This window comes from Vibrio sp. Isolate32, from assembly GCF_022397955.1.
Taxonomy (GTDB): domain Bacteria; phylum Pseudomonadota; class Gammaproteobacteria; order Enterobacterales; family Vibrionaceae; genus Vibrio.
Genome location: NZ_JAKEUQ010000005.1, coordinates 1 through 57,671, shown reverse-complemented (window position 1 = coordinate 57,671; position 57,671 = coordinate 1). Strand labels below are relative to the sequence as shown.

The window sequence follows — 57,671 nt, the reverse complement described above, 5'->3', positions numbered from 1 at the left end:
CCTATATCAAGGCGAGAAACCAAGTTAGTGCTCACTACACCTTAGGCACCAACTGGCGTTCGAGTGCTGATATGGTTAGCGCAGTAAACCAAGTGTTTATGAACTCGGATAGCCCGTTTATCTATGACCAAGACATTCCATTCCTGCCTGTTGCAGCCAGTCCATCGGCCGACAAACGCCAATGGGTGATGAATGGTGAAACTCAGCGCGCACTTACCTTTTGGCTGCAAGAGGCTGAAGACAAGCCATTACCAAAAGGCGAATATCACAAGGCAATGGCCGAGGCGACAGCGAGTCAAATTCAAACCATTCTGACCGCTTCTCAAAATCAGCAAGCCTATTTTGATAACGGCAAAAAACAACATGCCGTGAATGCGGGTGATATTGCTGTCTTGGTTCGAACCGGTAGTGAAGGGCGTCTGATTAAAAATGCGTTGTCGGAACAAGGCATCGCGAGCGTGTATTTGTCTAACAGAGATAGTGTGTTCACCAACTTGGTCGCACAAGATATTCAACGCCTATTGCAAGCGGTGCTGACACCTGAAAACGATCGTGCATTGCGCGCGAGTTTGGCCTCCGAGTTGTTTGCTATGGATGCGGCTTCATTGGATGAACTCAACAACGATGAAGTGGTGTGGGAAAACGTCGTTAACGAATTTCGTGAGTATCGTAAGTTGTGGCTACAGCGTGGCGTGCTACCAATGCTGCGCAGTGTGATCAGCAAACGACATCTCGCGGAACGCTTACTGGAAGAAGAAAATGGTGAGCGCTCACTGACTGATTTGATGCACATTGGCGAATTGCTGCAGCAGGCAAGGCAGGAACTCGACAGCGACTACGGCTTGTTACGTTGGCTAGCAGAAGCAATTTCCGATGCTCAAAATGGTTTAGGCGGCAGTGAAGATGACATTCAGCGTCTTGAATCAGAGAGAAACTTGGTTCAAATCGTTACTATTCACAAGTCGAAAGGTTTGGAATATGACTTAGTATTTCTGCCATTTGTTGCGAGTTACCGAGAAGCGAGCGAAGGCAAGTTCTACGATCATGATTCAGATACCACAGTACTGGACATTACTGGCAGCGACAGTGCCTTAGCACAAGCCGACAAAGAGCGACTGGCGGAAGACCTACGTTTGATTTACGTGGCGCTGACTCGTGCTGTTTATGGATGTTTCATTGGCATGGCACCGCTGCGTAAAGGGCGTTCAACCAAAGAACCAACTGGCGTTCACTTGAGTGCCATGGGCTATTTGGTTCAAAACGGACAAGAGCAAGGCATTGCCGAGTTACATCAAGCTCTGTCAGCAATTGAGAGTAAGAATTCAAGCGTATTACTGTCTGAAACGCCGACCGCTCACGAACAAATTTTTGTGCAAACAGAGCAAGTGAGTGACAACTTACAGGCCAATGAACTCAAGGCTTCAATTGACCGAGCTTGGCGTATTACCAGTTACTCGGGGCTTGTAAAGCAAGGCAGTCACGGTGCGAGCCATGACGCGACTATTGAGGTGTCTGGCTTTGATATTGACTCGGCTGATGAGCAAGATGAGTCTGAGTTGATTGAACCTGAACGCTCTATCTTTACGTTTCCTCGTGGTGCTCGCCCAGGTACTTTCTTGCACACCTTGTTTGAGGAGGTTGAATTTACCGAGCCAGCAATCAGCGAACATAATACGCAAGTAATCACTCACTTATTAGAGTCTGAGCAATACGAATTAGAGTGGTTACCTGTGCTTCAGCAACTGGTCGATACCGTTCTTAACACCGCATTGGATGGTAAAAGCTTAAAGCTAAGCGAGAAAGATTCAACACAACGCTTGGTTGAGATGGAGTTCTTACTACCGATCGAAGTATTGGCCGCATCGGAACTGAATCAAACCATTCAATATCATGATCCGTTATCGGCTAAAGCGGGTGACCTAGGTTTCCAAACCGTGCAAGGTATGCTGAAAGGCTTCATCGATTTGGTGTTCGAGCATCAAGGTAAATACTATGTACTCGACTGGAAATCGAATCACTTAGGAGATGATGTTGCCGTTTACCATGGTGAAGCATTGAAATCGGCGATGGCCGACCATCGCTATGATTTGCAATATCAGATCTATGCATTGGCGTTGCACCGTTTCTTACGTAGTCGTGTTGCCAATTACAGTTACGAACAACATTTTGGTGGCGTGTACTATTTGTTCTTACGAGGAATGGACGGCCAATCTCAGCAAGGTATTTTCTCCGCGAACCCAACGCTGGCTTTACTTGATGAAATGGATCAATTGATTGACGGAAAAGTGATAGACAGACGTTCAGCACAATTGAATGACGATGAAACTGGACAGATGGGGCTTTTATAATGACAACAACGACTACTAATACCAGCATTGATACCGCGAACACAGTAAAGCCAGTTTCACTTATTCCTGAGCAACTTATGGATGTACTCAAGTTTCTTGCGGATAAGGGTTCGATTCGCCAGTTGGATTATCAATTTGCCCGCTTTATTGCCCAGCAAGCCACGAGTCACTCTCAAGAGATCGGTTTTCTTGCTGGGGTGGTGAGTCATGAATTAGGCAAAGGGCACATTTGTACGCAGCTTATACAAGCTCAAACAGCAGACCTTGCCCAATTACTCGGTTTGTACGGTGAAACGGCACTGCAGTTGAACCAGAAATTGTTAGGCATTGACTGGGTGACGGTACTTAAATCGTCAAACCTAGTAGGTACAACCAATGACTGTGTTAAGCCGCTGATGTTTGATGGGCAGCGTGTCTACTTACAGCGTTACTGGAACTATGAGGTTGTGCTGGCAGATACATTAAACCGTTTAAGCAAGCCTGTAGAATTCAACATTGAACAGAAAAAGGCACTGACGGAAACGCTCAATCAGCTCTTTGCTCGCAGTTATCATTTTCTGTTTAACGCTTTAGCCAAGGCTGAAGCAAACCAACAAACGTCTCAGGTATTACGCCAACAGCTGGTGTGCGATCATCTTGATATCGTCGATGAGCAATCTTTGAATTGGGGTGCAATCGACCAAGCGATTGTACAAACCAAGCAAGTGACGGACTTAGATGTTCTAGACAGTTTGGTACCGTTATCTGCATGTTTGAACTGGCAAAAAGTGGCGGCAGCGGTGGCATTGAGTCGTCGCTTTGCAGTGATCTCTGGTGGGCCGGGTACCGGTAAAACGACCACGGTAACCAAATTACTGTCGGCGATGGTCGAGCAATCACTAAGCCAAGGAAAAACACCAACGATTAAGCTAGTAGCACCAACGGGTAAAGCGGCGGCACGTTTAACAGAATCGATTGGCAAAGCGATTGAGCAACTGCCATTAGCGCCTGAAGTGAAGGACAACATACCAACGGAATCGAGCACCTTACACAGATTACTCGGCGCGATTCCTAATCGAGCGGAATTTAGACACAACCGACGTAATCCACTTCACCTTGATATCTTGGTGGTGGATGAGGCATCGATGGTCGACTTATCCATGATGTATAAGCTGGTGGATGCACTCCCTGAACATGCAAGGCTTATCTTGTTGGGTGATAAAGACCAACTGGCTTCCGTTGAAGCGGGCGCGGTGTTAGGTGATATCTGCTCATTCAACTCTGCTGGTTATAGTAGTGCGCAAGGCAACTTGATTGCGGAGATGACAGGCTTTGATGCGATAGCGAATACACAGCAAGCAAAAGTAGGAGCTGTTAATCCTCCGGCAATTGCTGATAGTTTGTGTATGCTGCAGAAGAGTTATCGTTTCGATGCGCGTTCAGGTATCGGGCAGTTAGCAAAAGCAATCAATAACGGGTCTGCGAATCAAGTAGACCAAGTGTTTGCCAAAGGGTTTGGCGATATTGAGAACCATCCTCTATCGAGTGACAGCTATAACTTGATGCTGCGTACTTTAGTCAATGAGTATGGTGCGTATCTGAACCGAATGAATGTGCCATTGGAAGAGTTAGAAACTCAAGAAGCGAGAGCCAAATCTGTACTCGATTTGTTCAGTCAATGCCGACTGTTGTGTTCTATTCGTGAAGGTGACTTTGGTGTTAAAGGCTTCAACCATCGTATTGAAAGAGCGCTTGCTGCAAGACGTTTAGTGAATCCGCACAACGATGAATTGTGGTATCACGGGCGACCAGTAATGGTAACGCGTAACGATCATGGCTTGGGGTTATACAATGGTGATATTGGTATCTGTATGCTCGAGGCGGATTCAAACCAGTCAGACTCAACTCCTCGCTTGAAGGTCTATTTTGAGTTGCCCGATGGCAGCGTGAAAGCGGTGCTACCAAGCCGAGTGCCTGATCATGAAACCGCTTATGCGATGACGATTCACAAATCTCAGGGTAGCGAATTTGATTTGACCTTAATGATCCTGCCGCCAGATTTCAGCCCAATCTTGACGCGAGAGCTTATCTACACAGGTATTACGCGTGCGAAGAAACGACTGATGATATTCAGTGATACGAATGTATTGAAGCGTGGAATTAAGGTGAAAACAGAACGAGTGAGTGGTTTAGGAAGTCGCTTAACTCATTAGAAATAACTGAGGTATATGTACAAAGCAACCATCCCTGGTTGCTTTGAGCGTGCTAGGAATCAGTGCCTAAAAACGCTCGAGTAAACGATATGTGGTTTATCTTGTATTTTGCTTGGCAATTCAAAATAAACTCTTTTAGATTTTCGCTCACAGGGAACACGCAATGTACGTCTAGCCCTTCTAAGAATTGGTTATCAGCCATATCCCAAAAACTTTGCAGCGAGTTACAAACAATGGTTCTCATATCAATGTTGCTCTTTTTGCTGTTTATATTAACGAGCAGAGCTAATGTTAGCGTGCTGACCGTCAACGGGTATAGCAATCCGTGCAGTGACCACCTCAATGCATGTGATATGACAACCGAGATGGTAATTCCAATAAAAACATTTGTTATTTTGTTAAGGCGACCAAATTCTATACAAATTTACTTGTGAGTTAAAGTGCATACCTAATAAATCTCATATAGAAAACGATTACATTTGCAATTATTTTTCTTTTGAAGTGAGATTTCAGTCGAAAACTTAATTTACACATTTAACGCTAAGATCTTTGAGTTGCGTTGGTAGTTGTATAGCCCCTGTTTTTCCATCGGTAGCTCATCAACTCCGATCTCGTAAAACCCTTGTTCACGAAACCAATGCAGGCTATGTGTGGTTAAAACGAAAATTTGGTCGATATCACGAGACTTCGATTGATGACGCATATAGTCCAGTAATATTTGCCCACGGTTTCCATCACGATAATCAGGATGAATAGCCACGCACGCCATCTCCGCCATATGATCTTCCGGGTATGCGTAAAGCGCTGCGCAGCCGATAATCAGCCCATCTTTTTCAATAATGGTAAAGCGATGGATCTCTTGTTCGAGTTGCTCTCTTGAGCGACGTACTAAGATGCCTTGCTCTTCCAATGGACGAATAAGATCAAAGATGCCGCCAATATCATCGATTTGAGCTTGTCTTACTTGCTCGGCACTCGCCATCACTACTTGAGTTCCAATTCCATCGAAAGAGAACAGCTCTTGGATCAGCGCACCATCAACCTTATAGCTGATTAAATGGCAACGGGGCACACCTGCACGACAAGCGGAGATCGCACCTTTCAAGAAACGTAGTGTTCCTGTGCTCATGTCTTCGGCAGGTTTTTGAGATTCCGTTAAGCGTTCTAGAATTTGCTTGGCGTCTTTAGGGAAGAGTTCGGCGAGTACAGTGCCGCTTTCATCTGTTACCCCTTGTTCGGAGCAAAAGCCAATCAGCTTGTCAGCCTTTAGGCGAATCGCAACTTGGGTGGCGACCTCTTCAGAGAGTAGGTTAAAGCTTTCGCCAGTAACGGAGCTTGCAATAGGGCCAAGTAACACGATAGAACCTTGGTCGAGCGTGCGATTAATGCCTTCTATATCGATTCGACGAATACGTCCGCTATGGCAATAGTCGGTGCCATTATCCACACCCAGTGGCTGTGCTGTAATGAAGTTGCCACTCATCACGTTAAGTTGAGTGCCCGCCATTGGCGTGTTGTTTAAGCTCATTGAAAGGCGTGCGGTGATGGCCAGTTGAAGCTGTCCAGCAGCCTGCATAGCCACACCCAGAGCATATTCATCGGTGACTCTAATGTTTTTATGATAGGGTGTGTGACAATCTTGTTTCGCCAGCAGCTGGTTGATCTGTGGTCTTGCACCGTGAACGAGAACAATCTTTACTCCAAGACTGTGGAGTAAGGCTATATCATTAATAATGTTACCAAAGTTCTTATCGGCAACGGCTTCGCCTCCCAGCATTATGACCATGGTTTTGCCACGGTGCGCGTTTACATAGGGGGTTGATTGTCTAAAGCCTTTTACTAGCGCTGTACTTCTTAGTTTCACAGAATAAGTCCAATTTGTTTATTTATTCGATAATTTAGCATTTAAATTCAAATCTAAACAACATCTTTTTGGAATAAAGCGCAAACAATTCTCATCTAGGCTTCATTATATAAAGTGTCTCAGTGTAGAATGCGCACAGTATCTTCATGAGTAGTAACCGAATGCCACAAGCTTCAGCACAAAAGAATAAAATCGATGAGATTACTAAAGGCCTCTACAGTGAGGCTGAGCAGCGCAATCAATCTCCATTGAAGCGCAAGATCATAGAGCGTTGCCTGATGGTGCTGGCTCTTGTCGGTTCGTTTGCTGTCGTATCGCTTTATGGTGATGTCATCACTCGTTTGCAGGAGGCTGCAACGCCAAATCATTTGCTTTATGGCACTTGGGTTGAGCAAGATGTGGCTCATTATGCGACAGATGAGTTTGTGTTGAATGCCAATGGAGTGTCTGTCGCTGGTTCGATTATCGCGACCAGTTTTGAATTTGACGGCAACCACTTCGAGTATAAAGCCGGAGATAAGACATACCGCTTTCGTATGACCAATTCTGACAACACAGAAATGACGCTGGATTCAGAGAGTCATTACAATCCCGTCTTTCGTTTAAAAGGCCACACTGATAACTCCGTCCGATAGGTTATCTTCTTGTAAACTCTTACAAACTAAGATTGTGTTATCTGATCGTTTTTGTCATCCTCAAAGCATAGAATTTTTAGGATGACTCTTGTGATTAAAAAATGGCTTCCCCTTGTCGCTGCCTCTGTTTTATTTGGCTGTGCTCAACCCACCGATCTCGCTCAACAACACCTTGATGACGAATTTCCCCGCACCTTAAATAAGGTCGATCAGGTTGAATCCAATAAACCAAGAGACTACACCGCATTTGCAGAGCAAGCTGAAATGGTGGTTTCTAAATCCCCTTCGATGGCTAAAATCTATGAGCCGCTTTATCAGCAACTCAATGAGTGGGCGATGCAAAGTGGAGATCCAAGCGAGCTCGCTAACTTTGGCGTTCAAACAGCTCAACTTGGTGGTGGTGATAAACAAGGCAATGTTTTGTTCACGGGATACTTTTCTCCTGTAATGGAGCTACGCCACGAAGCGAGTGAAGAATACCGTTTCCCGGTTTATGGACTTCCTGAGTGTGACAAAGAGTGTCCAACACGCGAAGAGATCTACAACGGCGCATTGGAAGGCCAGGGCCTTGAGTTAGGTTACTCGGCGAACCGTATCGATCCATTTATGATGGAAGTACAAGGCAGCGGTTTCGTGCACTTTGGTGATGACGATACCTTGCAGTATTTTGCGTACGCAGGAAAAAACAACAAAGCTTACGTGAGCATTGGTCGTGTTTTGATCGAGCGAGACTTGGTTCCTCGTGAAAAGATGTCGTTGAAAGCGATTAAAGAGTGGGTGTTGGAGAATGACCCTGAAGTCGTTAAAGAGCTGTTAGAACAAAACCCATCTTTCGTTTTCTTTGAAGCAAGAGACGACCTATCAGTCATGGGGAGCGCAGGTATTCCACTGTTACCAATGGCCGCAGTCGCTGGTGATCGCTCTATCTTGCCAATGGGAACGCCGATTCTTGCAGAAGTACCACTGTTAAATGCTGACGGTACTTGGAGCGGAGCACACCAATTAAGATTGTTACTGGTCCTAGATACGGGCGGCGCGGTTAAGCAAAACCACTTGGATCTTTACCATGGTATGGGGCCACGTGCAGGTACTGAAGCGGGTCACTACAAGCATTTTGGCCGAGTATGGAAATTGGGCTTAGACGGTAGTGCGACTGAAGCACCGTGGGCTTTACCACCTGAAAAGGTCGAGTAAACGACAATAAAATAGGGCATTGAAAGCGAATCGCTAATCCCCTAGACTTTTTATTCAAGAGTGCGTATAAAACGCACTCTTTTCTTTTTCTCAGAAATAAATTGGCGGCAACAATGCGTGAATTGACCACTCCAGCTTCAGAAAACTATGACCAACGATTCGGTGGCACTCGTCGCCTGTATGGTAATAGTGAAGTCGACATACTTAGAGCGGCACATGTGTGTGTGATCGGTATTGGTGGCGTCGGTTCATGGGCGGTTGAAGCGCTTGCACGTACTGGCGTGGGTGAGCTGACATTGATCGATATGGATGATGTGTGTGTTACGAACATCAACCGTCAGATTCACGCAATGTCGGGCACGGTAGGTAAGAGCAAAATCGAAGTGATGGCCGAGCGTGTTAAGCTGATTAACCCTGAGTGTAAGGTTAACCTGATTGATGACTTTATCGGCCCAGACAATCAGGCTGAATACCTATCGAAAGAGTTCGACTTTGTGTTAGATGCGATTGATAGCATGAAAGCGAAGGCTTCACTGCTGGCGTACTGTCGTAGCAACAAAATCAAGGTGATCACTACCGGTGGCGCGGGTGGTCAAATCGATCCGACTCAAATCAAAGTGGCCGATTTGACCAAGACGATTCAAGATCCGCTAGCGAAGAAGCTAAAAGATACCCTTCGTCGTCATCATAATTTCCCTAAGAATCCAGCGCGTAAGTTTGGTATCGACTGTGTGTTCTCAACTGAACAGCTGAAATACCCTCAAGCTGACGGCAGTGTATGTGCTGCGAAAGCAACAGCTGAAGGTCCAAAGCGCATGGATTGTGCAACGGGCTTTGGTGCGGCAACGGTTGTAACCGCGACGTTTGGCTTTGTGGCTGTTTCACGTATCGTCGAAAAGCTGATTCAAAAGCACGCTAAGTAACGTCTACTATTCAATTAACAATCGACTGGATATTAAAATGACCACATTCCCAAGCTCTCCATACGGCACTGAAATTACCAGTGATGATATTGTTGCGAAGATGCAGACATTCAGCGGCTGGGAAGACCGTTATCGCCAAGTGATTCAATGGGGTAAGAAACTGCCAGTAATGCCTGATGAACTGAAAAGTGAGCAGGTTATGGTATCTGGTTGTGAGAGCCAAGTGTGGTTAGTTTCGCAGAACATCGATGGTGTTTGGTACTTTTGCGCCGATTCAGACGCACGTATTGTACGCGGACTTATTGCGTTAGTCATGGCGGCATATGACGGTAAAACATCAGAGCAGGTACAAGCATTCGATATTGATAGCTACTTCGAAAAAATAGGTCTAATCACCCACCTAAGCCCATCTCGCGGTAATGGATTAAAAGCGATTGTTGCTCAAATCCAAGAGTTCAGTGCTTAACATCTCTTAGATATACAGAAACAAAAAGGGTTGACGCTAAACGTCAACCCTAAATAATTTAGCTACTTGGCTGTTCCCTAAAGCATATCAACGGCTTTTTCTATTGCTACTACGAGCCTTTCAACATCATCCATGTTGTTGTAAATGCCAAATGAAATTCGAACTGTTCCTTTCACTCCAAGTGCATCCATTAATGGGTGAGCACAGTGGTGCCCTGCACGTACCGCGATACCTTGCTGATCCAACAGCGTAGCAATGTCTTGGTGGTGAACGCTATCCATCACAAAAGTAATCACACTTGAGTTTGGTTTGTAGCCAAGGATTTGGATGTCATCCAATTGATTGAGTGCTTGGTAGGTTTTCTGTTGTAGCTGGTGGATGTGTTGTTCGACATCTTGTTGATCAAACTGATGCAACCACTCTATTGCGGTACTTAAAGCAATAGCCCCAGCGACATTGGGTGTGCCAGCTTCGAACTTGCCCGGTAACTCTGAAAAAGTGGTACCAGAAAATGATACTCGCTCAACCATCTTGCCTCCACCGTGCCATGGTGGCATCGCTTCTAGTAATTCAAGCTTGCCGTAAAGTACACCAATGCCCGCGGGAGCATAGAGTTTATGGCCTGAGAAAACGTAGAAATCAGCGCTTAAAGCAGCAACATCAATAGGCTCATGAACGATCCCTTGCGCACCATCGACTACCACAATTGCATTCATTTTGTGTGCTTTCTCGATGACGGCTTCAATCGGCTGACGAGAACCTGTTACGTTGGTTATTTGAGCTAATGCAACAATTTTGGTTTGTTCATTTAAAAGTACATCAAATGCAGTGAGGTCAAATTCGCAATCCGATGTCATTGGTACTTTAACGACTTTAGCGCCGGTTTGTTCTGCAACAATTTGCCAAGGCACTATGTTGGCGTGATGTTCCATTTCACTCACTAAGATCTCATCGCCAGGTTGAAGGGTACTTCTTGCGTAAGTTTGAGCAATTAAATTGAGTGCTTCGGTGGCACCACGAGTCCAGATGATCTCTTTTGATGAGGCTGCGCCAATGAACTGAGCGACCTTATCTCTAGCAGCTTCAAACTGACTGGTCGCATTCGCTGTTAAGCTATGACTACCACGGTGAACATTGGCATTTTGTTTGGAGTAATATTGGCTAATGGCATCAATAACTACCTGAGGTTTTTGTGTTGTTGCTGCGCTGTCTAAGTAAATCAATGGTTGTTGATTGATGGTTTGTGATAGCGCAGGAAACTGCTCTCGGATGTGATTGATATTAAACATCTATTCTTACCTAAAATCTTGGAAATTGGTGCTAGCGTTGTGCTTAGTGGTATTGTTATTTTATCGCGACTTGTTAACCGTTGCTGATTAATCTTGATGATTCCAGCTATTTTCTTGCTCTTTGACCTGATCGAACAGCTTTTGGTTAACGGGAACTTTTATCTGATGCTTAAGCGCTGTTTTTATTAGGTGCCCAGTGATGAAGTCGATCTCTGTCTTGCGTTGGTAAAACATATCCTGCTTCATGGATGAGTTGTTCTGCGCTGTGGCTTGGATTACCTGTTTGACGCTGGCTTCTAATTCGTCGAATGAACAAGCGATCTCTTCGGCTTGCATAACTTTTGTGAGCTCTTCAACGATAGAGCTTAAAGTATCCCCAAACTTTTGGTCTGCAAGTTCGCCATTCTTGACTTGTTTCAACCCAGTCAGTGGGTTGATAGCACAGTTGATGGCGAGCTTAGTCCATAGTGCGGCTTTTATCTTTGGGTTCCAACTCACCGCGGGGAGAGCATTATCCAATACATCAACTAAAAACGTGCACTGCTGACCTGTTTGATTAAAAGCACCCAGTTGAGTTTGTCCTAACCCTGTATGACAAACATTATTCTTGTCGGGCTTGAATGCGGCTTGGGTGGTGGTTGCCAATACTATCGGGTGAGCATTAATTTTAGTGGCAATGTTGTCGACCGCGCCCATTCCGTTATGCATGAACATCAGGATCGTATCGGGGTCGAGATATTGAAGTAACGGAGTGGTGGCTTCTTCTACTTGCCAAGCCTTAACCGTGACGATTACTAAATCACTCGCTGATAGCTTTTCGATATTGTTATTACTGAAGGCAATCGAAGTTTGTTCGTCAAGAGATAAGTCAGCAGAGGGGCCAGAAGAGCGACTCCATAAAGAGACATTATGACCAGCTTGAAGCAGTTTTATCGCCCATAAAGCGCCAATTGCTCCAGGTCCAACAATCGTGATGTTCACAGCAATACCGAGATAAGAAAGTGATGCTGCAAGGATAGCGAGGCATTAAATGAAAGCAATAAAAAATGGCACCCGAGGGTGCCATTTAGGAAACTTTCTTAGAAGTTCGATTAGAACTTGTAAGTTAAAGCGAAGTAGTGACCTACACCTGATGTAGAAAACTTACCGTATTGTGGGTGTGCTGAATCGATAAGTGCACCATCTTTAAGACCGTATACGTCTTGGTATAGTTTTAGACCGTAACCAACTGCAAATTGGTCATTGTGCCAGTAAATACCATTAAACATTGCGCCGCCATTGCTAGATTGGTTGTATGAACTGTCACGACCAAATTCGTAATCAATGTAACCTTGGTAAGCAATGAATGAGCCATTGTCAAAGTTTACAAACGGCTTAAACCAGTTTGTAGAGAATTGGTAACCGTTCCAATCTTTTGTATTTAGATCGTATGTAGCGTAAAGGTTGAACTGCATTTTGCCAAACCATGGAACCATTACGTCAGAACCGATACCAGTTTTAGTCGCGTAGCCACCGTCAGCTTTGCCATCGATAGTTGTGTAGTTTGCGACATATAGTTCTGTAACTGGACCGAAAGAAAGATCTTTACCAGTTAGGCCATCGATAGACATACGTGGTGCAAATTTAACAAATAGCTGATCATCTTCTGCTTTGTCACTGCCGCTATCGTTAGTTAGGTTAAATACATCAATGTAGCCATAAAGGTCGAAGATTCCAGAGCGACCGCCGAATTCCATTTCAAGGTAAGTGTGGTCTTTATCTTGTGGCTTCTCGTCGATAGTGTGCATGATATTAAACTGCATCCAGTTGTAATCATTTTTGTGAGTATCGCCGTCAGAATAATCTGCTGCCATTGCTGGAGCCGAAGTCGCTGCAAGTAGGCCAAGAGTTAAAAGTGATTTACGCATAATGGAACTCTCTATATTTGAAATAAGTAACCCGCTAATCCGTGCGTGTTTATGATGTCCGAATGCCGAGCATAATAGCGATTTTGTTCTCAAATAAAAGTGAGAAAGAGTGAAAACTATGATTATTATGGTGAGGTTTGTCACACTAATGATCTAAATGATGGAACTTTAATGTAGAAGTGCATGTTGATGCATTTCTTTTTCTATTGGTCTTGTAAGATTCGATTTTTTGGTGGATATATCGGTGAAATACCGCGCTAAGCAAACGATTATACTAAATAGAGTGACATGTATATCAAAATCAACAGTATTCCTTTCTATATAATATCCCTTCAAAAACGGCTAAATCACTCCTCGGTCAGAACATGTTTTTGAGCTGTTTTTATCCATTCCATGCTGCTACCGGAGCAATTAACGAATTACCTGAGACTAAATATGGTTGGTCGCTCCACAACAATCGTTCGGCGAGCCTTTCGCTAGAGGAGACTTTGGCTTTATCAAGTAGCGGAGGTTGAGGAGTTGGTGGCAAAAGGTTTCGATCTTATTGTGCTTGATAGAGCCGATTAGCGCTTGTTAGATTATTGCGACAAAGAAAAAGAGGGTAGCTCAACGCTACCCTCTTTCTATTACTCTTGGTCATTTTTGGCTTTTTCTAATAAATCAGTGAAAAAGTGTCGTAACGAGTAGAGCATGATCAAACTTGGAATCACCATGAGTGCTGTCAATATAAAGAAGGTTGGCCAATCATTGAGGTAATCAACCAGCTCACCACTGAAGGAAGCTAAAGTGGTACGGCCTAAATTCCCTAAAGAGGCAAGTAGAGCATATTGAGTCGCTGAAAATGCCTGTCCAGTTACCGCCGTCAAAAAAGAAACGAAGGCTACAGTTGAAAAAGCAGCTGTAAAGTTGTCAACCATAAGAGTGGCAACAAATAACTGTTCATTCGGGCCCACATGAGCGATCCAAGCAAACATTAAATTACTTGATGCCATCGCGACTCCGCCAATCATCAGCCCACGAACAATACCAAATTTAACATTGACCATGCTGCCAATTAGCGTAAACAACATGGTCAGTCCCCAGCCTACTAACTTTGAGTAGTAGCCAATCTGTTCATTGGAAAAACCGACCTCTTTGTAAAACGTAATCGACATTCTCCCTAAGAAAGCTTCACCTATTTTAAAGAGAAAAACAAAGAGTATTAAAGTGAGAGCGACTCTCACTCCATTGCGTTTAAAGAAATCCAGGAAAGGTTCTACGGTCGTAACCGTTAGCCAGGCAAAAATGGGGTTTCCTAAAAGTCGGTTGTGACGGATCTCCGCTTCAGCTTGTAGGTTACTACGTTTGGTCTTAGGCTCCACCACTAATAATGTGAACATCATGAGAACGACTACGATCCCAGCCATGCCGTAGTAAACACCATTCCAACCGATTGAATCTGCATTAATAAAGGCAAGGTAACCAGGTAGAGAGTAGCCAGTCCACCAACCAACTACAGCCATTGCAGAGGCTTGTGGCAGTTTTGAAGCTTCTGATTTTGGGAAGGTATCGATACGAAATGCATCAATCGCGATGTCTTGAGTGGCTGAGGCAATGGCAATAGTGAGGGCTAACATTGAGGTAAACGCCAAATTCTCAGCAGGATTGACGCCAGCAATGAATAAGGTGCTAACTAAGACAATAGATTGGCAGAAAAATATCCAGCTACGTCGTTGCCCTAAAATCGCGTGTAGCACCGGTAATTTGACTCGGTCTACCAGAGGTGCCCACAAAAAGTTAATGGCGTATACGGCAAATACACTACCAAAGTAACCAATTGCTGCACGGGTTAAACCTGCGTCTTTAAGCCAGCCAGACATGTTGGAGCCAATAAGAACCCACGGGAAGCCGCTTGAGCAGCCGAGCATGAACACCCACAGTAAGCGCTTATCGAGGTAGCTGCGGAAAGTTTGCATCCAGGAAAGAGAGGAAGTGCCTGATGACATAGAGTGTCCTTGTATAGAAAAACGCCCTTAAGAAATAAGGGCGTTGCTTTAGATTACTTTAGAAGAGTCACTTTCGTGATGATAATTGGATCAACAGGAATGTCTGCCATGCGTCCCATTCGCTTAGTTGGAATGGTTGCCATCTTTTGAATAACGTCAAAGCCTTCGGTTACTTTGCCAAATACTGCGTAACCTGGGTTGCCGCCTTTCGCGTTTAGGAAGTCGTTATCTGCATAGTTAATGTAAAACTGACGAGTCGCAGAGTCGGGTGCATTAGTACGAGCCATTGCGATGGTTGCTGTGTCATTTTTCAGACCATTGCTGCCTTCATTTTTGATCGGAGCATACGTTGCTTGTTGCTGCATGTCTTGATTGAAGCCGCCACCTTGCGCCATAAAACCAGGAATAATACGGTGGAAGATAGTGCCTTCGTAACTGCCGTCTGCTACGTATTTAAGAAAGTTCTCAGAACTAATTGGTGCTTGCTCTTGGTTTAGCTCGATTGTGAAGTTGCCTAGCGTCGTTTCCACGTTCACTTTAGGGCCAGCCCATACGCTCAAGTTCACTAACATTAGTGCGATAGAAGATAGAATACGACCCATTAGAAACGTTCCTTCATGTAAGTTTGCAGTTCTTGATCATTGGCGATCTCTTTAAGCACTAAGTCGATAACATCGTTAAGTACCATTGCGATATCGTCGTTTGATGCGCTTAATGCACCAGTGCGAGTTGCTGTACCATTGAATGTCTTGACCAGTTTACCCTCTGGTGTTTCAGCGGTAACTTCAAGTGTTACTTTACCGTCCATTTGGTTTTCCATAATGGTGTGTTCTACGGTAACTAAAGCTTCTTGAATCTCTAACACAACAGAGTTTTCGCTGTTTACGCTGGCACGAAAGCCTTGAGACTCAAATTGCTGTGCGATGGCGTTTTCTAGAGAAATGCGCATGTTTTGCTTAGCGTGAATTGGCTGAATGTTAGCGCGGCCGCTATCAACAAGTGCAACATATTGAGCAGCGCGAACATCTTTACTGGTTAGTGTGTAGGTTTTGCCTTGTACTAGGTTGCTTGAGCTTAGTGAAGCTTCTGGCATTACATTGATCTGTTCTTGCTGAGGGGCTGAACATGCTGTCAAAGCCATGATAGAAGCAGCCAAAATCAGTTTTTTCATTCCGTTATCCTTTCTAAATTCACACCAGAAGCTCGGTATTTTAAATTCTTATAAAGCAGTCTACTGCCTATTTGTTAAAATTAGCAGGTTCTCTTGTTGCTTGTAATATCTCAAATTTTTGGTTTAGTTCAAGCGTTTCAACGTTCGCTTCACCAAATAATCTTGCTAGTTTGACATCGTATCCGAGGTGTCGGTTGCCAATAACAATTAATTTGCCTCCATTGCTAAGAACATGCTTTGCATCACAGAACATTTGCCATGCAATGTGATCGGTAATCGCTTGTTGTTGATGGAATGGAGGGTTACACAAAACTAGGTATGTGCTGTTTTTCTTAAAACCGTCCAAACAGTTGTTAGCAATGAACTGGAAGTTGCCTTCTTCCCCAAGGTTATCTTTTACGTTTTGGCGCGCTGACTCTACGGCCATAAAGCTTTCATCGACACACGTAATACGAGCTTGCGGATTCAGTTGACCAGCTTTAACACTCAGTACACCGTTACCACAACCAAGATCGATGATATGACGTAATTCCGGATCTTGAGGGATATGCTCTAGCATATAGCGAGCGCCCTGATCGAGTGCTTCCCCTGAGTAAACATTTGGTAAATTTTTCAGGCGGATATCTTCACCATCAACGTCCCACTCAACGAATGGTTCAACTTTGTGAATAGGTTGACAGTTTGGAGATGAGAACACCAAACGGTGCTTTTTCTTCGCCAGTGATGTTTTGGTTTCACCCAAGTACTTTTCAAACAGATTCAGTGTTGATGTGTGAATCTCTTTTACCTTGTTGACACCGATCACTTGGCAGCCTTCCGGCAAAGCTTGGCGCAATTGACTCAGTTGCCACACCAAATGGCGGTTGGTTTTTGGTAGTTGCATCAGTACAAGATCGATACCGTGAGGGATATCATCCATCGTGTTTAAAAAGTTAACGCGATTGCACTGATTACGTTGTAAGTTTTTCAGGCCGCCACGATGAGAGATAAATGAGTCGCTCATCATGGTCACATCGTGATCTTTTGAGAACCAAGCGGATAGGGCACCAAAGCTGTCGTTTAAGATCAGAATGTGTTTGCCAGGTTCAAGGTTCATCTCTTCAACATGGTTAATAATGTATTCGTCGCCCGCATCCCAAGCTTGAAGCGTTTCATTTGAACGTTTAGGGAAACGGTTTAAGGTCAAAGTTCTATCGTGAAGGGTAAGTTCAGTTTTCATTACTTGGGATACTTATGTGAGAAATAACAAAGATATTGTCTCAAATGCGGGCTGAACAAGATAGGGAAAACTCGATTAAACCTATGCTGTTCGTTATTAAATACTCAGACAGCAGCCTTGTTAGGGTTTATACTCACCCCACAGATAATGCCAACCCGTTATTAAGGAATCACAATGATCCAAGAAGTTATCGAAACAAAATTGCACAATGAGTTTTCACCAAGTCACTTGAATGTGGTTAATGAGAGCTATATGCACAATGTTCCGGCTGGTTCTGAGAGTCATTTTAAGGTGATTGTTGTGAGCGATGCGTTTGAAGGCTTGCGTCTTATTGCTCGTCATCGAGCGGTAAATAAAGCACTTTCAGAAGAGCTAGCGAACAATATTCACGCTTTATCTATTCACACTTATACAAAAGATGAATGGTTGAAGCAGCTAGATAACGTGCCAGACAGCCCAATGTGTATGGGTGGGGGCAAGTAATAGATTTAATACATATAAAAAGAGGTGGCTATGCCGCCTTTTGTATCGCCCAAATTATCTGTTTTTTGCCGTTGTATCACTCAAACTGATGGCAAATTAAATGTCTAAAAATACCTACAATGAGTAGTGTTTTTATTAACAGTGCTTCAACATAACTCATAAAATATAAGTTTGTGACAGAGTGTTAATCTCTTGTTTAAAACACCTTTCATAAGCCAATTTATCTGTGCGGCTCGTCAAATTTATATATATTTAAGAGTCCATACGCTTCAATTCTCACCAAATAAACGTGCTATTCAAGTTATTGGTCATGGCATCAAGATGCCAAAAAATGCTAGAATACGCCACCTGATAAATCTCACATGATTTTTGTGAGAGTTTTATTGAGATAATGTTGCGATTTTGGTATCTCAAATTTACCAAAACCGGACACTGTAATGTCGTGTCTAAGGGCGATTTTAAACGTCCTGAATTTACGCAATTAAAAGAATCTTTTTCCCGATAAAGTAGTGCAAGTGCGTATGATTACAATAAAGAAGGGTTTGGATCTTCCTATCGCAGGAACTCCATCCCAGGTGATTAATGATGGTAAGTCCATCACTAAAGTCGCCTTGCTTGGCGAAGAGTACGTTGGTATGCGTCCTACGATGCATGCTCGCGTTGGTGATGAAGTGAAGAAAGGCCAAGTTCTTTTTGCAGATAAAAAGAACCCAGGTGTTGTATTTACTTCTCCAGCAAGCGGTAAAGTTATTGAAGTTAACCGTGGTGCTAAGCGTGTACTTCAATCAGTAGTGATTGAAGTAGCAGGCAATGAGCAGATCACGTTCAATAGTTATGAAGCTAACCATCTAGCAAGTCTTGACCGTGAAACGGTTAAAAATCAGTTAGTTGAGTCTGGCGCATGGACCGCTTTGCGAACTCGTCCGTTCAGCAAGGTTCCAGCAATTAATTCTGAAACTCAGGCTATTTTCGTAACTGCTATGGATACAAACCCGCTAGCAGCTGAGCCAGAATTAATCATTAACGAGCAGTCTGATGCTTTCGTTGCTGGTTTAGATCTTCTTTCAACTCTGACTAACGGTAAAGTGTACGTTTGTAAAAAAGGTACTAGCTTACCTCGTTCAGCTCAGTCTAACGTTGAAGAACATGTTTTTGATGGCCCACACCCTGCAGGTCTTGCAGGCACGCATATGCATTACCTATACCCGGTAAATGCACAAAATGTAGCGTGGAGCATTAACTACCAAGACGTTATCGCATTCGGTAAGCTTTTCCTTACTGGTGAGATTTACTCTGAGCGTGTTGTTTCTCTGGCTGGTCCAGTAGTGAACAACCCACGCCTAGTTCGTACTCAAATTGGTGCTAGCCTTGAAGAGTTGACGGACAGCGAGTTGATGCCAGGTGAAGTTCGCCTGATCTCAGGTTCAGTATTATCTGGTGTTCACGCTTCAGGTCCACATGCTTACCTTGGCCGTTACCATCAACAGGTTTCGGTTCTTCGTGAAGGTCGTGATAAAGAGCTATTCGGCTGGGCTATGCCTGGTAAGAACAAGTTCTCTGTTACTCGTTCATTCCTTGGTCACGTGTTTAAAGGTCAGTTGTTCAACATGACAACGACTACAAACGGTAGTGATCGCTCTATGGTTCCAATTGGTAACTACGAGAAAGTAATGCCATTAGATATGGAGCCTACTTTGCTGCTTCGCGATCTATGTGCTGGCGACGTTGATAGTGCACAAGCACTTGGTGCGCTAGAGCTAGATGAAGAAGATTTAGCACTGTGTACCTTTGTATGTCCTGGTAAGTACGAGTACGGTCAGTTACTTCGTGAATGCCTAGATACAATTGTGAAGGAAGGGTAATTTTCATGGGCCTTAAAAAGTTTATTGAAGACATCGAGCATCATTTTGAACCAGGTGGTAAACACGAAACGTGGTTTGCGCTTTACGAAGCTGCAGCAACACTTTTCTACACACCAGGTACAGTTACAAAGAAAAGCTCGCATGTCCGTGATAGCGTTGACTTAAAACGTATCATGATCATGGTTTGGCTTGCGGTATTCCCAGCAATGTTCTGGGGTATGTACAACGCAGGTGGTCAAGCTATTGCAGCACTAAACCACATGTACTCAGGTGCAGAATTAGTTTCTATCATTGATGGTAACTGGCACTACTGGCTAACCGAAATGCTTGGAGCCTCCTTAGGAGCCGATGCTGGTTGGGGCAGTAAGATGCTCTTGGGTGCGACTTACTTCTTACCTATCTACGCGACGGTCTTTATCGTTGGTGGTTTCTGGGAAGTACTGTTCTGTATGGTGCGTAAGCACGAAGTAAACGAAGGTTTCTTTGTTACTTCTATCCTGTTCGCGCTTATCGTTCCGCCAACACTTCCTCTATGGCAAGCGGCACTAGGTATTACCTTTGGTGTTGTGGTTGCGAAAGAGATCTTCGGTGGTACGGGTCGTAACTTCCTAAACCCTGCACTTGCTGGTCGTGCGTTCCTTTTCTTTGCATACCCTGCACAGATTTCAGGTGACGTAGTTTGGACTGCTGCAGATGGTTTCTCTGGTGCAACTGCTCTTAGCCAATGGGCTCAAGGCGGCGGTAGCGCACTAATGAACGTAACATCTGGTGAAGCAATCACTTGGATGGACGCTTTCATTGGTAACATTCCAGGTTCTATCGGTGAAGTATCAACGCTTGCACTTATGATCGGTGCTGCAATGATTGTATACATGGGCATTGCTTCATGGCGCATCATTGCTGGTGTTATGATCGGTATGATTGCTGTATCAACATTGTTTAACGTGATCGGTTCTGACACGAATGCAATGTTCAGCATGCCTTGGCACTGGCACCTAGTTCTAGGTGGCTTCGCATTTGGTATGTTCTTCATGGCAACAGACCCTGTATCAGCGTCATTTACCAACGGTGGTAAATGGTGGTACGGCATCCTAATCGGCGCAATGTGTGTAATGATTCGTGTAGTTAACCCTGCATACCCAGAAGGCATGATGCTTGCGATTCTATTCGCAAACCTATTTGCTCCTCTGTTTGACCACGTTGTAATCGAGAAGAACATTAAGCGGAGACTAGCGCGCTATGGCAAGTAATAACGATAGCATTAAAAAGACGCTGTTTGTTGTTATCGCATTGAGCTTAGTGTGCTCAATCATCGTTTCAACAGCTGCAGTTGTTCTTAAACCTAAGCAACAAGCTAACGCGGTTCTGGATCAGCAAACTAAGATCCTTGAAGTTGCAGGCATTGAACTTGCGGGTAATATTCCAGCACTGTACGCAGAGAACATTGAACCTCGTCTAGTTGATTTCGCTACTGGCGATTTCGTTGACGGCGATGCTGCTGCATACGACCAACGTAAAGCGGCAAAAGATCCAGCTCAGTCAATCAAGCTTTCAGCTGAAGATGACATCGCTAAGATCCTTCGTCGTGCTAACACGGGTACTGTATACCTAGTGAAAGATGGCGCTGAAACTTCTAAAGTTATCATCCCTGTTCACGGTAACGGTCTATGGTCAATGATGTACGCATTCGTTGCGGTAGAAACTGATGGCAACACAGTTTCTGGTATCACTTACTACGAGCAAGGTGAAACTCCTGGACTTGGTGGTGAAGTTGAGAACCCAACTTGGCGTGCTCAATTCGTTGGTAAGAAATTATTCGACGAAAACCACAAACCTGCTATTCAGGTTGTTAAAGGTGGCGCTCCTCAAGGTTCTGAGCACGGTGTAGATGGCCTTTCTGGTGCGACACTGACTAGCGTTGGTGTTCAACATACATTTGACTTCTGGTTAGGTGATATGGGCTTTGGTCCGTTCCTAGCAAAAGTTCGTGACGGAGGTCTGAACTAATGTCTAGTGCAAAAGAAATTAAAAAGAGCATCTTAGCGCCGGTGTTGGACAACAACCCAATCGCGCTACAGGTTCTTGGTGTGTGTTCTGCTCTTGCGGTAACCACTAAGCTAGAAACAGCATTTGTTATGACTATCGCGGTAATGTTCGTTACTGCTCTGTCTAACTTCTTCGTTTCTTTGATCCGTAACCACATTCCTAACAGTGTGCGTATCATCGTTCAGATGGCAATTATCGCATCGTTAGTAATCGTGGTAGACCAAGTGCTTAAAGCATACCTATACGATATCTCTAAGCAGCTATCTGTATTCGTAGGCCTAATCATTACTAACTGTATTGTAATGGGTCGTGCTGAAGCATTCGCAATGAAGTCTGCACCAATCCCATCTCTAATCGATGGTCTTGGTAACGGTCTTGGTTACGGTTTCGTTCTTATCACTGTTGGTTTCTTCCGTGAGCTTCTAGGCTCTGGCAAACTATTTGGTATGGAAGTACTACCTCTAGTGAGCAACGGTGGTTGGTATCAGCCAAACGGCTTGATGCTTCTAGCACCTTCTGCATTCTTCCTAATTGGTTTCTTGATTTGGGCGATTCGTACGTTCAAACCAGAGCAAGTAGAAGCGAAGGGGTAAGGTAGTCATGGAACATTATATTAGTCTGCTAGTTAAATCGATTTTCATCGAAAACATGGCGCTTTCTTTCTTCCTAGGTATGTGTACATTCCTAGCGGTATCTAAGAAAGTTAAAACTTCTTTTGGTCTTGGTGTTGCGGTAGTTGTAGTACTTACAATCGCTGTTCCTGTGAACAACCTTGTTTACACAAACATTCTGAAAGAAAACGCGCTTGTTGAAGGTGTCGATTTAAGTTTCCTTAACTTCATCGCATTCATCGGTGTTATCGCGGCACTTGTACAAATCCTAGAGATGGTTCTAGACCGTTTCTTCCCACCTTTGTACAACGCACTAGGTATCTTCCTTCCACTGATCACAGTTAACTGTGCAATCTTTGGTGGTGTATCTTTCATGGTAACTCGTGACTACAACTTTGCTGAATCTGTTGTTTACGGCTTCGGTTCTGGTGTGGGTTGGATGTTAGCTATCGTTGCTCTTGCGGGTATCCGTGAGAAGATGAAGTACTCTGACGTACCTCCAGGTCTACGTGGCCTTGGTATCACGTTCATTACTGTTGGTCTGATGGCGTTAGGCTTTATGTCTTTCTCTGGTGTTCAACTGTAGGGTAAGCACCCAGTAATAAGGAATAACAAATGCAAAGCATTATTCTTGGCGTAGCGATGTTTACCATTATTGTATTGGCTCTAGTACTAGTGATTCTTTTCGCTAAGTCTAAGCTGGTACCATCAGGTGACATCACTATTTCAGTAAACGGCGACCCTGAAAAGGCGATCGTTACTCAACCTGGTAGCAAGCTACTTGGTGCCCTAGCTGGCGCTGGTATCTTCGTATCTTCTGCTTGTGGTGGCGGTGGCTCTTGTGGTCAGTGTCGTGTAAAAGTTAAGTCTGGTGGTGGCGACATCCTACCAACTGAACTTGACCACATCACTAAAGGCGAAGCTCGCGAAGGCGAACGTCTTGCATGTCAAGTTGCTATGAAAACTGACATGGAGATTGAACTAGACGAAGATATCTTTGGTGTTAAAAAGTGGGAATGTACTGTTATCTCGAATAACAACGAAGCTACTTTCATCAAAGAACTTGCTCTAGCAATCCCTGAAGGTGAAGAAGTACCGTTCCGCGCGGGTGGTTACATTCAGATTGAAGCTGAACCACATCACGTGAAATACGCAGATTACGATATTCCTGAGGAATACCGTGGTGACTGGGATAAGTTCAACTTGTTCCGTTACGAGTCTATCGTTAAAGAGCATTCGATCCGTGCTTACTCTATGGCTTCATACCCAGAAGAGAAAGGCATCATCAAGCTTAACGTGCGTATCGCAACTCCGCCGCCAAACAACCCTGACGTAGCTCCTGGTGTGATGTCTTCATACATCTGGTCTCTTAAAGAAGGCGACAAATGTACTATTTCTGGTCCATTTGGTGAGTTCTTTGCTAAAGACACAGACAATGAAATGGTATTCATCGGTGGTGGTGCAGGTATGGCGCCAATGCGTTCACATATCTTCGACCAACTTAAGCGTCTTAAGTCTACTCGTAAGATGTCTTACTGGTACGGTGCACGTTCTAAGCGTGAGATGTTCTACATTGAAGATTTCGATGGCCTAGCGGCTGCAAACGAGAACTTTGTGTGGCACTGTGCACTGTCTGATCCTCAACCTGAGGACAACTGGGATGGTTACACAGGTTTCATCCACAACGTATTGTACGAAAACTACCTGAAGGATCACGAAGCTCCTGAAGACTGTGAGTACTACATGTGTGGTCCACCAATGATGAACGCGGCTGTTATCGGCATGCTGAAAGACCTTGGTGTAGAAGATGAAAATATCCTACTAGATGACTTCGGTGGTTAATCCACTTAAGTGATTGATATTATGGCTGACTCTCGCGAGTCAGCCATTTGTTTTTCTAAGACTATTTTTGACAACATACTGGCTTATATAAGAAAGAGTAAGGCATTCAAAATACCTATTTTTTACTCTTATTTTTCCTTATATAAATCCTTAACATTAGACAGGAGTAAGCAAGTGAGAATTTGGCTTGTTGCATTAACTTCTTTGATTTTTCTTGCGGGCTGTGAGCAGGCAAGAGAGCAAGTGCATTTAAGTGGCCCAACAATGGGCACGAGTTACAATATTAAATACATCAATGGTGATGAATTTCCTGAGTCTAATGAAGTTCATACTGAGATCGATCGTCTACTTGAAGAAGTGAATGATCAAATGTCGACTTACCGTGAAGACTCAGAGCTGAGCCGTTTTAACCAACATAAAGGTGCAGACGCATTCGAAGTCTCTGAACAAACGGCAATCGTTGTGAAAGAAGCGATTCGTTTGAACGGTCTTACTGAAGGTGCGTTAGATGTTACGGTTGGTCCATTAGTTAATCTGTGGGGGTTTGGTCCTGAAGCTCGTCCGGAAGTGGTTCCATCAGATGAAGAGCTTGCTGCTCGTAAAGCTAAGGTTGGTATTCACCACTTGAGCGTTGAAGGCAACAAGCTAACTAAAGACCTGCCTAATTTGTATGTCGACCTGTCAACCATTGCAAAAGGTTGGGGCGTTGATGTTGTTGCTGATTACCTTGATTCAATTGGCATTCATAACTACATGGTAGAGGTAGGCGGTGAGATCCGCTTGAAGGGCCTTAACCGTGAAAGTGTAGGCTGGCGTATTGCCATTGAGAAGCCAAGTGTTGACGAGCGCAACATTCAAGAGATCATCGAACCTGGTGATATGGCGGTCGCAACGTCTGGTGACTACCGCAACTATTTTGAGCATGATGGTGTTCGTTACTCACACATCATCAACCCAGAAACAGGAAAGCCTCTTCATCATAAAGTGGTTTCTGTGACTGTTTTAAACCCGTCTTCAATGACTGCAGACGGCTTATCTACGGGCCTTATGGTCTTAGGTGAGGAAAAAGGAATGGAAGTCGCAAACCAACATAACATCCCAGTGTTCATGGTGGTAAAAACAGCAGATGGCTTTAAAGAAATTGCTTCTGAAGCATTTAAGCCATACTTAGGTAAATAAGGTAAGCGAGATAATTATGAATACATTTCTGATTACATTTGGTGTTTTTCTTGCAGTAATCGCAGCGATGTCAATTGGCTACATTATCCAAAAGAAAGTTGTGAAAGGTAGCTGTGGTGGCTTAGGGGCTGTTGGTATTGATAAAGTATGTAACTGTCCTGAACCTTGTGACGCGCGTAAGAAGCGTGAAGCACGTGAAGCTTACCGTGAAGAGAAGCTGGCTGAGCGTCAGCAAAAAGAAGCCGCTTGGAATAAAGATCGTATTGCTTAATCAGCGATACTGATTGGGAGCGAAATAAGCTCTCCAAGAACAAAAGCCCAAAGCATATGTCTTGGGCTTTTTTGTTTTACGCTAATTGGATTCATGCTTAGAAAGGTTCAGCTACTCGTTAACTAACTGAAGATTATTGCGAGCGCACACTAGCTGGTTTCGACCTTGTTCTTTAGCGGTATAAAGCAGTTCGTCGGCGGCTTTTATCTGTTCATCTAAAGAGCCCACTTGATCAGTTACCCCAATGCTCATGGTTACTTTAATGATTTGTGAATCATGCATCACTTGGTGACTTTCAATTGCGTCTCTCATGGATTCCAACGCTTCCACAAACTGTTCAAATGGGCCGCAAGATTGAATGCAAAACTCTTCTCCGCCAAAACGAACGGGTAAGTCATCTTTAAAGTGTTGCTTGATAATTTTTCCAACTTCAATCAACACCGCATCACCACCATCGTGACCATAGGTATCGTTCACTTTTTTAAAGAAGTCGATATCCATCATTGCAATATTGCGTTCTTCACAACCCTTGCTCGTCTGGTTAAAGAGATAACGACGGTTCCATAGGCCCGTAAGGGCATCCTCGTTAGCATGGCGAAACAGCTCACTCGTCGCTTCTTTCATATCGAGGAGTTGATGAATTCGACAGAAGAACTCTTCTTGATTAAAGGGCTTATAGAGGAAGTCATTGGCACCAGCTTTCAGGAAGCGAGCGGTCATGGTACGGTCATCGCTGCCTGATAGGCCAAGGATAGCGAGTTGGTTTCGGTCGTGGTGCACTCGAATATCGCGGGTCATCGCGATACCGTCTTTGTTTGGCATATCGTGGTCAGTGACCACAACAGTGATATCAGGATCGTTTTTCAGAAGTGCGAGCGCTTGCTCTCCATCTTCTGCCTGAACGGTTTGAATATATTGGTGTTCAAGAAGTTGAACGACATATCGACGAACCACTGCAGAATCGTCAACAACCAGAGCTTTATGGTGTCGGTTATTCGAGATTCGTTTTACAAGCGGTAGTAAGTAACTAACCGATGACATGCTGTCTTTTAGGATGTAATCCAACACACCTTTAGCCAGTACTTGTTCTCGTAGGGTGTTGTTGAACATGCCGGTAAGTACGATGATCTTTTGCTGATAGCCGAGCACCAAATCAATGATCTCGCCATCTTGGCCGTCAGGTAGGCAATAGTCGAGTACGGCACACAAGAAGTCTGTCTCTTGCTCTAAGATAGCTTTGGCTTCAGCCACCGATTCTGCGAGCGCAACTTCATAGCCATCGTTTTTAAATTGCTGGTAAAGGTAGTTTCTGAATGCGCGACTGTCCTCTACTACTAGTATTTTTTCACTCAAAAGCTATCCCTACTTATAGACTAAATACTCCTAACAATACTATCAGAAGAGTAGGTGGCGATTGAAGCTAAACCTGTTAAGTTGGACTCCAGATCATTTTAAAACCAACAATTATCCATTATACTGTTCATAGATACAGTTGTAAGGTTGAGTTACTGGTTAATGTGTAGTGCGGACCAAGAGAAAGTGAGAAAAATAATCCATGTCGATATGGACTGTTTTTACGCAGCTGTAGAAATGCGAGATACCCCGGCTTACCGTAATCGACCGTTAGCCGTAGGCGGGCATGAAAAGCAGCGTGGTGTGCTCAGCACATGCAATTATGAAGCGCGTAAGTTTGGTGTTCGCTCGGCCATGCCGACAGCTAAAGCGCTACAACTCTGTCCTAACTTGTTAGTGGTACCGGGAAGAATGTCGGTTTATGTCGAGATCTCTAAAAAGATCCGTGAGATTTTCTCTCGGTATACTTCGGTGATCGAGCCGTTGTCGTTGGATGAAGCATTTCTTGATGTGACCGACTCAAAGCAGTGTCATGGTTCGGCAACGTTGATAGCAGAGTCTATTCGTCGTGATATCTGGAATGAACTCAATTTAACAGCGTCGGCCGGTATTGCTCCGATAAAGTTTTTGGCGAAAGTGGCTTCGGATATGAATAAGCCCAACGGGCAATTCGTTATCCCTCCAAAAGACGTGCAAGCGGTGATTGATGAGCTACCACTTGAAAAGATCCCCGGCGTCGGCAAGGTGAGCATTGAAAAGCTTCACCAAGCGGGTTTTTTTACCTGCAAGGATATAAAAGAGTCTGACTATCGCGATCTATTACTTACATTTGGTCGCCAGGGTGCCTCACTGTGGAAGCGCAGCCATGGTATCGATGAGCGAGAAGTCATTGTCGAGCGTGAGCGAAAGTCTGTAGGGGTTGAGCGAACCTTTACCCAAAACATATCGACTTACGCCGAGTGTTGGCAGGTGATAGAAGACAAGCTGTTTCCTGAGCTTGAAACTCGATTGGAAAAAGCGAGCCCAAGCAAAGCGATCATTAAGCAGGGTATTAAGCTCAAATTCGCTGATTTCCAACAAACCACTATAGAGCATATTCATGCTTCTCTAGACCGTGAACACTTCAAAGAGCTGTTAAGTGAAATACTCAAAAGACAGCAAGGACGAGAGATACGCTTACTGGGTTTGAGTGTGATGTTGCAACCCAAGGATCAAATGCGTCAGCTGAGCTTTTTCTAAAGACAGAGATTGGCGAGTGCTTTTCATAAAAACCGACTTAGCTTTGCGGCCTAGTCGGTTTTTATCGTTTAGGGTTATCTTGGAAGCTGTTTTACGCGCGCTAAGGTGTCGGCGAAAGGTTGTTGCTCTAACTTTCCGTAGCCAGCCATTTTGCTTGCTTTAAGCTTGGTCGAAAGTGGTGTGGCGATTCCACAAAGAAAACGAGTGATGGCTTCATCGGTTATCAGTTGTTGGCTTGCAGAAATAAACTCATGAATCCATGTCATGACTGTCTCATCATCGACTGATTCAACATCAACGCTTGGCAAGGTTGCTACTTGACCGCGGCATACGGAGCAGTGACCGCAGGCTTTTGGCGCTTCGTTGTCTGCAAAGTAGCTTGCTAGGCGCGAGCTTAGGCAGGAGTCAGCCTCAAAGAAGCTCAGCATTTGATTAAGACGATTTATCTCGCTGTTCTCTTTTGCTTTAAACAAGTCAGTGAGTCGCTCAGACAACTGCATCATCTCTTCAGAAGTATTGTGGATCGCGTAAACATCGGTGATCTGTTTACTTTCGAGTTCAATCCAGCCCTGCTCATTAAAGTAATCGATAGCAGCAATTACGCGTTGACGATCAGCTTGGAAGTGAGTCCAAAGTGCTTCGAAGTCGACCTGGCACCAAACTCTCGCTTGCGGTGAACACTGGAAGATCGCTTCAACAAAGTTACGACGTTCGCCTTGGAATTGCTCGCAGATCTGCTGTTTAGGGCGAATGAACTTAAATTTGTAGTCCGCAAAGTAGCTGTACTTCGGCTCAATCACGCCTTCAATTTCGAGGTAAACCAGCAGTGTTTTAAGCGGCAGCTGGCGAATGTTAGATTCACGCGAAAGTTGGTTAAGCATGATTTCCCATTGATTGGCACCAGATGGCCCAATGTTTTGGTTTTCGTAGATCTCTTTCAATACTGCTTGGATGGATATGTTGTCCGGTGTATCGCCAAACACGAAGTTCTCAAGTGTGCTCAAGCCATGTTTGTTAGCTAGTAAAATACACTCAGAAGCTTGTCCATCACGACCAGCTCTTCCTATCTCTTGGGAGTAGTTCTCTATCGATTTTGGTAAGTCAAAATGAATCACTCGGCGGATATTTGATTTGTCCACACCCATGCCAAATGCAATCGTCGCCACAATACAGTGCACGTCATCATTCATGAATTGCTGTTGAATGGCATCTCTGTTTTCTGGTTTAAGACCGGCGTGATAAGCCACAGCGTTAACCCCGGCATTGCGGAGCTGTTGAGCAACCATTTCTGCCGTTTGTTGCAGAGTGACATAGACAATTGTGGGTGCTTGCGCCGCTTGGTTGACCACATTACACAAGCTTTCTAACTTGTTAGCTTGTTCGCATGGCTGAATAGATAGGTCGAGGTTTTGACGATAGAAGCCAGTGACCACAACCCGATCTTCATCGATATCGAACTTAGACTTCATATCTTGAATAACAGATGTTGTGGCGGTCGCTGTGAGCAGCAGCACCTGTGGAATATTAAGCTGCTTTTGATATTGAGGCAGCTTAAGGTAGTCTGGTCTGAAGTTGTGGCCCCATTCCGAGATACAGTGCGCTTCATCGACCACAAGCAACGAGATAGGCACTTGGGAAATAAACTGGCGAAAGCGTTCGTTCTTTAGTCGCTCGACTGAGATCATCAGGATCTTTGTGTCTCCGTTGCGTACGGATTGCATTACTTGCTGGGTGGTTTGCCTGTCTTGGCTTGATTCGATTGCAGCCGCGCTGATGCCTTTGCTGTGTAGGAAAGCGAGTTGGTCTTTCATCAAGGCGAGCAGTGGCGATATCACCAAGGTAAGGTGGGGCAACTCTAAAGCGGGTAGCTGATAACAGAGTGATTTCCCCGAACCTGTCGGGAATATTGCCGCTGTCGAGTGACCAGATAGAACATTATCAATGACTTGCTTCTGTCCGTTTCTCAGTGAATCGAATCCGAATACTTGTTTTAGCTTCTGCTCAATCATTTGTGTTCTACCTGAATTAATAAGTGTTGTCTTGATGCTAAAGCGAGCACTGATTGATGATAGCGTCACTTGAGGTATCAAATCTCTTGCACCTGATTGTACCTAATTCTATTCTGTAGCTCCTATAGAAAAGCACCCCAATAGTATGAATAAGTCTGAGCTCCGCCAAATAATCTTAGATCAACTTGAATCCCGACTACGTATCGCGCAGTCCGCTACACAGCGCGCCATTGATGCTGCGACTGATGAAGAGACGGTCCCTGAACACAAGTACGATACGTTGGCGTTAGAAGCCTCGTACCTTGCTCACGGACAAGCGGTTAGGGTGCAAGAGTGCGAAGAGGATATTCAGTGTTACCGAAACCTAGTTTTACGTGACAGTGAGAAGGTAACAGTGAGTAGCTACGTTGTGGTGATTGACGAGCACGATCAATATAAGCATTTTTTCATGGGGCCAAGGGTCGGTGGGCTTTCTGTTACCTGGAACGGTAATGAGGTATCTATTGTGACTGCGAATGCGCCTTTTGGTCGGGCTCTTATGGGGAAAGAAGTCGGCGACGAGATTGAGTTTAGCGTTGCTGATAAACCGTTTTGTTACGAAGTGGTTTCTATTGATTGAGCTCTGAGTGAATTGATATAAAACCTTGCCCTGACAAAGAAGCATAAACTCGGGGTATAGTAATCTGGCAGATTGATGAGAGGATGTTATGAAAAGCAATGTATTTATGAAAAACAGTGTATTAATTGCATCGTTAACAGCGGCGATCTCTGTTGTGAGCCTGCCAACATTTGCAGCTCAATGTCGAGTTGATTTGAAGAATGAGTTGCGAATCGATGACCAAAAAGTCGAAATTCATCAGGTAAATGGTGATACAGCCGTATTCGATGATAACAACGATCTCTATATCCATGGCGAGAAAGTCGAGCTTGATGCTGACCAACAAGCGGCGATTGAAAAATATCGCGAGAGTATGAGTGAGTACATACCGCGAGCTAAGCAGATGGCGAGCGAAAGTCTCGCATTAGCCAATGATGTGATTGATGATATTGCTGTCAGCTTGGACTCTCCAGAATCGTTTGATAACGTAAAAGAGTCGATGAAAACGTTTTTCGCAGACCTAGAGGCCCGCTACTACAAAGACGGCGAGTTGGTTTTGCCTGCAGACAGCTTTGAGTCGATGGCCAATGGTTGGTCTGAAGACTTCGAAAAAGCTAAAGAGATCTTTAACCAAGAATTTATTTCTAGTGCTTTTAATGCCATGTCAGAAAAGATGAAGCAAGAAGGCGGACTCAACCTGACGGAATTGACAGACAGCATGGCTGAACTCAAGCTGAAAGTTGAAGAGCGAATGAAGCAGCATGCCAAGCAGATGGAAGAAGAAAGCGCAGAGTTCTGTGATTCTCTTGATGAGATGGCAGAACAAGAGCAAGAGCTACATGAAATCATTCCGAACCTAAAAGATTATCAAGTATTCACGATTTAATTCGAGTCTAGTGATGAATAGCAAGAGCACCGATGGGTGCTCTTTTTGTTTGTATTGTTTGCCTCACGATCAGTATCCGATTTGATGATGGGGGGTACTGATAATCCTCATATACCCGCTTGTGGTAAATTATTGAACTGGATTTTTGTTAATTTTGTGGTTCTAAATGGTGCATTGATTGTAAAAATTAGAGAATTGTTCATTTATTGGTTGTGTCTATCATTGCTTTTTATTACTGTACTACTCAACTAGTTCACTGATTCTTTATGCGAGCAATATGGACCAACAATCTTCCTCTTCAAGAGAGCTGTTTAGTTCTCGTTTAGGCTTTATTTTAGCTGCGGCTGGTGCTGCTGTTGGCTTAGGTAACATTTGGGGTTTTCCAACTCAGGTAGCGAGTAACGGCGGTGGTGCCTTTCTACTGGTTTACCTAATCATGATTTTCGTGGTTGCGTTCCCTATGCTGGTGGTTGAAATGGCGATTGGTCGTCATGGTCAAGCCAACCCAGTTGATAGCATGCGTTCACTAACGAGTAACCCTTTAGGAAAGAAAGTCGGTGAATTTGTTGGTTGGATTGGGTTAAGTGTCCCAAGTGCCGTATTGGCTTTTTACAGCATTGTTGGTGGCTGGTTGATCTGCTTCCTAATTGGTGCAGTCGCTGATCTTATTGGTCTAGAGGCGGCTGCTGATTGGTTCAAAGGCTTCAGTGTTGAGCGTAATGTATTTGGTACTGTAGCGTTCTACGTACTGACCATTCTTATTGTACAGGGCGGTGTTAAGCAAGGTATCGAGAAGTGGTCGACGCGCTTAATGCCAGCACTGTTTGTTTTGTTCGGCTTATTGTTCGTGTACATCATGACTCAAGCTGGCGCAATGGAAGGCTTAAACCATTACCTAGTTCCTGATTTTGAAAAGGTGTGGGACAGAAAACTGATTCTAGCAGCGATGGGCCAAGGCTTCTTCTCGCTAACGATTGGTGGCTGTTCAATGTTGGTGTATGGCTCTTACTTAAGTAAGAAAGAGAATCTGCCAAAAATGGCGATGAACGTGACGCTTGTTGATACCGCAGTGGCTTTTATTGCCGGCTTAGTGGTTATGCCTGCGATGTTTGTTGCGATGCAAAAAGGCGTTCAAATCTATGCGGAAGACGGTTCACTATTGAGTTCTGACACACTGGTGTTCACGGTTCTACCTTTGATGTTTGATAGCTTAGGTGTGCTCGGTCAGATTTTCGCAATTGTTTTCTTCTTGTTACTAACCATTGCTGCGTTGACGTCTTCTATCTCAATGTTAGAAGGCCCGGTAGCGTTAGTGAGCGAGCGTTTTAATACTAGACGCACGCCAACAAGTTGGGTGATTGGTGGTGCAATCGCGCTGTTTAGTGTCGTGATTGTTTACAACTTTGCTGCGATGTTTGGCATGGTTGCGATGATAGCGACACAGTACCTGCAGCCAATTGCAGCATTGATGTTCTGTCTGTTTGGTGGATGGGTGTGGAGCCGAGCGTCAAAAGTAAAAGAGCTTGAGCAAGGCTGCCCTGATTTTCAACTTGGCTGGTTTGGTAAGGTTTGGCCGATGTATGTGAAGTTCGTGTGCCCAATCTTAGTGGCAACGGTAATCTGGGCTTCTTTCGGCTAATTCGCCATTATTGTTCACTTGTCTATTTTTTAGACCTGAATTTAACAAAGCCGCTCTCATAGAGCGGCTTTGTTGTATCTGAATGGCAACGTTACGGTTTGTTGATAAGAAAAAGGCGCATCCCCGAGAGGATGCGCCTTTGAAACTGAGGAGATAAGTAATCGCTTACTTGATTTCCATACCTTGTGCTTGCAAGTCTGCATGGTAAGAAGAACGTACAAACGGACCACATGCTGCGTGAGTGAAGCCTAGCTCAAGAGCAATCTCTTTTAGCTCGTCGAACTCTGAAGGCGGCACATAGCGTTCTACTGGTAAGTGGTGACGGCTTGGTGCTAGGTATTGACCAAGAGTCAGCATAGTTACGCCGTGCTCACGAAGGTCTTTCAGTACTTGAATGATTTCTTCTTTGGTTTCACCAAGGCCCATCATAACGCCAGATTTTGTTGGGATATCTGGGTGCTGCTCTTTGAACTTCTTCAGTAGATCAAGAGACCACTTGTAGTTCGCACCTGGACGCGCTTTACGGTATAGGCGTGGTGCAGTCTCTAGGTTGTGGTTGAAAACATCTGGCGGATTGTCTTTCAGTAGCTCAAGTGCAACGTCCATACGACCGCGGAAGTCTGGAACCAGCGTTTCGATACGAATGTTTGGGTTTAGCTCGCGGATCTCACGGTTACAGTCTGCAAAGTGCTTAGCACCACCGTCACGCAAGTCATCACGGTCAACTGAAGTGATTACTACATACTTCAGTTTCATGTCTTGAATTGTCTTCGCTAGTTTCTTCGGCTCTTCTGCTTCAGGAGCAACAGGACGACCATGGGCAACATCACAGAACGGGCAGCGACGTGTACAGATAGCGCCAAGAATCATAAACGTTGCCGTACCGTGGTTGAAACACTCGGCTAGGTTAGGACAAGACGCTTCTTCACAAACTGAGTGCAGGTTGTTTTTGCGCATTGCTGATTTGATTTCTTGGATACGATGACTGTCTGAAGGAAGTTTAATCTTCATCCATTCTGGCTTACGTAGTACTTCTTTCTGTTCAGCAGGCATATTCTTTACGGGAATTAATGCCATTTTGTCAGCGTCACGATATTTAACGCCTTTTTCCATTTGGATTGGTTTGCTCATGATTTTATGCTTCTGCTGTAATGTTACTGGTGGCTTGAATGTCTACTTGGTCATAGCCGAGCAGCTCTACGAGCTCTTGTATTAACTGTTGCTCAACGTTCTCTAATTCACTTGGTCCGCCTAGCTGGCTTATCTGTGCCATTTCCATACCTTGGTAACCACATGGGTTAATGCGTAGGAATGGGGACAGGTCCATATCAACGTTCAGTGCTAGCCCGTGGAATGAGCAGCCACGTCGAATTCGTAATCCGAGTGAACAGATTTTCTTGCCATCGACATAAACACCAGGAGCGTCAGGTCGGGCAGCTGAATCTATATTGTAAGCTTTCAGAGTGTTGATTACGAGGTTCTCGATATGAGTAACCAAATCGCGCACTCCAAACTTCTTGCGGCGGATGTTAATTAGAAAGTAAGCAACTAACTGACCTGGGCCGTGGTAAGTCACTTGGCCACCGCGATCGCTTTGTATGACAGGGATATCGCCAGCATTTAATACATGCTCAGCTTTGCCTGCTTGTCCTTGAGTGAAGACGGGATTGTGTTCAACCAACCATACTTGGTCTACGTCTTCTTCTGTGCGTTCGTCTGTGAACTTATGCATGGCTTTCCATACAGGTTCGTAATCCTGACGGCCTAATTTTTTTACGATTAGCTTATTTTGCAAAGCGGCACTCCCTCAAGGATTAATAAAGTGAACGCATTATAAACGCGAAACATGATTCTAACTACAGATGGACTGCAAGGTTTTTCAACTTTCTTTGTATTTATTTAAAATTAAGTTGAATGAATTTGACCGCAATAGGGTGCTATAAACAAAAACAGCGGCAATAAGCCGTAATGCTTGTAAGTTAAGCATCGTTTAGCGTCTTCTTGGAGGCCTTGTCGCATAGCGACAAGGCCTCTTTTTTACTGCTCTTGGATAACTTCGTTCTCGTCTCTCTGGTAAAACAAAGCTTTCCGACATATCCATTATGTAATTTAATACTTCTGGGATTCGTCCCGGTGCAACTGCTGGTAACAATTGAAGCTGTCCAACCAGGAACAATGAAGCTTGTTTAAAGCCGATTTGATAAGGCATCACTNGACAAGGCCTCTTTTTTACTGCTCTTGGATAACTTCGTTCTCGTCTCTCTGGTAAAACAAAGCTTTCCGACATATCCATTATGTAATTTAATACTTCTGGGATTCGTCCCGGTGCAACTGCTGGTAACAATTGAAGCTGTCCAACCAGGAACAATGAAGCTTGTTTAAAGCCGATTTGATAAGGCATCACTGACTTCTGGTGGTAGGCCATTTGACACATCATGAACCGCAATAGATTGTAAGCAACCACCATTCCCCAAAGCTCTTGACTCACCAACTCTGGCTTTTTGCTTCTTAACGTAAGTTGGTTCTGGAGCATGTACTGCTTCATCTCACGATACCCCAACTCTATCTCCCAACGATGGCTATAAAGTTCGGCGATATCTGCACCTGGATATTTCATCGTGTCTATCATTGACGTTAATAGTCGGACTTCTTTTCCTTTAATCGTCTTTGTGATTAAACGAGCTTGGAGAGTTTTGGGGGCGTCAACCCACTTCTTTTGAGCTTGAGGGGATAGCTTAAGCTCTACGAGCTCTTGTCCTCGACCTACTTTCGATATCACTGTGTATTGAGCCCCTTTTCTTAATGGGATCAGCCAATGTTTCTCTTCGCCACTGGTTTGCCACTTATTCAGTAAGCCCAAGGCGTAAAATCCGCGGTCAAAGATAGTTAAGCTGTTTGAGGGTGATTGTTCGATAAGGGGGATCGTAAGGTCGACTTCACTTTTAGATACTGAGTCGAATGAAGCGCTGTTGAGTATATGACTGGTCAGCTCCATATGGCAGACCATTCTCACTTGAGGGTAGTCAGATATCGTTGTTTTATTGCCTGTTCTACCAAAAGACTCATCATTACTTTTAGTATCTGGTGTTCTCCACACAACACCATCTACAGCATGAAGTGTTAACCCATGCCAATCTGGATGGGGAGTCTTGTGGTGCCAAAGTCGTTGAGTGTGCTTGAACACGGCTTCCATAACGTCGGACCCAAGTCGCTGGCGAGCCTGAATGACAGCGCTAGGTGCGACAAATGGCTTCTTACCTGGTAGGAGAATATCAAGTTGCGAGACGACTTTATCCATCGATANAACCATCATTTCCATTGGTAACCTACGCTTTCGAATAGTCGCAACCCCAGATTCTTGGAGGCACTGCTCGATGAGTTCAGGGGACAGCAGATCTGATAACCCTGAGAGCTGTTCTGGAGAGAAGTTATGGACTTGGTTTAGGGCTTGTCTAAGAAACATAAAAAAATCCGAGTGTTAAAGAAACACTCGGATTTTGACATCCTTGGAGGATCGTTCAACCAGTCATTTTTACTTAACTGATCGGCATTAGGCAATAAGCCGCTGTTTTTCATGCGTAATCGAGGATTACAGAACCATACGAACGATTTCGATCTCGCCTAGTTCTTTGTATAGCGTTTCCACTTGCTCAATTGAAGTCGCAGTGATGTTGATAGAAACAGAGTGGTAGTTACCCTTTGCACTTGGTTTTAGTGTTGGGCTGTAGTCACCAGGAGCATGACGCTGGATCACTTCTAGCACAAGTTCAGTCAGTTCTGGCTTAGCGTGGCCCATTACTTTGTAAGTGAATGAACAAGGGAACTCTAAGAGGTCTTTTAGTTTTGCATCAGAATTGATGTTCATGATTAGCTCCAAAAGGCTAGACTCTCGCAAATTGGCGGAAGTCGATAAAAAGCGTGTTCGGTCAGTGGACTCGAGTAATAAGGCGGAATATTACGTGTAAATATCACTGAACTCAAGATCAACAAAAGCCGCACATGGCGGCTTTTGTTTCACTAAAGAGTAAATAATGAACTTACTCATTAGGTTAGCTTTCTAGCAAATCTAGATTTTGTTTAGAACAAAACTTTGGAACTACTTAGAACAAGCCTTTGAATAGCAGTACTAGGTAATCCCATAGGCGGCTAAATAGGCTGCCTTGCTCTACGTCTTCAAGTGCTAGTAGTGGGTATTCCGCAACGTCTTCACCATCAACTTGGTAGAAAAGTTTACCAACGACATCGCCTTTGCTGATTGGCGCTTCTAGCTCTTTCTCAAGTACAAAGCTTGCTTTAAGGTCTTTAGCTTGGCCGCGAGGCAGAGTTACGAAAGTATCTTCGTCGACACCTAGAGCAACGGTGTCTTTGCTACCCATCCAGATTTTTTCTTCTACGAAAGTTTCACCAGCAGTGTGTGGTGCCACTGTTTCGAAGAAGCGGAAGCCGTAGCTAAGCAGCTTTTTGCTTTCTGTTTTACGAGCGTTCGCATTTTTAGTACCCATTACAACCGCAACTAGGCGCATTTTACCTTCTGTTGCTGAGCTTACTAAGCTGTAACCAGCATTGCTTGTGTGGCCTGTTTTAATACCATCAACGTTCATGCTCTTATCCCACAACAGACCATTACGGTTGTACTGGGTGATGCCGTTGTAAGTGAATTTTTTCTGTGAGTAGATACGGTACTCATCTGGAACGTCACGAATTAGCGCCTGACCAAGCAGTGCCATATCGTAAGGCGTTGAGTATAGGTTCGGGTTGTCTAGACCGTGCACGTTAGCAAAGTGCGTGTCTTTCATGCCGATAGAGCTTGCCCATGCGTTCATTAGGTCAACGAATGCGTCTTCTGAACCTGCAATGTGCTCAGCCATTGCAACACAAGCATCGTTACCTGATTGAATGATGATACCGCGGTTCAGTTCTTCAACTTTAACCGTTGTGCCAACTTCAACGAACATTTTAGATGAGTCTGGGAAGTTTTTAGCCCAAGCATTTTCACTGATTACAACATCGTCGTTTAGGTTGATGTTACCACGCTCAAGTTCTTGACCGATTACGTAGCTCGTCATCATCTTGGTTAAACTTGCTGGAGAAAGTTGAGTATTCATCTCTTTCTCTGCTAGTACTTTGCCTGAATGGTAATCCATCAGAACAAAACCTTTAGCGGCGATTTGTGGTGCATCAGGAACAACAATTGGAGCAGCGAATGACGATGTAGCTATTGTTGCTGAAAGCGCAACAGAAGTAGCAAAAATCGTTTTAACAAGTTTATTAGATTTAATCATTTTGAATGCAATTATTTGGTGAACTATTCATATCTTACCAGAATCACTCTGTCACACCAGAGCGCTGATTACCAGAGGTTACTATCAGATTAATTAGCGAGTTAGCGAGTGCTTCTTGATATAAGCAGAAGGGTAACCCATCAGCTTAACCTGTTCTAATTTCTCTTGAGTCAGAGCATAGTCATGAAATGGCCCAAGCATTAGTCGGTATTGACCATCATTTGGCTGCAAGAAGCTTGCTACTGCTAGCTTTTCGCTGAGGTCTTTGGCTAACTTCTCCGTTCTATCTTCATGTTGCGATGTTGCGACTTGAATAATAAATTGTGGCAAAGCTGCCTTTTTCTTAGCGTCAGTTGGCATCGCCACTTTGATTACTTGAATTTCAACATTTGCAGTGCCAGTCCTTAAGACATCAAGCTTGTAAGCTGCCGCATAGCTGAGGTCAATGATTCGGCCTTCATGGAATGGGCCGCGATCATTAATACGCACAATCGTTGTTTTGTTGTTGTCGGTATTAGTGACTTTTACATAGCTTGGAATAGGCAATGTTTTGTGCGCTGCCGACATCGAATACATGTCGTAAATCTCGCCGTTAGACGTCAAATGACCATGAAATTTTTTGCCATACCAAGACGCTTTGCCTTTCTCGGTGAAGCCTTCGGTTTCTTTTACGATTTTGTAATCTTCACCACGCAGAGTGTAGTCACTGTTACCGCCTAGGCTGTATGGCTCATATTGAGGGTGCGCGTCCTCTAGATGCTCGACCGAGATAGGGGCATCAGGCGCGATATCTGAATCGATATCGTAGCGACCAGTTGGTTTCTGAGAAGCACAGCCATTGATTAAGATCGCTAAGCCCAGAATTGAGACTACTTTTTTGATTGGCAGCTCATCAACCAAGGATGCTTTTTTTGAAAACGTTGTAATAGACATCGATTAGGTCGCCTTTGAGAATGCTTTTCTATGTGTGTGGATCGACATTAAAATACCAAAACCAGCCATTAGGGTAACCATAGAGGTACCGCCATAGCTCACTAAAGGAAGAGGTACACCTACAACCGGTAGAATGCCACTTACCATGCCAATATTTACAAAAATATAAACGAAGAAGCTCAGTACAATACTGCCGCCCATCATTCGACCAAAGGCCGTTTGCGCTTGGCTTGCTAAGTACAAACCACGTCCAATAATGAATAGGTAGATCGCAAGTAAGAACAAGATACCTATCATGCCCCATTCTTCAGCGATAACCGCAAAGATGAAGTCAGTATGGCGCTCTGGAATGAACTCTAGTTGAGATTGAGTCCCTTGTAGCCAGCCTTTTCCGGAGATACCGCCTGAACCTATCGCAATCTTACTTTGAATGATGTGGTAACCCGCACCTAATGGATCGGATTCAGGATCAAAAAGGGTTCTCACACGCACCTTTTGGTATTCACGCATTAAAAAGAACCACAGAATTGGGATAAATGCGCCTAAGGCGACAGCAGCACTGGCAATTATCTTCCAGCTAATACCTGCTAGGAATATCACGAAGATACCCGATGCTGCGATGAGGATAGAAGTACCTAAATCGGGCTGCTTGGCGATCAGAATAGTCGGTACAAATACCATAACCAGCGAGATTGCCAAGGTTTGGAATGTCGGTGGTAGTGAACGCTTACCAATAAACCTCGCTAGCATCAAAGGCACGGCGAGCTTTAAGAGCTCTGAGGGCTGGAATCGGACAAAACCAAAATTCAGCCAACGCTGTGCACCTTTAGAGGCTTCGCCAAAGAAGAGTACGCCTAATAGCAGAATAACGCCGCCAGCGAATAACACAGGGGCTAAAGTCTCGTAGGTACGCGGTGATATCTGAGCTAAGAAGATCATTACGCCCAAAGACAGTGCCATACGCATCGCCTGGCGATCCATCATCGCTAGGCTTTGCCCACTCGCGCTGTACATGATTAATAAGGCAAAGCCCATTAAAACTAGAATGCCGAGTAAGAGTGGCAGATCGATATGGAGCCTTTCAAATAAGGCTCTGTTTCGTCCTGTTGAAGGATCAAGTTTCATTATTTTATTGGCTCGCTTTGATAATCTTCTGCAAGGATAATGTGGTCTAGAATTCGTCGTACTACTGGGCCGCCATTCGATGAACCACCGCCAGCATTTTCGAGAACGATAGTGACAACGGCCTCTGGATCTTCAAGCGGTGCATAGCCAGTAAACAATGCGTGGTCACGTAGGTGCTCAGCGATTTCATCGGCGTTGTACTCTTCATCTTCTTTCAGACCAAAGACTTGTGCTGTACCTGACTTACCTGCGGTAACGTAAGACATATTTTGGAATGAGCGTCTGGCTGTCCCTTTTTTACCGTGGTTAGCCAGCTTCATACCTTCTTGAGCGATATCCCAGTACTTCTTCTTAACGCCTGTTAGTGGCGGGTAAGTTTCAATGTCCGACATCACTTGCTCGTCGAATGGGTGACCGTTTTCAATGGTGGCACGCAATAGGTGAGGTGCTGTTACCTCGCCCTTATTGACCAGCACAGAGGTCGCTTTTGCAATCTGCATTGGTGTGGCCGTCCAGTAGCCTTGACCGATACCTACAGGGATCGTATCACCTTGGTACCATGGCACACGGTGTCTGGCCATTTTCCAGTCTCGGGTTGGCATGTTGGCTTTACTTTCTTCGTAAATATCGATGCCCGTGTAATCGCCAAATCCAAACATCATCATCCATTTGGATATGCGGTCTATACCTAGGTCATAAGCGATCTGGTAGAAGAAAGTGTCCACCGACTCTTCGATGGCTTTTACGATATCGACTTTACCGTGTCCCCAACGTAACCAATCTCGGAATGGTCGAGTTTTTGAATTAGGGATCTTCCAGTAACCAGGATCGTTACGAGTGGTGTTTGGAGTTATGACACCTTCTTGTAAAGCTGCAACGGCCATAAAAGGTTTGATCGTGGATGCTGGTGGATAGATGCCAAGTGTGGTTCTGTTGACCAGAGGGCGGTTCTTATCCTGAAGTAGTGCGTTATAACCTTTAGAGGAAATGCCATGTACGAACGCATTAGGGTCATAGCTCGGGCTTGAAACCATTGCCAATACGCCATTATCTTTTGGATCCAATACAACTGCTGAGCCACGGCGTCCATCGAGTAGCTTATGAACGTAAAGCTGAAGGTTGATATCCAGGTTCAATACAATATCTTTACCCGGAACAGAAGGGACAAACTTTAGCGTGCGGATAACTCGCCCGCGGCTGTTTACTTCTACTTCTTGGTAGCCGGCTGTACCGTGTAGCAAATCTTCGTAATAGCGCTCAATACCTAGCTTACCAATATCACGGGTTGCTTGGTAATTGGCGTCTTTTTCTTCTCGCACCAATCGCTGCATATCACGGTCGTTGATACGAGAGACATAACCGATAACGTGGGTAAGCACATCACCGTACGGGTAAAAGCGCTTTAAGGTACCTGTCACTTCAACGCCTGGGAATTTGTGTTGATTTACCGAGAAGACAGCTACCTGTTCTTCTGTCAGCTGATTAAGAATGGGTACTGATTTGAAGCGTCGTGAATTACGGCGCTCGCGGTTAAATCGTTCAATACGCTCTGGTGGGATCTCAATTAACTCTTGTAGACGGACAAGCGTGTCGTCCATGTCTTTGATTTTTTCGGGGGTGATTTCTAGGTTGAAAACCGGACGGTTCTCGGCAAGAAGTACACCGTTTCGATCGTAAATCAAACCACGGTTTGGTGCGATTGGCACTACCTTAATACGGTTGTCGTTAGAGCGAGTTTTATAGTCTTGATATTGGTTGACCTGAATGTTGTACAGGTTAACAACCAACAAGGACATCATGACTATGATGCCTGCAAACGCAACAAAAGCACGACTAGTAAATAGTCGTGCTTCTGCTTTGTAATCACGGATTTGGCTACGTTTACGTAACATTAACGCTTATTCTCGATGATAAGGGTGGTTAGCAGTGATGCTCCAAGCTCGATACAAGCTTTCAGCCATGATAACGCGTACTAATGGGTGAGGGAGAGTAAGCGCAGACAGAGACCAACTTTGGTCTGCGGCCGCTTTACATGCCGGTGCTAATCCTTCAGGCCCGCCAATCAGGATAGAAACATCACGTCCATCCAACTTCCAACTTTCCAATTGCTCAGCAAGTTGTGGTGTGTCCCACTTTCTTCCTGGGATATCTAGCGTGACAATTCGGTTGCCTTTTGGCACCGCAGCCAACATGGCTTCGCCTTCCTTTTGAAGAATACGAGCGATATCAGCGTTCTTACCACGCTTGCCTGCTGTGATTTCAACGAGTTCTAACGGCATGTCGTGAGGGAAGCGGCGTTTATATTCGTTAAAGCCTTCTTCAACCCACTTCGGCATTTTCGTGCCAACCGCGATTAACTGGATCTTCAACGTTTAGCCCCAAAGTTTTTCTAGTTGGTACAGTTCACGATGCTCTTCTTGCATAACGTGCAGCATGCTTGTGCCCATATCTAGTACAACCCATTCGCCTTCTTGCTGGCCGTCCATACCAAGTGGTTCAAGACCGGCTTTCTTTACTTCGTCAGCAACATGCTGAGCAATCGAAGCTACGTGGCGCTTAGATGTGCCAGTACAAACGATCATGTAATCCGTCACACTTGATTTGCCTTCTACATCGATGGTCACAATAGATTCTGCTTTCATGTCGTCAGCTTTGTCTGCAAGAAAGTCTTTTAGTTCTTCACGTAACACTGGGTGTTCCTTAAATCTGAATTTGGTTCTACTAAGATCATAACACGCTTTTATGCGTGAGATGGTATTGAAGCTGAAGGGATACAAAACTCAACGCTCAACTGATGGATTAGTGGCCAAGGCGACTGCTCATACTGCGTTTTTGTTATCAATTCTGCTTGGGTCAGCAACGCAAACAGTGAGTGTAATTGAGAAATCGAAACTCGTGTTAGCGCGGCGTTATAAAGCGGCTTTTTCGATTGCCAGATACGATGTTTTTCGAAAACTTGACCGATCGGTATGAGTTTCATTTGTTGCTGCATTTGCAGTAGTAACGCAAGCTCTCTTTGCACGCTTCGCAGCAGAATAACCGGTTCGACACCTTCAGCTTCGAGTTGTCTGAGAATCCTCTGTGCTCGATTCCCTTTCCCTGCCAATAGGGCATCACTCCAATGGAATGGAGTAAAGTGGTTGTGGCGGCTCAGAGACTCTTCTAAGCGTACTAAGGTTAGCTTTCCATCGGGATACTGAAGTGCCAGCTTTTCGAGGCTTTGTGTGAGTGCAAACAGGTTGCCTTCATGCCACTGCGCCAGCATCTGGATAGCTTCAGGATCTGGCGACAAACCGACTTGACGGCAGCGTGCTTGAACAAACTGAGGTAGCCTGCTGACATCAGGCGTCAGGCAGTTTACCCAATGCCCTTGGTTAGAGAGTGCTTTAAACCACTTAGCGTTTTCTTGAGCTTTTGTCAGTTTGGTGCCAACAAGAATTAGCAAGATATCGTTGTGGATATGCTCAGAGATAGCCAACAGTTCTTTGGCTATTGCGGCATTCACGCCTGACTCTGGTAGCTCAAGCTCAATGATTTGACGGCTAGAAAACAGGCTTAGTGCTTGAGTACAGTCATAGACTTGGTTCCAGTCCATACTGTTATCAATCGCAAAGCGGTGACGCTCCTCAAAACCTTGTTGTTTAGCCGCTTTTTGAATCGCTTCTCGGCTTTCTTGCAATAGTAGTGGCTCGTTACCAAAAATCAGGTAAACGTTACTCAGTTGTTTAGCAAGTTGTTCAGGTAAGCGGTCAGCAAAAATACGCATCAAATAAACCTATTATTGAGCAGATTCGCTGAGCTCTGATTGTTCTTTTGTGTTTGGTTCGATTTCAACGTCGTCAATCTCAACATTCTTGATGTTGTATTGCTTCTCAAGCTCTTTAACTTGAACGTGTTCTAGCGCTTCAAGATCCATACTGTCTGCAGCAATATTAGCTTTTAGGCGAGCCATCTGGCGAAGGATTTGGCTAGTTGCTAGCTTGCGCATTTCGTCTTCGATCATGTCGCGTTCAACCGACTTAGCGAGAGCTGTTAATGGGTTATCTAGGTAGCTGCGGGTAACACTCGTTGAGAAAGTTTTTGACCCAAGATCAGGAATCGTTACACGGTATGATGCGTAGAACGTGAGCTCAATCTCAGCGGCACGAGTATTTTGGTATAGGGATAGTGTTCTTTCACCAACGCTTTCAGTAATGATATGCAGGTTAGGGGTATTTTCTGCAGGTGGCACAATTTCTACATCACTCATACGAAGCTGGCTCTTCATCATACGCGTGAACGTACTGTATTGGTCGTAACTGGTTACCGAGATCTTGTTGAGTTCTTCTGGTACCGAGTAGTCACCGCGCAGGTGAAAACCACAGGCACTGAGTAGGCTAACGGTTAGAACAACAATAGTAACTTTCAATGAAGATAGTGAAATCAGGCGCATTATTTGATGGCTCTCATGAAGGTAGAATACTTATTTAAAGGCTTTAGCTTGTTGAAGTGAGGTTAGTCACTGAAAGTAAAGCGTTTAAATAAGTAGACAGGGTAATGTCATTACCCTGTCTAAAGACTGCAAAAAACGAATTAAGTTCGTTTTAGTCTACAACGATTAGTTAGCAACGATGTTTAGAAGCTTACCAGGTACGAAGATAACTTTACGGATCGTTAAGCCATCTAGGAACTTCTTAGCATTCTCATCGTTCAGACCAAGCTCACGAACCTGCTCTTCTGTTGCATCAGCTGCCACAGTTAGCTTCGCACGCAGCTTACCGTTGATCATAACAACGATTGTCTTCTCGTCTTCAACTAGTGCTTTCTCGTCAAATGTTGGCCATGTTGCTGAGTCAACATCTGATTCACCAAGAGCAATCCACATTTCGTAAGAGATGTGAGGAGTCATTGGGTAAAGCATGCGAACCACTGCTTTCAGTGCTTCGTCAAGGATTGCACGATCTTGTGCTGATTCTTGAGGCGCCTTCGCCAGTTTGTTCATCAGTTCCATGATCGCAGCGATCGCCGTGTTGAAAGTTTGGCGACGGCCGATATCGTCCGTTACTTTCGAGATAGTCTTGTGAACATCACGACGAAGTGCTTTTTGGTCACCAGAAAGTGCTGCAACGTCAACAGATTCAGCTGCGCCCTTAGAAGAGTGAGCGTGAACCAGTTTCCAAACACGTTTAAGGAAGCGGTTTGCACCTTCAACACCAGACTCTTGCCACTCAAGAGTCATGTCTGCAGGTGATGCAAACATCATGAATAGACGTACTGTGTCAGCACCGTACTTGTCTACCATCTCTTGTGGGTCGATACCGTTGTTTTTCGACTTAGACATCTTGATCATGCCTGAGTGAGCAACGTCACGGCCTTGGTTGTCTTTCGCAGAAGTGATACGGCCTTTACCGTCACGCTCTACAGCAACATCAGTAGGAGCAACCCACTCTTTAGTGCCTTTCTCGTTTTCGTGGTAGAACGCGTCTGCTAGTACCATGCCTTGACATAGTAGCTGCTTGAATGGTTCGTCAGACGTTACGTAACCAGCGTCACGTAGCAGTTTGTGGAAGAAACGAGAGTACAGTAGGTGCATACAAGCGTGCTCGATACCACCGATGTACTGGTCTACTGGTAGCCAGTAGTTCGCTTTTTCTGGATCTAGGATATCGTCAGCTTGTGGTGAACAGTAACGAGCGTAGTACCAAGAAGACTCCATGAACGTATCGAACGTGTCTGTTTCACGTAGAGCAGGTTCGCCGTTGAATGTTGTTTCTGCCCAAGACTTGTCAGCCTTGATTGGGCTAGTCACACCATCCATTACCACATCTTCAGGAAGAATCACTGGTAGCTGGTCTGCTGGTACTGGGTGAACTTCACCATCTTCAGTCGTTACCATTGGGATTGGCGCACCCCAGTAACGTTGACGAGATACACCCCAGTCACGTAGACGGAAGTTTACTGTTTTCTTACCTTTGCCTTCAGCTTCTAGCTTCGCAGCAATTGCGTCGAATGCTTCTTGGAAAGCAAGACCATCGAACTCACCAGAGTCGAACAGTACGCCTTTCTCGGTGTAAGCTGCTTCTGATACATCTAGCTCAGAACCATCTTCTGGCTTGATTACTGGAATGATATCGATGCCGTACTTAGTTGCGAACTCGTAGTCACGCTGATCATGAGCTGGAACCGCCATTACCGCGCCTGTGCCGTAATCCATAAGTACGAAGTTTGCTACGTATACAGGAACAACACGACCGTTAAGAGGGTGGATAGCCGTTAGGCCAGTATCCATACCCTTCTTTTCCATCGTTGCTAGTTCAGCTTCAGCAACTTTAGTGTTGCGGCACTCTTCAACGAATGCAGCAAGCTCAGGGTTGTTCTTCGATGCTTTCTCTGCAAGAGGGTGACCTGCAGCGATACCAACGTAAGACACACCCATTAGCGTATCAGGACGAGTTGTGTAAACTTCTAGCGGCGCTTCTTCACCGTTAACAGCGAAAGATAGCTCAACACCTTCAGAGCGACCGATCCAGTTGCGTTGCATGGTTTTAACCATTTCAGGCCAACCGTCAAGGTTGTCTAGGTCATCTAGTAGCTCTTGAGCGTACTCAGTGATCTTGATGAACCACTGTGGAATTTTCTTTTGCTCTACTGGAGTATCACAACGCCAGCAGCAACCGTCTTCTACTTGCTCGTTTGCTAGTACAGTTTGGTCGTTTGGACACCAGTTAACAGAAGAGGTCTTCTTGTACACTAGGCCTTTTTCGTAAAGCTTAGTGAAGAACTCTTGTTCCCAGCGGTAGTATTCAGGTGTACATGTTGCGAATTCACGATTCCAGTCGTAACCAAAGCCAAGAAGCTTAAGCTGGTTTTTCATGTATTCGATGTTTTCGTAAGTCCATGGTGCAGGTGCTGTGTTGTTTTTTACAGCTGCGTTTTCTGCTGGTAGGCCGAATGCATCCCAACCGATTGGTTGCATTACGTTTTTGCCTTGTAGACGTTGGAAACGAGATACCACATCACCGATGGTGTAGTTACGCACGTGACCCATGTGCAGTCGGCCACTTGGGTACGGGAACATAGAAAGACAGTAGAATTTTTCTTTGTTTGGGTCTTCACTTACAACGAAAGTTTCGCTGTTATCCCAGTGTTGTTGAACCTTTTGTTCAATCTCTTGCGGGTTATATTGTTCTTGCATCGATGGTATCCGGTTATCTTGGAATTTGTGAGTTCGGTTAGAACAGAATCTTACAGATCGTCATAGAATACCTAAAGGAGCTTAGTACAACAATAGTTATACCCTTCATACTTGCAGTTGCTGACTTGTAGATGGCGTAATTTTCACTGAATTTCGCAGGGCAACTATACTTAAGAGTATGAATTGCATTTGTTTGTGAGCGAGGGAGCGTTGTAGAACTTCGTTTACTCACTATAACGTTGGTTATCTTAAGGAGGTTGTTATGCCGAAGAAAAAAGCACTCTATGAAGAAGTGGTTGAAGAGGTTATTGAAACGCTGAAGCATAGTCCTGAAGAGCTCAACAACAAAATCGAAACATCAGGCAAATATGCGAAAGCCGCCAATGACATGACCAAAGATGAGCTATCGCTGATCTCGGCCTATGTGAAGTCAGACTTGAAAGAGTTTTCTGAGAGCTACGAAGAGAGCAAAAGCGGTCCATTTTATCTGATGATTGCTGACTCTATTTGGCAGGGGCTGCTCGATATTACCGATCGCACTAAAGTAGAATGGGTCGAGCTGTTCCAAGATTTAGAGCACCAAGGCTTGTACCAAGCAGGCGAAGTGATTGGCTTGGGTACGCTTGTCTGTGATGAGTGTGGTCATCAAACTGAATATAACCATCCAACGACTATCATCCCGTGTATTAAGTGTGGCTCGAAAGGGTTTAGTCGCAAAGCACTGAAGCCGTAAACCTCCCCAAATACGACATAAACAAAAAGGGTTGACCAAACGGCCAACCCTCCAAGTTATTTTACGTCGAACTTGAACCTAACTTTTTGGTTTTCTCACAATCCAGCCAATTACCAAGCTTAGTAGTATCCAAATATACAATGGCCAAGTACCGACCACGCGGTAAGGAGTTTGGCCATCTGTTGAAACAAGCTCGGCTTTCAGAACTGCCGTTTCAAACTGAGGTATTTGCTTGATGATATTGCCTTTGTAGTCCGTCACCGCTGTCACACCGTTGTTGGTTGAGCGAATTAGCGGCTTACCAAGTTCTAGGGCACGCATTTGCGCGATTTCCATATGTTGTAATGGTCCAATTGAACGGCCAAACCATGCATCGTTAGAGAGCGTTAGAATAAAGTCCGTATCGTCTGTCACATTCTGTCTTACTTGATCATTAAAGATGATCTCATAACACAGAGCTGGCGCTAGATGACGACCGTTAGCAACAATGTTTGGCTGGATGAAATCGCCACGACTGAACGATGACATTGGCAAGTTAAAGAACGGTGCTAATGGGCGCAATATATCTTCAAACGGTACAAACTCACCAAATGGTAATAGGTGATGTTTGTGGTAGCGCTCGTCTGGGTCGTAGCTGTATTCACCATATGGGTTAACACCAAGAGAAAGAATGCTGTTGTAGTATTTCTTATCTTCAGACTGGTTCAGTACACCTGTGATGATGGAACTGTTGTTCATCTTAGCTGCGCTATCTAAGTTGCGTAGGAAAGAGGGTATCTCGACTTCAAAAGCAGGGATCGCGGCCTCTGGCCAGATGATGATATCTGCATCCCAGTTTTCCCTGCTTAGGTCAGTGTATTTCATCATAGTCGGCCAGCGGTGACTTGGCAGCCATTTGCTGTCCTGGTCAACATTACCTTGAATCAACACCACGGAGGTGGTTTTTTCAGGATTCGGTGTTACCCAATCGATGTTGCGAATACCAAAGCCAGTACTAAATACGACTGCAGGAATAACAGCGATGCTCCAGGCTCTGTTAATAACCGCATAAGCAAACGCGGATGCTGAAACGATAATGGCAAGAGTCACTAACTCGACACCACCAATTGGTGCGAAAGAGCCTAACGGAGAGTCGATTTGGCTGTAGCCCAACCATAGCCATGGGAAGCCTGTCATTACCCAACCGCGAAGCCAATCACTGATCAACCATAGTGCCGGAGCGGCTAGGAAGAATCGGCTTAAATTATTAGCAGGGAAGAACTTGTTCAAACTCCAGGTAAATAGCCCTGAATAAACAGCTAGGTAGCCAACAAGCAGTGCCATCAAAAATAGGTTGGCTGCTAGTGGCATACCGCCAAAGCCGTCAATACTGACGTATACCCAGCTGATTCCTGTAGTGAACTGACCTAGGCCCCATGCATAGCCAATCCAAAGCGCGCTTTTAGGAGAGCGGTTGTGAACGAGTAGCAGCAATAAAGCAGGGCTGAGAATGGCAAGAGGCCAAATTGAGTATGGAGCGAACGAGAGGGTGGTTATAGCGCCAACAAAAACGGCCGCAAGCGGCCGTAATAGGCGATGAATAAAAGTCTTAGTCATCTAATTTCTGTCATCTCTTTAGAGAGAAGTGGTTATTCTTCGATAGTCGGAAGAGGCTGCTCGTCAGGGATGGTTACCTGTAGCTGAATCACGCGACGATTATCTGCTGATGTTATTTTGAAATGGTAGTTTTCGATTTCTACAATTTCGCCACGAACTGGCAGATGACCGAGGGCTGTCATAACCATGCCACCTACTGTATCCACTTCATCATCACTGAAAGCAGTGTCAAACGTGTTGTTGAACTCTTCAATGGTGGTTAAAGCTTTAACAGAGAAGGTATGCTTACTCAGCTTACGGATATCCAACTCTTCTTCATCGTCGAACTCGTCTTCAATTTCACCAACGATTTCTTCGAGGATATCTTCAATGGTTACTAGGCCAGAGACACCGCCAAACTCATCAACAACGATAGACATGTGGTAACGCTCTTCACGGAACTCCTTAAGTAGACGATCAACACGCTTACTTTCAGGAACAACAACCGCAGGGCGAATCACTTGTTCGATATCAAATGGGGCACTTTCTGAACCCAAATACTTAAGTAGGTCCTTCGCTAATAGAATGCCTTCAACATGGTCTTTATCTTCACTGATCACTGGGTAGCGAGAGTGTTGAGCATCAGTAATAAGCGCAATCAATGTATCTAAATCATCGGTGCGTTCTACTGTAACCATTTGAGAGCGAGGCAGCATGATATCGCGCACTCGCATCTCTGAAATTTCCATAACACCTTCGAGCATGTCGCGAGTGTCGTGGTCAATTAGGTCATTAATTTCTGAGTCGCGGATTACATCGACGAGCTCTTGGCGGTCTTTTACCTCGCCTTGAAATAGTTGGCCTAGGCGTTCAAAGAAGGACTTTCTACTCGGACCTTCAGATTTTTTACTTCCCTCAGAAGTGGGGGGGTTACCTTCGTTCATGATTTCTCAAAAAATAACGCTATCAGAAGTGTGATAGCACACATCACAACTCAGATTCCTGAAAAATACAGGTTCGATGAGTTATTGTTTCTCTGCAATCTACGTAACTAGAATCGATTTACTTTTCTAGAATATATGGGTCTTCAAACCCTATAGCTTGCATGATTTCTGTCTCGAGTGACTCCATCTCTTCAGCTTCATCATCTTCGATATGATCATAACCTAGCAGATGCAGACTGCCATGTACAACCATATGAGCCCAGTGTGCTAGCAGAGGCTTATTTTGCTCTTCTGCTTCTTTTTCGACAACTTGGCGACAGATAATGAGGTCACCTAGAAGATCTAACTCGATCCCAGGAGGAGCCTCGAATGGAAAAGAAAGCACGTTAGTTGGCTTGTCTTTACCACGATATTCATGATTTAGTTGGTGGCTTTCTTCTGTATCTACGATACGGATAGTAAGCTCAGCGCTCTTTTGAAACTGAGGTATAGTCTTGTCCAACCAAAGCTGAATGTCCTGCTCTGTTGGAAGACCTTGCTCATTTTCGACCGCTAATTGTAGGTCTAGCTCTATAGACATCTATTTATCACCTTGTTCTGCAATCACAGAACTATTTTGTGTTGCTAATTGTGTCGTAACCGCTTGCTGAGCCTCAAGAAGTTTTGCTTCGCGATCTTCACGTTTACGTTTCTCAAACTCTTTACGCTCTTTTTGGTCTTTCGCTTCCCATTTTTCGTAAGCGTTAACAATACGAGCAACCACAGGGTGACGAACTACGTCTTCAGACATAAAGAAGTTAAAGCTGATGTCATCGACTTCACTTAGAACCTCGGTCGCATGACGCAAGCCAGATTTTGCACCGCGAGGTAAATCGATTTGCGTGATATCGCCTGTGATTACCGCACGAGAGTTGAAACCAATACGAGTTAGGAACATCTTCATCTGTTCAACAGTTGTGTTCTGGCTCTCATCAAGAATGATAAACGCGTCATTCAGTGTACGACCACGCATGTAAGCAAGAGGTGCAACCTCAATCACGTTACGCTCAATCAGTTTCTCAACACGTTCAAAGCCCAGCATTTCAAAAAGTGCATCGTAAAGTGGACGCAAGTATGGGTCTACTTTTTGGCTTAAGTCACCAGGCAGGAAACCTAACTTTTCACCCGCTTCAACTGCAGGGCGCGTTAATAGAATGCGACGAATTTCTTGGCGCTCTAATGCGTCTACTGCAGCAGCGACAGCTAAATACGTTTTACCGGTACCAGCAGGACCGATACCAAAGGTGATGTCATGCGTCACCATATTCATTAGGTATTGTGCTTGGTTTGGTGTACGCGGCTTAATGACGCCTTTTTTGGTCTTAATGAACACTTCTTTGCCGTGTTCAATATCAGACTCTACATTCTGTTCTAAAACACCAGACTCTTTGATAGCCAAGTGAATTTGTTCTGGCTCGATGTCTGGAATCGTGCCTTTGACCGGAGCAGATTCAACATACAGGCGCTTAACAATATCGAGTGCAGCAGCAGCCGTGTGAGGCTTACCAACAATAGTGAAGAAGTTGCTGCGGTAGTTAATCTCGACACCTAAACGGCGCTCAAGGTGTTTGATGTTGTCATCGAATGGGCCACAAAGGCTTGCAAGGCGATGGTTATCTGCGGGTTCTAGATTGATTTCTAGGGTAACGATTTTATTGCTCAAATTAGCCTCTCATTTTGTGCCACCACTCTTTTCGACAAACAAAGAGCAAGAAGCCCGATTGGGACCGGGCTTCTAGTGGCGATTTCCCTATTTCTAAGATGGTCACTTAGTTAGGTAATTTCAAGCTTTGTTGGTCAGCTTTTTGCTGAACCTAGATGTTTCGCTTATGGCGTAAATGTCGCTACACCTAGCTCGTCTTCACGTTTTGTGTTCGCCATCATTTGAGTTGGCGAGATCACGCTGCGAAGATCCATGTCTTTCTCAGTACGCACTACTTCACCACGTAGTGAGTTAGCAAATACTTCTGTGATTTTCACGTCTACGAACTGGCCGATAAGATCAGCAGAACCTTCAAAGTTAACAACACGGCTGTTTTCAGTGCGAGCGCGGAGCTCCATTAGGTTCTTCTTCGATGGACCTTCAACCAATACGCGTTGCTCTGTACCAAGCATTAGGCGCGAGTAGCGCATTGCTTGCGTATTCACCGTTTGTTGTAGTTCGTATAGGCGATCTTTCTTCTCTTGCTCAGGCACGTCACATGGGTAGTCTGCAGCAGGTGTACCCGGACGAGGAGAGAAGATAAAGCTGAAGCTCATATCGAAATCAACGTCTTTGATCAGTTTCATAGTGTCTTGGAAATCTTGGTTAGATTCACCAGGGAAACCAACGATAAAGTCAGAACTGATTTGAATGTCAGGACGCGCTTTACGAAGCTTACGAATAATCGACTTGTACTCGATAGCAGTATGAGGACGTTTCATCATTGTAAGGATACGGTCACTACCACTTTGTACTGGTAGGTGAAGGAAGCTCACAAGCTCAGGTGTATCTTCGTATACTGCGATGATGTCATCACCAAACTCAAGCGGGTGGCTTGTGGTGAAACGAATACGGTCGATACCATCGATAGAAGCCACAAGACGAAGCAGCTCTGCGAATGTGCAGATATCACCTTCGTGAGTTGGACCACGGTATGCGTTTACGTTTTGACCTAGCAGGTTAACTTCACGTACACCTTGCTCTGCAAGTTGAGCAACTTCGAACAGTACATCGTCCATTGGACGGCTAACTTCTTCACCACGAGTGTAAGGTACCACGCAGTAAGTACAGTACTTAGAACAGCCTTCCATGATAGAAACGAATGCCGTTGCACCTTCAGCACGAGGCTCTGGTAGGCTATCGAACTTTTCGATCTCAGGGAAAGAGATGTCCATCACTGGCGCTTCGTTTGATAGAGAAGATTTGATCATCTCTGGAAGACGGTGCAGTGTTTGTGGGCCAAAGATAACGTCTACGTAAGGTGCACGTTGACGAATGTGATCACCTTCTTGAGTCGCTACACAGCCACCCACACCGATCACCACACCTTCTTTTTTATCTTTAAGCGTTTTCCAACGACCAAGCTGGTGGAATACTTTCTCTTGCGCTTTTTCGCGGATAGAACAAGTATTCAATAGTAGTACGTCTGCTTCCTCAGGTACTTCAGTGAGCTCATAGCCATTTGCAGCGTTAAGCAGGTCGGCCATTTTTGATGAATCATATTCATTCATCTGACAGCCCCAAGTTTTAATTAGCAGTTTCTTACTCATTATATGTTCGCTCGATCGTTAGTTTAATTTAAGGGAGCAAATCGCCCATTATTCATCCACTAGCCCTGTTTGTCATAATTCGGTATTCAATTTTATGACAGGCTCTAGCGGCAAGCGGCGTATTGTACTGGTTTCAAAACCGACTGACTAGTAGTCTGAACAAATCTCTTATGTAGTGGTTTTTATTATCGTGAACGCCATATGCCATAAGGGATAACCCTTTTTTAGAATAAGGTTTTTGGTTACAAGTTAGTTATGAAAAAGTACAATCAAAAACAGTCAAAGAATCAAACTGATAAGTACAAAATATGAACAGTTACGATATTGTGGTAGTCGGTGGCGGCATGGTTGGTGCAGCAACAGCAATCGGTTTTGCGAAGCAAGGGCTGAGTGTTGCGGTGATCGAAGGTTTTGCCCCACAACCTTTTGATGAGTCGCAAGCGATGGACATTCGTGTGTCAGCGATTTCTCAAGCGTCAGTCGATTTACTTGACGATCTTGGTGCATGGCAAAGTATTGCAGCGATGCGAGTGTGTTCTTATAAGCGTTTAGAGACGTGGGAACACCCAGAGTGTCGTACTCGATTTGATGCTGCATCACTGAACCTCCCTCGTTTGGGCTATATCGTTGAGAACAGACTCATTCAATTAGGTTTATGGTCTCAATTTGATGCCTACGACAATCTTGAACTGTTATGTCCAGAAAAGCTCGATGAGATTGAGTTTGGTGAAACCAATATCGTTAAGCTTCAATCTGGTGTTGAGTTATCGGCGAAATGGATCATTGGTGCTGATGGCGCTAATTCTGCTGTTAGACAACAGGCTGGAATTGGTATTACGGCTTGGGATTATCGACAACACTGCATGCTTATCAATGTCGAAACCGAGCTTTCTCAGCAAGATATTACTTGGCAGCAATTTCTACCAAGTGGCCCTCGTTCATTTTTGCCTTTGTGTTCTCTAACCTCTGGAGATCAAGAAGTCGGGCAGGGGTCATTGGTTTGGTATGACTCGCTATCTCGTATTAAGCAATTGTCAGCAATGTCCCCTGAAAAACTGCGTAACGAAGTACTTACTCACTTCCCTAAAGAGTTAGGTTATATCAAAGTCTTGAATTCGGGCTCTTTTCCACTGACACGACGTCATGCTCAATCATACTCGAAGAACAACTGTATTCTAGTCGGGGACTCTGCACATACGATCAACCCATTGGCAGGGCAGGGTGTAAACTTGGGCTTCAAAGATGTATCGGTATTGTTGGATGTCACTCAAGAAAAGGGTGAATTAAATCATTCTGTAGCAAGACGCTACGAGGTGATGAGAAGAGGTGACAACTTAGTGATGCAAAGCGGTATGGATTTCTTCTATAAGACGTTCAGTAATGATATCGGCCCACTTAAGTTTGTGCGTAATGCTGCACTCAAGCTAGCAGAGAATTCAGGGCCGATTAAAGCCCAAGTACTGAAGTATGCCTTAGGCCTTTAATTGACTGTTTCAGAGAGTTTAGAAAGAGAAGGAGAGCTAATGCTCTCTTTTTTTGTATTCGATGAGGTCTATCGCTGCTGTGTGACACAAACGGGCTTATCTAGTTCTAATGAGTAGCCCGTGTAAACCAGAGAGCCGTCTTCAGTATTTCGTTTGAATGACGTGATGTTATTAGAGTGCTGGTTTGCGGCGATAAGCCATTCACCATCATGAGTAATATGAAAATCACGAGGGAAATTGCCTTCGGTATCATAGCTATTAATAAATATAGGCATTTTCGTTGTTGGCTCGATTCTGAAGCAACTGATCATTGATTGATGTCGACAAGAGACATAGAGGAATTGCTCATCCGGTGATAGTTTTATTGCAGCGGTAGCCTCTCCTTTTTCCATATTTGGCAGCGCGTCGATCTCTTCGACAATACTCCAGTTCCCAAGAGTTTTCTCCATCATCAGTATCGTTTCAGAGAGTTCACAGATCACATAGGCTTTGTCTTCATCTTTGTTGAATACAAGATGACGAGGTCCATTGCCCGCAGGGACTTTAACGGATTGCATCGGTTCGTCTAGAAACTCTTCCTGCTCTTCATCAAAGCAATAGAAGTTGATTCGATCAGCGCCAAGGTCGACGGTGACAAATTGTGGTGAGTTTTGTAAGAACAGACATTGATGAGCATGTGGCGCTGTTTGACGCTCTTTATTTGGCCCTGAACCCACCATAGTAATCGTTTTGAGTCGCTTATCGATATTGCCATTGATACTTAAACTAAAAATATCGAATGAGCCCGATGAGTATTGAGACGTAATAGCAAATTTGTGGCTAGGATCAATTGCGATGTGGCAAGGGTGATCGCCAGCGATAGTGCCGGAGTTCTTAACCGTCTTTGAGTTAGGGCTAGGTATATGAATCAGCTGTGGTTTTTTGGGCTGATCAACTTCAGACGCTGTATAGATACCAAGCTCTGTTGCTATGACAAAAGATGGGTTAGCACACTCTGTAACGAGCTCTATAGGTAATAGTTTACCGCTTTCCAAGTCTAACTGAGCCAGATACACGCCTTGGCTTTTACTGGGAGTGTCTGTGTAGCAACCGATCGTTAAAGTGAGGTTTTTCATAAGGCGTCATACTCAATTAGAAAATGGAGCAGACATTGTCTTATAAAAAAGTCATGAAGTGATTAAATAGGGAGAAATACTTGGTGACGTGGTTATCAGATTTACATATTCCAGATAAAACAAAACCCAACTAAAAAGCTGGGTTCTATTTAATGATGGTGCGGTCGGAGAGACTTGAACTCTCACACCTCTCGGCGCCAGAACCTAAATCTGGTGCGTCTACCAATTCCGCCACGACCGCAGCAAATCTTTGTAGTCATACTGAATATTGGTGATTCAATAAGACGTTGTGTTTCTATTTCAAAAGAAAAAGGTGGTGGCTACTGCGGGATTTGAACCTGCGACCCCATCATTATGAGTGATGTGCTCTAACCAACTGAGCTAAGTAGCCAATAATAAATCTAATCTATTCATTATTAAATAATGGTGCGGTCGGAGAGACTTGAACTCTCACACCTCTCGGCGCCAGAACCTAAATCTGGTGCGTCTACCAATTCCGCCACGACCGCAGCAAATCTTTGTAGTTATACTGAGTATTGGTAACTCAATAAAACGTTGTGCTCATTGCTATTAGCAAGGAGTTATAAATAGTGGCTGGGCTACCTGGATTCGAACCAGGGAATGCCGGCATCAAAAGCCGGTGCCTTACCGCTTGGCGATAGCCCAACAATGACATCATTTAAGACATCTAAATAATGGTGCGGTCGGAGAGACTTGAACTCTCACACCTCTCGGCGCCAGAACCTAAATCTGGTGCGTCTACCAATTCCGCCACGACCGCAGCAAATCTTTGTAGTTATACTG

51 protein-coding genes and 5 tRNA genes (1 of these 56 running past the window's edge) are annotated in these 57,671 nt (G+C 44.6%); 21 read left to right on the top strand and 35 right to left on the bottom strand.

Features of this window, described 5'->3' with window-relative positions:
- Nucleotides 1–2,348 carry the 3' portion of an exodeoxyribonuclease V subunit beta gene (gene recB / locus L1D11_RS05520; RefSeq protein WP_239862196.1) on the top strand. It extends 1,327 nt beyond the left edge of the window, so the window shows 2,348 of its 3,675 coding nt (coding positions 1,328–3,675); its start codon lies off the left edge, out of view; the stop codon is at nt 2,346–2,348.
- Nucleotides 2,348–4,540, top strand: a complete 2,193-nt coding sequence (gene recD, locus L1D11_RS05515) for an exodeoxyribonuclease V subunit alpha (protein ID WP_239862194.1) — start codon at nt 2,348–2,350, stop codon at nt 4,538–4,540. Before recB ends, recD begins: the two co-directional genes overlap by 1 nt.
- 52 nt (nt 4,541–4,592) lie before the next feature.
- Here recD and L1D11_RS05510 read toward each other — a convergent pair whose 3' ends face one another.
- Entirely contained in the window at nt 4,593–4,784 is a 192-nt protein-coding gene (locus L1D11_RS05510) for a hypothetical protein (RefSeq protein WP_008223046.1), read from the bottom strand.
- Nucleotides 4,785–5,066: 282 nt separating this feature from the next.
- Entirely contained in the window at nt 5,067–6,404 is a 1,338-nt protein-coding gene (gene argA, locus L1D11_RS05505; protein WP_239862192.1) for an amino-acid N-acetyltransferase, read from the bottom strand.
- A gap of 161 nt (nt 6,405–6,565) precedes the next feature.
- Between argA and L1D11_RS05500 the strand changes: the two genes are divergently transcribed.
- The 4 genes from L1D11_RS05500 (at nt 6,566) to csdE (ending at nt 9,622) form a co-directional block, all read left to right on the top strand.
- The gene (locus L1D11_RS05500; RefSeq protein ID WP_239862287.1) at nt 6,566–7,039 is read left to right on the top strand and encodes a DUF2850 domain-containing protein; all 474 of its coding nucleotides are present in this window, start codon (nt 6,566–6,568) and stop codon (nt 7,037–7,039) included.
- An 81-nt stretch (nt 7,040–7,120) separates the two neighbouring features.
- A complete protein-coding gene (gene mltA, locus L1D11_RS05495) occupies nt 7,121–8,233 on the top strand; it encodes a murein transglycosylase A (RefSeq protein ID WP_239862191.1) in 1,113 nt (370 codons plus the stop codon).
- 113 nt (nt 8,234–8,346) lie between these two features.
- Entirely contained in the window at nt 8,347–9,156 is an 810-nt protein-coding gene (gene tcdA / locus L1D11_RS05490; RefSeq protein ID WP_239832017.1) for a tRNA cyclic N6-threonylcarbamoyladenosine(37) synthase TcdA, read from the top strand.
- 37 nt (nt 9,157–9,193) lie between these two features.
- Nucleotides 9,194–9,622, top strand: a complete 429-nt coding sequence (gene csdE, locus L1D11_RS05485; protein ID WP_239862189.1) for a cysteine desulfurase sulfur acceptor subunit CsdE — start codon at nt 9,194–9,196, stop codon at nt 9,620–9,622.
- 77 nt (nt 9,623–9,699) lie between these two features.
- Here the strand turns inward: csdE and csdA are convergent, their stop codons facing one another.
- The 7 genes from csdA to L1D11_RS05450 form a co-directional block, all read right to left on the bottom strand.
- Nucleotides 9,700–10,911, bottom strand: coding sequence for a cysteine desulfurase CsdA (gene csdA / locus L1D11_RS05480; protein WP_239862187.1), 1,212 nt, complete (start codon nt 10,909–10,911; stop codon nt 9,700–9,702).
- Between the two features lie 87 nt (nt 10,912–10,998).
- Entirely contained in the window at nt 10,999–11,892 is an 894-nt protein-coding gene (gene panE / locus L1D11_RS05475; RefSeq protein ID WP_239862185.1) for a 2-dehydropantoate 2-reductase, read from the bottom strand.
- 110 nt (nt 11,893–12,002) lie between these two features.
- Complete coding sequence (locus L1D11_RS05470; protein WP_239862184.1) at nt 12,003–12,818, bottom strand: outer membrane protein OmpK; 816 nt, start codon at nt 12,816–12,818, stop codon at nt 12,003–12,005.
- Nucleotides 12,819–13,444: 626 nt separating this feature from the next.
- Nucleotides 13,445–14,803 (bottom strand): MFS transporter, encoded by a 1,359-nt coding sequence (locus L1D11_RS05465; RefSeq protein WP_239862183.1) that lies wholly within the window; start codon nt 14,801–14,803, stop codon nt 13,445–13,447.
- Between the two features lie 53 nt (nt 14,804–14,856).
- The gene (locus L1D11_RS05460) at nt 14,857–15,405 is read right to left on the bottom strand and encodes a peptidylprolyl isomerase (protein ID WP_239862181.1); all 549 of its coding nucleotides are present in this window, start codon (nt 15,403–15,405) and stop codon (nt 14,857–14,859) included.
- The gene (locus L1D11_RS05455) at nt 15,405–15,974 is read right to left on the bottom strand and encodes a YajG family lipoprotein (RefSeq protein WP_004737614.1); all 570 of its coding nucleotides are present in this window, start codon (nt 15,972–15,974) and stop codon (nt 15,405–15,407) included. The genes L1D11_RS05460 and L1D11_RS05455 overlap by 1 nt, the downstream gene beginning before the upstream one ends.
- A gap of 67 nt (nt 15,975–16,041) precedes the next feature.
- A complete protein-coding gene (locus tag L1D11_RS05450; RefSeq protein ID WP_239862179.1) occupies nt 16,042–17,193 on the bottom strand; it encodes a methyltransferase in 1,152 nt (383 codons plus the stop codon).
- Between the two features lie 174 nt (nt 17,194–17,367).
- On the opposite strand from L1D11_RS05450, the gene bolA reads away from it, so the two are divergent.
- From bolA to nqrM, 9 genes are all read left to right on the top strand, one after another.
- Complete coding sequence (bolA, locus tag L1D11_RS05445; protein WP_008223074.1) at nt 17,368–17,676, top strand: transcriptional regulator BolA; 309 nt, start codon at nt 17,368–17,370, stop codon at nt 17,674–17,676.
- A 521-nt stretch (nt 17,677–18,197) separates the two neighbouring features.
- Nucleotides 18,198–19,538, top strand: a complete 1,341-nt coding sequence (locus L1D11_RS05440; RefSeq protein WP_239862176.1) for a Na(+)-translocating NADH-quinone reductase subunit A — start codon at nt 18,198–18,200, stop codon at nt 19,536–19,538.
- 5 nt (nt 19,539–19,543) lie between these two features.
- Nucleotides 19,544–20,788 carry an NADH:ubiquinone reductase (Na(+)-transporting) subunit B gene (locus tag L1D11_RS05435; protein ID WP_076654630.1) on the top strand — a complete coding sequence of 415 codons (1,245 nt, stop codon included), beginning with the start codon at nt 19,544–19,546 and terminating at the stop codon, nt 20,786–20,788.
- On the top strand, nt 20,778–21,545 hold the full coding sequence (locus tag L1D11_RS05430; RefSeq protein ID WP_076654629.1) for a Na(+)-translocating NADH-quinone reductase subunit C: 768 nt from the start codon (nt 20,778–20,780) through the stop codon (nt 21,543–21,545). The genes L1D11_RS05435 and L1D11_RS05430 overlap by 11 nt, the downstream gene beginning before the upstream one ends.
- Nucleotides 21,545–22,177 (top strand): NADH:ubiquinone reductase (Na(+)-transporting) subunit D, encoded by a 633-nt coding sequence (locus L1D11_RS05425; RefSeq protein WP_102423849.1) that lies wholly within the window; start codon nt 21,545–21,547, stop codon nt 22,175–22,177. Before L1D11_RS05430 ends, L1D11_RS05425 begins: the two co-directional genes overlap by 1 nt.
- Before the next feature lie 7 nt (nt 22,178–22,184).
- Nucleotides 22,185–22,781 carry an NADH:ubiquinone reductase (Na(+)-transporting) subunit E gene (nqrE, locus tag L1D11_RS05420; protein ID WP_004737621.1) on the top strand — a complete coding sequence of 199 codons (597 nt, stop codon included), beginning with the start codon at nt 22,185–22,187 and terminating at the stop codon, nt 22,779–22,781.
- A gap of 29 nt (nt 22,782–22,810) precedes the next feature.
- A complete protein-coding gene (nqrF, locus tag L1D11_RS05415; protein WP_008223085.1) occupies nt 22,811–24,037 on the top strand; it encodes an NADH:ubiquinone reductase (Na(+)-transporting) subunit F in 1,227 nt (408 codons plus the stop codon).
- Nucleotides 24,038–24,211: 174 nt separating this feature from the next.
- Nucleotides 24,212–25,216, top strand: a complete 1,005-nt coding sequence (locus tag L1D11_RS05410; RefSeq protein WP_239862174.1) for an FAD:protein FMN transferase — start codon at nt 24,212–24,214, stop codon at nt 25,214–25,216.
- A 16-nt stretch (nt 25,217–25,232) separates the two neighbouring features.
- Nucleotides 25,233–25,487 carry a (Na+)-NQR maturation NqrM gene (nqrM, locus tag L1D11_RS05405; RefSeq protein ID WP_239832005.1) on the top strand — a complete coding sequence of 85 codons (255 nt, stop codon included), beginning with the start codon at nt 25,233–25,235 and terminating at the stop codon, nt 25,485–25,487.
- Nucleotides 25,488–25,598: 111 nt separating this feature from the next.
- Here the strand turns inward: nqrM and L1D11_RS05400 are convergent, their stop codons facing one another.
- Nucleotides 25,599–26,840, bottom strand: coding sequence for a diguanylate cyclase (locus L1D11_RS05400; RefSeq protein ID WP_239862172.1), 1,242 nt, complete (start codon nt 26,838–26,840; stop codon nt 25,599–25,601).
- A 162-nt stretch (nt 26,841–27,002) separates the two neighbouring features.
- On the opposite strand from L1D11_RS05400, the gene dinB reads away from it, so the two are divergent.
- The gene (gene dinB, locus L1D11_RS05395) at nt 27,003–28,079 is read left to right on the top strand and encodes a DNA polymerase IV (RefSeq protein ID WP_239832032.1); all 1,077 of its coding nucleotides are present in this window, start codon (nt 27,003–27,005) and stop codon (nt 28,077–28,079) included.
- Between the two features lie 74 nt (nt 28,080–28,153).
- Here dinB and L1D11_RS05390 read toward each other — a convergent pair whose 3' ends face one another.
- Nucleotides 28,154–30,088, bottom strand: a complete 1,935-nt coding sequence (locus L1D11_RS05390) for a RecQ family ATP-dependent DNA helicase (protein ID WP_239862170.1) — start codon at nt 30,086–30,088, stop codon at nt 28,154–28,156.
- A 145-nt stretch (nt 30,089–30,233) separates the two neighbouring features.
- Between L1D11_RS05390 and L1D11_RS05385 the strand changes: the two genes are divergently transcribed.
- The 3 genes from L1D11_RS05385 to L1D11_RS05375 all read left to right on the top strand — a co-directional run bounded on the left by L1D11_RS05385 (nt 30,234) and on the right by L1D11_RS05375 (nt 33,211).
- Nucleotides 30,234–30,707 carry a GreA/GreB family elongation factor gene (locus tag L1D11_RS05385; protein ID WP_239862167.1) on the top strand — a complete coding sequence of 158 codons (474 nt, stop codon included), beginning with the start codon at nt 30,234–30,236 and terminating at the stop codon, nt 30,705–30,707.
- 88 nt (nt 30,708–30,795) lie between these two features.
- Entirely contained in the window at nt 30,796–31,572 is a 777-nt protein-coding gene (locus L1D11_RS05380; RefSeq protein WP_105024451.1) for a YggN family protein, read from the top strand.
- Between the two features lie 277 nt (nt 31,573–31,849).
- A complete protein-coding gene (locus L1D11_RS05375) occupies nt 31,850–33,211 on the top strand; it encodes a sodium-dependent transporter (RefSeq protein WP_239862165.1) in 1,362 nt (453 codons plus the stop codon).
- Between the two features lie 165 nt (nt 33,212–33,376).
- On the opposite strand, the gene lipA is transcribed toward L1D11_RS05375, so the two are convergent.
- The 13 genes from lipA to leuS all read right to left on the bottom strand — a co-directional run bounded on the left by lipA (nt 33,377) and on the right by leuS (nt 47,725).
- Nucleotides 33,377–34,342, bottom strand: a complete 966-nt coding sequence (gene lipA / locus L1D11_RS05370) for a lipoyl synthase (protein WP_004737631.1) — start codon at nt 34,340–34,342, stop codon at nt 33,377–33,379.
- Nucleotides 34,343–34,346: 4 nt separating this feature from the next.
- Nucleotides 34,347–35,006: a lipoyl(octanoyl) transferase LipB gene (gene lipB / locus L1D11_RS05365; protein ID WP_239862163.1), complete on the bottom strand. Its 660-nt coding sequence runs from the start codon at nt 35,004–35,006 to the stop codon at nt 34,347–34,349.
- A 195-nt stretch (nt 35,007–35,201) separates the two neighbouring features.
- Nucleotides 35,202–36,674 carry an IS4 family transposase gene (locus L1D11_RS05360; protein WP_239862161.1) on the bottom strand — a complete coding sequence of 491 codons (1,473 nt, stop codon included), beginning with the start codon at nt 36,672–36,674 and terminating at the stop codon, nt 35,202–35,204.
- 126 nt (nt 36,675–36,800) lie between these two features.
- The gene (gene ybeD, locus L1D11_RS05355; protein WP_026084358.1) at nt 36,801–37,079 is read right to left on the bottom strand and encodes a DUF493 family protein YbeD; all 279 of its coding nucleotides are present in this window, start codon (nt 37,077–37,079) and stop codon (nt 36,801–36,803) included.
- Nucleotides 37,080–37,311: 232 nt separating this feature from the next.
- Nucleotides 37,312–38,493 (bottom strand): serine hydrolase, encoded by a 1,182-nt coding sequence (locus L1D11_RS05350; protein ID WP_081090352.1) that lies wholly within the window; start codon nt 38,491–38,493, stop codon nt 37,312–37,314.
- 93 nt (nt 38,494–38,586) lie between these two features.
- On the bottom strand, nt 38,587–39,426 hold the full coding sequence (locus L1D11_RS05345; protein WP_239862159.1) for a septal ring lytic transglycosylase RlpA family protein: 840 nt from the start codon (nt 39,424–39,426) through the stop codon (nt 38,587–38,589).
- Between the two features lie 3 nt (nt 39,427–39,429).
- Nucleotides 39,430–40,551 carry a rod shape-determining protein RodA gene (rodA, locus tag L1D11_RS05340; RefSeq protein ID WP_105059129.1) on the bottom strand — a complete coding sequence of 374 codons (1,122 nt, stop codon included), beginning with the start codon at nt 40,549–40,551 and terminating at the stop codon, nt 39,430–39,432.
- The gene (gene mrdA / locus L1D11_RS05335; protein WP_116870155.1) at nt 40,551–42,443 is read right to left on the bottom strand and encodes a penicillin-binding protein 2; all 1,893 of its coding nucleotides are present in this window, start codon (nt 42,441–42,443) and stop codon (nt 40,551–40,553) included. The genes rodA and mrdA overlap by 1 nt, the downstream gene beginning before the upstream one ends.
- A gap of 6 nt (nt 42,444–42,449) precedes the next feature.
- Nucleotides 42,450–42,920 (bottom strand): 23S rRNA (pseudouridine(1915)-N(3))-methyltransferase RlmH, encoded by a 471-nt coding sequence (gene rlmH, locus L1D11_RS05330; protein WP_004737638.1) that lies wholly within the window; start codon nt 42,918–42,920, stop codon nt 42,450–42,452.
- Between the two features lie 3 nt (nt 42,921–42,923).
- Nucleotides 42,924–43,241, bottom strand: a complete 318-nt coding sequence (gene rsfS, locus L1D11_RS05325) for a ribosome silencing factor (RefSeq protein ID WP_008224165.1) — start codon at nt 43,239–43,241, stop codon at nt 42,924–42,926.
- 50 nt (nt 43,242–43,291) lie between these two features.
- On the bottom strand, nt 43,292–44,317 hold the full coding sequence (holA, locus tag L1D11_RS05320) for a DNA polymerase III subunit delta (protein ID WP_239862157.1): 1,026 nt from the start codon (nt 44,315–44,317) through the stop codon (nt 43,292–43,294).
- Between the two features lie 12 nt (nt 44,318–44,329).
- Nucleotides 44,330–44,983: an LPS assembly lipoprotein LptE gene (gene lptE, locus L1D11_RS05315; RefSeq protein ID WP_239862155.1), complete on the bottom strand. Its 654-nt coding sequence runs from the start codon at nt 44,981–44,983 to the stop codon at nt 44,330–44,332.
- Between the two features lie 165 nt (nt 44,984–45,148).
- On the bottom strand, nt 45,149–47,725 hold the full coding sequence (gene leuS / locus L1D11_RS05310; RefSeq protein WP_171762063.1) for a leucine--tRNA ligase: 2,577 nt from the start codon (nt 47,723–47,725) through the stop codon (nt 45,149–45,151).
- Between the two features lie 262 nt (nt 47,726–47,987).
- Here leuS and L1D11_RS05305 point away from each other — a divergent pair, with 262 nt between their 5' ends.
- Nucleotides 47,988–48,458, top strand: a complete 471-nt coding sequence (locus L1D11_RS05305) for a zinc ribbon-containing protein (protein ID WP_061033217.1) — start codon at nt 47,988–47,990, stop codon at nt 48,456–48,458.
- 78 nt (nt 48,459–48,536) lie between these two features.
- On the opposite strand, the gene lnt is transcribed toward L1D11_RS05305, so the two are convergent.
- The 5 genes from lnt to miaB form a co-directional block, all read right to left on the bottom strand.
- A complete protein-coding gene (gene lnt, locus L1D11_RS05300; protein ID WP_239862153.1) occupies nt 48,537–50,054 on the bottom strand; it encodes an apolipoprotein N-acyltransferase in 1,518 nt (505 codons plus the stop codon).
- Nucleotides 50,055–50,086: 32 nt separating this feature from the next.
- Nucleotides 50,087–50,977, bottom strand: a complete 891-nt coding sequence (gene corC, locus L1D11_RS05295) for a CNNM family magnesium/cobalt transport protein CorC (protein ID WP_239833683.1) — start codon at nt 50,975–50,977, stop codon at nt 50,087–50,089.
- Nucleotides 50,978–51,095: 118 nt separating this feature from the next.
- A complete protein-coding gene (gene ybeY, locus L1D11_RS05290; RefSeq protein ID WP_239862151.1) occupies nt 51,096–51,557 on the bottom strand; it encodes an rRNA maturation RNase YbeY in 462 nt (153 codons plus the stop codon).
- Nucleotides 51,558–52,679, bottom strand: coding sequence for a PhoH family protein (locus L1D11_RS05285; RefSeq protein WP_239862149.1), 1,122 nt, complete (start codon nt 52,677–52,679; stop codon nt 51,558–51,560).
- Nucleotides 52,680–52,843: 164 nt separating this feature from the next.
- Nucleotides 52,844–54,268 (bottom strand): tRNA (N6-isopentenyl adenosine(37)-C2)-methylthiotransferase MiaB, encoded by a 1,425-nt coding sequence (gene miaB / locus L1D11_RS05280; RefSeq protein ID WP_105059135.1) that lies wholly within the window; start codon nt 54,266–54,268, stop codon nt 52,844–52,846.
- A gap of 308 nt (nt 54,269–54,576) precedes the next feature.
- Here miaB and L1D11_RS05275 point away from each other — a divergent pair, with 308 nt between their 5' ends.
- Nucleotides 54,577–55,752 carry a 2-octaprenyl-3-methyl-6-methoxy-1,4-benzoquinol hydroxylase gene (locus L1D11_RS05275; protein WP_239862147.1) on the top strand — a complete coding sequence of 392 codons (1,176 nt, stop codon included), beginning with the start codon at nt 54,577–54,579 and terminating at the stop codon, nt 55,750–55,752.
- Between the two features lie 68 nt (nt 55,753–55,820).
- Here L1D11_RS05275 and L1D11_RS05270 read toward each other — a convergent pair whose 3' ends face one another.
- From L1D11_RS05270 to L1D11_RS05245, 6 genes are all read right to left on the bottom strand, one after another.
- Nucleotides 55,821–56,867 carry a lactonase family protein gene (locus L1D11_RS05270; protein WP_239833686.1) on the bottom strand — a complete coding sequence of 349 codons (1,047 nt, stop codon included), beginning with the start codon at nt 56,865–56,867 and terminating at the stop codon, nt 55,821–55,823.
- Nucleotides 56,868–57,023: 156 nt separating this feature from the next.
- A tRNA-Leu gene (locus tag L1D11_RS05265) sits at nt 57,024–57,108 on the bottom strand.
- Between the two features lie 73 nt (nt 57,109–57,181).
- A tRNA-Met gene (locus L1D11_RS05260) sits at nt 57,182–57,258 on the bottom strand.
- Nucleotides 57,259–57,291: 33 nt separating this feature from the next.
- Nucleotides 57,292–57,376, bottom strand: a tRNA-Leu gene (locus L1D11_RS05255).
- 82 nt (nt 57,377–57,458) lie between these two features.
- A tRNA-Gln gene (locus L1D11_RS05250) sits at nt 57,459–57,533 on the bottom strand.
- Between the two features lie 30 nt (nt 57,534–57,563).
- Nucleotides 57,564–57,648: transfer RNA gene (locus L1D11_RS05245), tRNA-Leu, on the bottom strand.
- Between the last annotated feature and the right edge of the window lie 23 nt (nt 57,649–57,671).

What these genes read in the sequence shown, in the direction of transcription:
- L1D11_RS05500 (WP_239862287.1), top strand. Translation starts at nt 6,566, where the DNA reads ATGCCACAAGCTTCAGCACAAAAGAATAAAATCGATGAGATTACTAAA.
- corC (WP_239833683.1), bottom strand. Translation starts at nt 50,977, where the DNA reads ATGAACGAAGGTAACCCCCCCACTTCTGAGGGAAGTAAAAAATCTGAA.
- tcdA (WP_239832017.1), top strand. Translation starts at nt 8,347, where the DNA reads ATGCGTGAATTGACCACTCCAGCTTCAGAAAACTATGACCAACGATTC.
- L1D11_RS05385 (WP_239862167.1), top strand. Translation starts at nt 30,234, where the DNA reads ATGAATAAGTCTGAGCTCCGCCAAATAATCTTAGATCAACTTGAATCC.
- L1D11_RS05390 (WP_239862170.1), bottom strand. Translation starts at nt 30,088, where the DNA reads ATGATTGAGCAGAAGCTAAAACAAGTATTCGGATTCGATTCACTGAGA.
- L1D11_RS05270 (WP_239833686.1), bottom strand. Translation starts at nt 56,867, where the DNA reads ATGAAAAACCTCACTTTAACGATCGGTTGCTACACAGACACTCCCAGT.
- L1D11_RS05380 (WP_105024451.1), top strand. Translation starts at nt 30,796, where the DNA reads ATGAAAAGCAATGTATTTATGAAAAACAGTGTATTAATTGCATCGTTA.
- L1D11_RS05435 (WP_076654630.1), top strand. Translation starts at nt 19,544, where the DNA reads ATGGGCCTTAAAAAGTTTATTGAAGACATCGAGCATCATTTTGAACCA.
- L1D11_RS05375 (WP_239862165.1), top strand. Translation starts at nt 31,850, where the DNA reads ATGGACCAACAATCTTCCTCTTCAAGAGAGCTGTTTAGTTCTCGTTTA.
- L1D11_RS05450 (WP_239862179.1), bottom strand. Translation starts at nt 17,193, where the DNA reads ATGAAAACTGAACTTACCCTTCACGATAGAACTTTGACCTTAAACCGT.
- L1D11_RS05430 (WP_076654629.1), top strand. Translation starts at nt 20,778, where the DNA reads ATGGCAAGTAATAACGATAGCATTAAAAAGACGCTGTTTGTTGTTATC.
- ybeY (WP_239862151.1), bottom strand. Translation starts at nt 51,557, where the DNA reads ATGTCTATAGAGCTAGACCTACAATTAGCGGTCGAAAATGAGCAAGGT.
- leuS (WP_171762063.1), bottom strand. Translation starts at nt 47,725, where the DNA reads ATGCAAGAACAATATAACCCGCAAGAGATTGAACAAAAGGTTCAACAA.
- L1D11_RS05440 (WP_239862176.1), top strand. Translation starts at nt 18,198, where the DNA reads ATGATTACAATAAAGAAGGGTTTGGATCTTCCTATCGCAGGAACTCCA.
- nqrM (WP_239832005.1), top strand. Translation starts at nt 25,233, where the DNA reads ATGAATACATTTCTGATTACATTTGGTGTTTTTCTTGCAGTAATCGCA.
- miaB (WP_105059135.1), bottom strand. Translation starts at nt 54,268, where the DNA reads ATGAGTAAGAAACTGCTAATTAAAACTTGGGGCTGTCAGATGAATGAA.
- L1D11_RS05275 (WP_239862147.1), top strand. Translation starts at nt 54,577, where the DNA reads ATGAACAGTTACGATATTGTGGTAGTCGGTGGCGGCATGGTTGGTGCA.
- nqrE (WP_004737621.1), top strand. Translation starts at nt 22,185, where the DNA reads ATGGAACATTATATTAGTCTGCTAGTTAAATCGATTTTCATCGAAAAC.
- lipA (WP_004737631.1), bottom strand. Translation starts at nt 34,342, where the DNA reads ATGAGCAAACCAATCCAAATGGAAAAAGGCGTTAAATATCGTGACGCT.
- L1D11_RS05350 (WP_081090352.1), bottom strand. Translation starts at nt 38,493, where the DNA reads ATGATTAAATCTAATAAACTTGTTAAAACGATTTTTGCTACTTCTGTT.
- dinB (WP_239832032.1), top strand. Translation starts at nt 27,003, where the DNA reads ATGTGTAGTGCGGACCAAGAGAAAGTGAGAAAAATAATCCATGTCGAT.
- holA (WP_239862157.1), bottom strand. Translation starts at nt 44,317, where the DNA reads ATGCGTATTTTTGCTGACCGCTTACCTGAACAACTTGCTAAACAACTG.
- mrdA (WP_116870155.1), bottom strand. Translation starts at nt 42,443, where the DNA reads ATGTTACGTAAACGTAGCCAAATCCGTGATTACAAAGCAGAAGCACGA.
- nqrF (WP_008223085.1), top strand. Translation starts at nt 22,811, where the DNA reads ATGCAAAGCATTATTCTTGGCGTAGCGATGTTTACCATTATTGTATTG.
- L1D11_RS05470 (WP_239862184.1), bottom strand. Translation starts at nt 12,818, where the DNA reads ATGCGTAAATCACTTTTAACTCTTGGCCTACTTGCAGCGACTTCGGCT.
- csdA (WP_239862187.1), bottom strand. Translation starts at nt 10,911, where the DNA reads ATGTTTAATATCAATCACATCCGAGAGCAGTTTCCTGCGCTATCACAA.
- mltA (WP_239862191.1), top strand. Translation starts at nt 7,121, where the DNA reads ATGACTCTTGTGATTAAAAAATGGCTTCCCCTTGTCGCTGCCTCTGTT.
- L1D11_RS05345 (WP_239862159.1), bottom strand. Translation starts at nt 39,426, where the DNA reads ATGTCTATTACAACGTTTTCAAAAAAAGCATCCTTGGTTGATGAGCTG.
- L1D11_RS05455 (WP_004737614.1), bottom strand. Translation starts at nt 15,974, where the DNA reads ATGAAAAAACTGATTTTGGCTGCTTCTATCATGGCTTTGACAGCATGT.
- recD (WP_239862194.1), top strand. Translation starts at nt 2,348, where the DNA reads ATGACAACAACGACTACTAATACCAGCATTGATACCGCGAACACAGTA.
- L1D11_RS05510 (WP_008223046.1), bottom strand. Translation starts at nt 4,784, where the DNA reads ATGAGAACCATTGTTTGTAACTCGCTGCAAAGTTTTTGGGATATGGCT.
- L1D11_RS05465 (WP_239862183.1), bottom strand. Translation starts at nt 14,803, where the DNA reads ATGTCATCAGGCACTTCCTCTCTTTCCTGGATGCAAACTTTCCGCAGC.
- L1D11_RS05460 (WP_239862181.1), bottom strand. Translation starts at nt 15,405, where the DNA reads ATGGGTCGTATTCTATCTTCTATCGCACTAATGTTAGTGAACTTGAGC.
- lnt (WP_239862153.1), bottom strand. Translation starts at nt 50,054, where the DNA reads ATGACTAAGACTTTTATTCATCGCCTATTACGGCCGCTTGCGGCCGTT.
- csdE (WP_239862189.1), top strand. Translation starts at nt 9,194, where the DNA reads ATGACCACATTCCCAAGCTCTCCATACGGCACTGAAATTACCAGTGAT.
- bolA (WP_008223074.1), top strand. Translation starts at nt 17,368, where the DNA reads ATGATCCAAGAAGTTATCGAAACAAAATTGCACAATGAGTTTTCACCA.
- L1D11_RS05305 (WP_061033217.1), top strand. Translation starts at nt 47,988, where the DNA reads ATGCCGAAGAAAAAAGCACTCTATGAAGAAGTGGTTGAAGAGGTTATT.
- L1D11_RS05425 (WP_102423849.1), top strand. Translation starts at nt 21,545, where the DNA reads ATGTCTAGTGCAAAAGAAATTAAAAAGAGCATCTTAGCGCCGGTGTTG.
- rodA (WP_105059129.1), bottom strand. Translation starts at nt 40,551, where the DNA reads ATGAAACTTGATCCTTCAACAGGACGAAACAGAGCCTTATTTGAAAGG.
- lptE (WP_239862155.1), bottom strand. Translation starts at nt 44,983, where the DNA reads ATGCGCCTGATTTCACTATCTTCATTGAAAGTTACTATTGTTGTTCTA.